Source organism: Bradyrhizobium sp. SZCCT0231, assembly GCF_018130245.1.
In the GTDB taxonomy this organism is placed as follows: Bacteria; Pseudomonadota; Alphaproteobacteria; order Rhizobiales; family Xanthobacteraceae; genus Bradyrhizobium; species Bradyrhizobium japonicum_F.
This window is the reverse complement of record NZ_JAFCKP010000017.1, coordinates 55,482-110,031: the sequence shown is the minus strand read 5'-3', so window position 1 is coordinate 110,031 and position 54,550 is coordinate 55,482. Positions and strand designations below refer to the sequence as shown.

At 64.7% G+C, this 54,550-nt stretch carries 58 protein-coding genes, 1 tRNA gene and 1 other RNA gene (2 of these 60 only partly in view); 34 read left to right on the top strand and 26 right to left on the bottom strand.

Translation table 11 applies throughout. The features are described 5' to 3' along the window. The 4 genes from JQ566_RS28905 to JQ566_RS28890 form a co-directional block, all read left to right on the top strand. Positions 1-169, top strand: the final stretch of a protein-coding gene (locus JQ566_RS28905; RefSeq protein ID WP_212378723.1) for a DUF3597 family protein. The gene continues 2,378 nt to the left of window position 1, outside the view; 169 of the gene's 2,547 nt are visible here — the last part of the coding sequence; the start codon falls outside the window, past its left edge; the stop codon is at positions 167-169. A gap of 622 nt (positions 170-791) precedes the next feature. Further along, a complete protein-coding gene (locus tag JQ566_RS28900) occupies positions 792-1,448 on the top strand; it encodes a helix-turn-helix domain-containing protein (RefSeq protein WP_212378721.1) in 657 nt (218 codons plus the stop codon). Between the two features lie 160 nt (positions 1,449-1,608). After that, positions 1,609-2,067, top strand: coding sequence for an Rrf2 family transcriptional regulator (locus JQ566_RS28895; protein WP_212378718.1), 459 nt, complete (start codon positions 1,609-1,611; stop codon positions 2,065-2,067). 25 nt (positions 2,068-2,092) lie between these two features. Beyond that, positions 2,093-2,776 (top strand): class I SAM-dependent methyltransferase, encoded by a 684-nt coding sequence (locus JQ566_RS28890; RefSeq protein WP_212378716.1) that lies wholly within the window; start codon positions 2,093-2,095, stop codon positions 2,774-2,776. Between the two features lie 25 nt (positions 2,777-2,801). Here JQ566_RS28890 and styB read toward each other — a convergent pair whose 3' ends face one another. After that, on the bottom strand, positions 2,802-3,305 hold the full coding sequence (gene styB / locus JQ566_RS28885) for a styrene monooxygenase NADH-dependent flavin reductase subunit StyB (RefSeq protein ID WP_249139863.1): 504 nt from the start codon (positions 3,303-3,305) through the stop codon (positions 2,802-2,804). A 6-nt stretch (positions 3,306-3,311) separates the two neighbouring features. Next, on the bottom strand, positions 3,312-4,562 hold the full coding sequence (styA, locus tag JQ566_RS28880) for a styrene monooxygenase subunit StyA (protein ID WP_212378714.1): 1,251 nt from the start codon (positions 4,560-4,562) through the stop codon (positions 3,312-3,314). A 116-nt stretch (positions 4,563-4,678) separates the two neighbouring features. Here styA and JQ566_RS28875 point away from each other — a divergent pair, with 116 nt between their 5' ends. Continuing rightward, positions 4,679-5,608, top strand: coding sequence for a LysR family transcriptional regulator (locus tag JQ566_RS28875; protein WP_212378712.1), 930 nt, complete (start codon positions 4,679-4,681; stop codon positions 5,606-5,608). A gap of 30 nt (positions 5,609-5,638) precedes the next feature. After that, complete coding sequence (locus JQ566_RS28870; protein ID WP_212378710.1) at positions 5,639-6,661, top strand: LLM class flavin-dependent oxidoreductase; 1,023 nt, start codon at positions 5,639-5,641, stop codon at positions 6,659-6,661. A 203-nt stretch (positions 6,662-6,864) separates the two neighbouring features. Here JQ566_RS28870 and JQ566_RS28865 read toward each other — a convergent pair whose 3' ends face one another. The 3 genes from JQ566_RS28865 to JQ566_RS28855 form a co-directional block, all read right to left on the bottom strand. Then, positions 6,865-8,184 (bottom strand): aminotransferase class V-fold PLP-dependent enzyme, encoded by a 1,320-nt coding sequence (locus JQ566_RS28865; protein WP_212378708.1) that lies wholly within the window; start codon positions 8,182-8,184, stop codon positions 6,865-6,867. 52 nt (positions 8,185-8,236) lie between these two features. After that, the gene (locus JQ566_RS28860; protein WP_212378706.1) at positions 8,237-8,494 is read right to left on the bottom strand and encodes a hypothetical protein; all 258 of its coding nucleotides are present in this window, start codon (positions 8,492-8,494) and stop codon (positions 8,237-8,239) included. Positions 8,495-8,636: 142 nt separating this feature from the next. Further along, positions 8,637-10,781, bottom strand: coding sequence for a GumC family protein (locus JQ566_RS28855; protein ID WP_212378704.1), 2,145 nt, complete (start codon positions 10,779-10,781; stop codon positions 8,637-8,639). Between the two features lie 95 nt (positions 10,782-10,876). Between JQ566_RS28855 and JQ566_RS28850 the strand changes: the two genes are divergently transcribed. Then, the gene (locus JQ566_RS28850) at positions 10,877-11,245 is read left to right on the top strand and encodes a cobaltochelatase CobT-related protein (RefSeq protein WP_349643363.1); all 369 of its coding nucleotides are present in this window, start codon (positions 10,877-10,879) and stop codon (positions 11,243-11,245) included. A 62-nt stretch (positions 11,246-11,307) separates the two neighbouring features. Here JQ566_RS28850 and JQ566_RS28845 read toward each other — a convergent pair whose 3' ends face one another. After that, positions 11,308-12,918 carry a gamma-glutamyltransferase family protein gene (locus tag JQ566_RS28845; RefSeq protein WP_212378702.1) on the bottom strand — a complete coding sequence of 537 codons (1,611 nt, stop codon included), beginning with the start codon at positions 12,916-12,918 and terminating at the stop codon, positions 11,308-11,310. A 20-nt stretch (positions 12,919-12,938) separates the two neighbouring features. Further along, a complete protein-coding gene (locus JQ566_RS28840; RefSeq protein WP_197966509.1) occupies positions 12,939-14,249 on the bottom strand; it encodes an aspartate aminotransferase family protein in 1,311 nt (436 codons plus the stop codon). Positions 14,250-14,346: 97 nt separating this feature from the next. Between JQ566_RS28840 and JQ566_RS28835 the strand changes: the two genes are divergently transcribed. Further along, positions 14,347-15,210, top strand: a complete 864-nt coding sequence (locus JQ566_RS28835; protein WP_156505067.1) for a LysR family transcriptional regulator — start codon at positions 14,347-14,349, stop codon at positions 15,208-15,210. Positions 15,211-15,214: 4 nt separating this feature from the next. Here JQ566_RS28835 and JQ566_RS34905 read toward each other — a convergent pair whose 3' ends face one another. Next, positions 15,215-15,847 carry a LysR family transcriptional regulator gene (locus tag JQ566_RS34905; protein ID WP_283814384.1) on the bottom strand — a complete coding sequence of 211 codons (633 nt, stop codon included), beginning with the start codon at positions 15,845-15,847 and terminating at the stop codon, positions 15,215-15,217. Between the two features lie 154 nt (positions 15,848-16,001). On the opposite strand from JQ566_RS34905, the gene JQ566_RS28825 reads away from it, so the two are divergent. Next, a complete protein-coding gene (locus tag JQ566_RS28825; RefSeq protein WP_212378836.1) occupies positions 16,002-17,231 on the top strand; it encodes an MFS transporter in 1,230 nt (409 codons plus the stop codon). Here JQ566_RS28825 and JQ566_RS28820 read toward each other — a convergent pair. The 3 genes from JQ566_RS28820 to JQ566_RS28810 form a co-directional block, all read right to left on the bottom strand. Beyond that, positions 17,224-18,267, bottom strand: coding sequence for a zinc-binding dehydrogenase (locus JQ566_RS28820; protein WP_212378700.1), 1,044 nt, complete (start codon positions 18,265-18,267; stop codon positions 17,224-17,226). The two genes, JQ566_RS28825 and JQ566_RS28820, sit on opposite strands and share 8 nt — an antisense overlap. Positions 18,268-18,280: 13 nt before the next feature. Further along, positions 18,281-18,946, bottom strand: coding sequence for a class I SAM-dependent methyltransferase (locus JQ566_RS28815; protein ID WP_249139862.1), 666 nt, complete (start codon positions 18,944-18,946; stop codon positions 18,281-18,283). Positions 18,947-19,116: 170 nt separating this feature from the next. Then, positions 19,117-19,998, bottom strand: a complete 882-nt coding sequence (locus JQ566_RS28810) for a LysR family transcriptional regulator (protein WP_212378697.1) — start codon at positions 19,996-19,998, stop codon at positions 19,117-19,119. 115 nt (positions 19,999-20,113) lie between these two features. Between JQ566_RS28810 and JQ566_RS28805 the strand changes: the two genes are divergently transcribed. Continuing rightward, positions 20,114-20,650, top strand: coding sequence for a VOC family protein (locus tag JQ566_RS28805; RefSeq protein ID WP_212378695.1), 537 nt, complete (start codon positions 20,114-20,116; stop codon positions 20,648-20,650). 199 nt (positions 20,651-20,849) lie between these two features. Continuing rightward, positions 20,850-21,641, top strand: coding sequence for a phytanoyl-CoA dioxygenase family protein (locus JQ566_RS28800; protein WP_212378693.1), 792 nt, complete (start codon positions 20,850-20,852; stop codon positions 21,639-21,641). A gap of 109 nt (positions 21,642-21,750) precedes the next feature. Here JQ566_RS28800 and JQ566_RS28795 read toward each other — a convergent pair whose 3' ends face one another. From JQ566_RS28795 to queD (JQ566_RS28785), 3 genes are all read right to left on the bottom strand, one after another. After that, a complete protein-coding gene (locus JQ566_RS28795) occupies positions 21,751-22,650 on the bottom strand; it encodes a hypothetical protein (protein WP_212378691.1) in 900 nt (299 codons plus the stop codon). A gap of 88 nt (positions 22,651-22,738) precedes the next feature. Next, positions 22,739-24,604, bottom strand: a complete 1,866-nt coding sequence (locus JQ566_RS28790) for an adenylate/guanylate cyclase domain-containing protein (protein ID WP_212378689.1) — start codon at positions 24,602-24,604, stop codon at positions 22,739-22,741. Between the two features lie 153 nt (positions 24,605-24,757). Further along, complete coding sequence (gene queD / locus JQ566_RS28785) at positions 24,758-25,114, bottom strand: 6-carboxytetrahydropterin synthase QueD (protein ID WP_212378687.1); 357 nt, start codon at positions 25,112-25,114, stop codon at positions 24,758-24,760. Positions 25,115-25,276: 162 nt separating this feature from the next. Between queD (JQ566_RS28785) and JQ566_RS28780 the strand changes: the two genes are divergently transcribed. Next, entirely contained in the window at positions 25,277-25,711 is a 435-nt protein-coding gene (locus JQ566_RS28780) for a CBS domain-containing protein (RefSeq protein ID WP_249139861.1), read from the top strand. A 433-nt stretch (positions 25,712-26,144) separates the two neighbouring features. Beyond that, on the top strand, positions 26,145-26,501 hold the full coding sequence (locus JQ566_RS28775; protein ID WP_212378685.1) for a hypothetical protein: 357 nt from the start codon (positions 26,145-26,147) through the stop codon (positions 26,499-26,501). A gap of 36 nt (positions 26,502-26,537) precedes the next feature. On the opposite strand, the gene queD (JQ566_RS28770) is transcribed toward JQ566_RS28775, so the two are convergent. The 3 genes from queD (JQ566_RS28770) to JQ566_RS28760 form a co-directional block, all read right to left on the bottom strand. Beyond that, entirely contained in the window at positions 26,538-26,894 is a 357-nt protein-coding gene (gene queD / locus JQ566_RS28770) for a 6-carboxytetrahydropterin synthase QueD (RefSeq protein WP_212378683.1), read from the bottom strand. Positions 26,895-26,977: 83 nt separating this feature from the next. Further along, positions 26,978-27,054, bottom strand: a tRNA-Arg gene (locus tag JQ566_RS28765). A 349-nt stretch (positions 27,055-27,403) separates the two neighbouring features. Continuing rightward, complete coding sequence (locus JQ566_RS28760) at positions 27,404-28,903, bottom strand: ATP-binding protein (protein WP_212378681.1); 1,500 nt, start codon at positions 28,901-28,903, stop codon at positions 27,404-27,406. A 349-nt stretch (positions 28,904-29,252) separates the two neighbouring features. Between JQ566_RS28760 and rpmH the strand changes: the two genes are divergently transcribed. From rpmH to dapE, 10 genes are all read left to right on the top strand, one after another. Beyond that, positions 29,253-29,387 (top strand): 50S ribosomal protein L34, encoded by a 135-nt coding sequence (gene rpmH, locus JQ566_RS28755; RefSeq protein ID WP_008542748.1) that lies wholly within the window; start codon positions 29,253-29,255, stop codon positions 29,385-29,387. A 26-nt stretch (positions 29,388-29,413) separates the two neighbouring features. Then, entirely contained in the window at positions 29,414-29,800 is a 387-nt protein-coding gene (gene rnpA / locus JQ566_RS28750) for a ribonuclease P protein component (RefSeq protein ID WP_212378679.1), read from the top strand. 16 nt (positions 29,801-29,816) lie between these two features. After that, positions 29,817-31,670: a membrane protein insertase YidC gene (yidC, locus tag JQ566_RS28745; RefSeq protein WP_212378677.1), complete on the top strand. Its 1,854-nt coding sequence runs from the start codon at positions 29,817-29,819 to the stop codon at positions 31,668-31,670. A gap of 141 nt (positions 31,671-31,811) precedes the next feature. Further along, entirely contained in the window at positions 31,812-32,474 is a 663-nt protein-coding gene (gene yihA / locus JQ566_RS28740; protein ID WP_212378675.1) for a ribosome biogenesis GTP-binding protein YihA/YsxC, read from the top strand. Next, positions 32,474-32,836 (top strand): DUF423 domain-containing protein, encoded by a 363-nt coding sequence (locus tag JQ566_RS28735; RefSeq protein ID WP_212378832.1) that lies wholly within the window; start codon positions 32,474-32,476, stop codon positions 32,834-32,836. The genes yihA and JQ566_RS28735 overlap by 1 nt, the downstream gene beginning before the upstream one ends. A gap of 185 nt (positions 32,837-33,021) precedes the next feature. Continuing rightward, complete coding sequence (gene argB, locus JQ566_RS28730) at positions 33,022-33,909, top strand: acetylglutamate kinase (protein WP_212378673.1); 888 nt, start codon at positions 33,022-33,024, stop codon at positions 33,907-33,909. Between the two features lie 155 nt (positions 33,910-34,064). Further along, positions 34,065-35,051, top strand: a complete 987-nt coding sequence (locus JQ566_RS28725; protein ID WP_212378830.1) for a DUF1036 domain-containing protein — start codon at positions 34,065-34,067, stop codon at positions 35,049-35,051. Between the two features lie 14 nt (positions 35,052-35,065). Beyond that, on the top strand, positions 35,066-35,758 hold the full coding sequence (locus tag JQ566_RS28720; protein ID WP_212378672.1) for a pyrimidine 5'-nucleotidase: 693 nt from the start codon (positions 35,066-35,068) through the stop codon (positions 35,756-35,758). A 263-nt stretch (positions 35,759-36,021) separates the two neighbouring features. Continuing rightward, a complete protein-coding gene (dapD, locus tag JQ566_RS28715; RefSeq protein ID WP_212378670.1) occupies positions 36,022-36,867 on the top strand; it encodes a 2,3,4,5-tetrahydropyridine-2,6-dicarboxylate N-succinyltransferase in 846 nt (281 codons plus the stop codon). A 10-nt stretch (positions 36,868-36,877) separates the two neighbouring features. Further along, complete coding sequence (dapE, locus tag JQ566_RS28710; RefSeq protein WP_212378668.1) at positions 36,878-38,044, top strand: succinyl-diaminopimelate desuccinylase; 1,167 nt, start codon at positions 36,878-36,880, stop codon at positions 38,042-38,044. A 172-nt stretch (positions 38,045-38,216) separates the two neighbouring features. Here the strand turns inward: dapE and truA are convergent, their stop codons facing one another. From truA to def, 3 genes are all read right to left on the bottom strand, one after another. After that, positions 38,217-38,954, bottom strand: coding sequence for a tRNA pseudouridine(38-40) synthase TruA (truA, locus tag JQ566_RS28705; protein WP_212378666.1), 738 nt, complete (start codon positions 38,952-38,954; stop codon positions 38,217-38,219). Continuing rightward, entirely contained in the window at positions 38,954-39,877 is a 924-nt protein-coding gene (fmt, locus tag JQ566_RS28700) for a methionyl-tRNA formyltransferase (protein WP_212378664.1), read from the bottom strand. Before fmt ends, truA begins: the two co-directional genes overlap by 1 nt. Before the next feature lie 175 nt (positions 39,878-40,052). After that, entirely contained in the window at positions 40,053-40,580 is a 528-nt protein-coding gene (gene def, locus JQ566_RS28695) for a peptide deformylase (RefSeq protein ID WP_212378662.1), read from the bottom strand. A gap of 171 nt (positions 40,581-40,751) precedes the next feature. Here def and JQ566_RS28690 point away from each other — a divergent pair, with 171 nt between their 5' ends. The 3 genes from JQ566_RS28690 to JQ566_RS28680 all read left to right on the top strand — a co-directional run bounded on the left by JQ566_RS28690 (position 40,752) and on the right by JQ566_RS28680 (position 44,013). After that, positions 40,752-41,951, top strand: a complete 1,200-nt coding sequence (locus JQ566_RS28690) for a DNA recombination protein RmuC (RefSeq protein WP_212378660.1) — start codon at positions 40,752-40,754, stop codon at positions 41,949-41,951. Positions 41,952-42,080: 129 nt separating this feature from the next. Beyond that, entirely contained in the window at positions 42,081-42,383 is a 303-nt protein-coding gene (locus JQ566_RS28685) for a GIY-YIG nuclease family protein (RefSeq protein WP_212378658.1), read from the top strand. Positions 42,384-42,582: 199 nt separating this feature from the next. Further along, on the top strand, positions 42,583-44,013 hold the full coding sequence (locus tag JQ566_RS28680; protein WP_212378656.1) for an AmpG family muropeptide MFS transporter: 1,431 nt from the start codon (positions 42,583-42,585) through the stop codon (positions 44,011-44,013). A gap of 2 nt (positions 44,014-44,015) precedes the next feature. Here the strand turns inward: JQ566_RS28680 and JQ566_RS28675 are convergent, their stop codons facing one another. The 6 genes from JQ566_RS28675 to ffs all read right to left on the bottom strand — a co-directional run bounded on the left by JQ566_RS28675 (position 44,016) and on the right by ffs (position 47,925). Then, entirely contained in the window at positions 44,016-44,390 is a 375-nt protein-coding gene (locus tag JQ566_RS28675) for a hypothetical protein (protein ID WP_212378654.1), read from the bottom strand. Positions 44,391-44,488: 98 nt separating this feature from the next. Continuing rightward, complete coding sequence (locus JQ566_RS28670) at positions 44,489-44,923, bottom strand: hypothetical protein (protein WP_212378652.1); 435 nt, start codon at positions 44,921-44,923, stop codon at positions 44,489-44,491. Positions 44,924-44,950: 27 nt separating this feature from the next. Next, on the bottom strand, positions 44,951-45,553 hold the full coding sequence (recR, locus tag JQ566_RS28665) for a recombination mediator RecR (RefSeq protein WP_212378650.1): 603 nt from the start codon (positions 45,551-45,553) through the stop codon (positions 44,951-44,953). A gap of 1 nt (position 45,554) precedes the next feature. After that, positions 45,555-45,875, bottom strand: coding sequence for a YbaB/EbfC family nucleoid-associated protein (locus tag JQ566_RS28660; RefSeq protein WP_212378648.1), 321 nt, complete (start codon positions 45,873-45,875; stop codon positions 45,555-45,557). 32 nt (positions 45,876-45,907) lie between these two features. Continuing rightward, positions 45,908-47,734, bottom strand: a complete 1,827-nt coding sequence (locus tag JQ566_RS28655) for a DNA polymerase III subunit gamma/tau (RefSeq protein ID WP_212378646.1) — start codon at positions 47,732-47,734, stop codon at positions 45,908-45,910. A 94-nt stretch (positions 47,735-47,828) separates the two neighbouring features. Next, positions 47,829-47,925, bottom strand: an RNA gene (ffs, locus tag JQ566_RS28650) — signal recognition particle sRNA small type. Between the two features lie 185 nt (positions 47,926-48,110). On the opposite strand from ffs, the gene JQ566_RS28645 reads away from it, so the two are divergent. The 8 genes from JQ566_RS28645 to JQ566_RS28610 all read left to right on the top strand — a co-directional run. Next, entirely contained in the window at positions 48,111-48,956 is an 846-nt protein-coding gene (locus JQ566_RS28645) for a transporter substrate-binding domain-containing protein (RefSeq protein WP_212378644.1), read from the top strand. A 123-nt stretch (positions 48,957-49,079) separates the two neighbouring features. After that, a complete protein-coding gene (locus JQ566_RS28640) occupies positions 49,080-49,742 on the top strand; it encodes an amino acid ABC transporter permease (protein ID WP_212378642.1) in 663 nt (220 codons plus the stop codon). Then, complete coding sequence (locus JQ566_RS28635) at positions 49,739-50,545, top strand: amino acid ABC transporter ATP-binding protein (protein ID WP_212378640.1); 807 nt, start codon at positions 49,739-49,741, stop codon at positions 50,543-50,545. Before JQ566_RS28640 ends, JQ566_RS28635 begins: the two co-directional genes overlap by 4 nt. Continuing rightward, the gene (locus JQ566_RS28630; protein WP_212378638.1) at positions 50,545-51,300 is read left to right on the top strand and encodes an SDR family NAD(P)-dependent oxidoreductase; all 756 of its coding nucleotides are present in this window, start codon (positions 50,545-50,547) and stop codon (positions 51,298-51,300) included. Before JQ566_RS28635 ends, JQ566_RS28630 begins: the two co-directional genes overlap by 1 nt. Next, positions 51,297-52,424 (top strand): muconate cycloisomerase family protein, encoded by a 1,128-nt coding sequence (locus JQ566_RS28625; RefSeq protein WP_212378636.1) that lies wholly within the window; start codon positions 51,297-51,299, stop codon positions 52,422-52,424. The genes JQ566_RS28630 and JQ566_RS28625 overlap by 4 nt, the downstream gene beginning before the upstream one ends. Positions 52,425-52,688: 264 nt before the next feature. Beyond that, positions 52,689-53,108 (top strand): HIT domain-containing protein, encoded by a 420-nt coding sequence (locus tag JQ566_RS28620; protein WP_036041788.1) that lies wholly within the window; start codon positions 52,689-52,691, stop codon positions 53,106-53,108. Between the two features lie 10 nt (positions 53,109-53,118). Beyond that, positions 53,119-54,063, top strand: coding sequence for an NAD(+) diphosphatase (gene nudC / locus JQ566_RS28615; RefSeq protein WP_212378634.1), 945 nt, complete (start codon positions 53,119-53,121; stop codon positions 54,061-54,063). 13 nt (positions 54,064-54,076) lie between these two features. Continuing rightward, positions 54,077-54,550, top strand: partial view of a PfkB family carbohydrate kinase gene (locus JQ566_RS28610; protein WP_212378633.1) — the 5' portion only. It continues 444 nt past the right edge of the window; the window shows 474 of its 918 coding nt (coding positions 1-474); its start codon is at positions 54,077-54,079; its stop codon lies beyond the right edge, outside the window.

Sequence of the window (54,550 nt, the reverse complement as noted above, 5' to 3'; positions counted from 1 at the left end):
CGACAACGACGTGCTGATTAGGGTCGCCCAAGTACCTCTGCCGAAACTTGGGAACCCTGGTGAGTTGGTTGCAACTTGGGTGCAGGAACATCAGTACGAGGCGCGACACGACGGTGATTTATTCTCCCGTTACGCACTGGAATTTCGACTGACCAGGACGTCAGTTTGATAGGAGAGCGTGATAGCGCGAGCGCGAGGCGTCAAACGTTCAGCAATCCGTTTGTGTAGCTTGCGGCCGATCCGGTCGGAGACGGGGCCGTAGATTCGCGGTGCTGCGGCGAGGTAGACCATGAACGCGCTCATCGTCAATCTTACATCGGAGCCGGTTTACCGAGGCTGGCGCGGGTCGCAGCAAGCGCCGAGACATTGATGTCGTTGCCGGACGCCCGTTGTTGGCCCGTTGCTGACCTTAGCTCAGAGCGCCGCGAGTCTGCTTCCTGAAGCTGACCCGAACAGGGCCATGCAGCTGGCTAGGGCAGCCTTCGCCCCATTGCGGAACTGCACCTAACCATGGCCTGCCACATGCGCTCCCGCTGACGCCGTTTGATCCAGATCAACGAGCCCCTCTCCTGCTTCGCTAAACGAGGTGCCGCGCAGTTCCGCTACGCGACCCCACCCAAGCCGTCGGCTTCCCAAGGGCTGGCGGCTTTCTTTTTCTCCGTCCTCCGTCAACCCTGCGCGCGTGGCAATTCCTACCGACAAGCACGTAGGGTTGAGCGCTGAATTTGCGCTCGATCAAACCGGCGCGGCTCCGTCTACTTAACTTGCGTCGAGTTATCAGGGAGGCGCCTATGCTGGTGAATATCAACACGCATCGACGGCCCGTCGACGGACACCTCGCCGCTCTCGCTGGTGAGCGGGTGCTTTGCAGTGAACATAGATATCGCAGAGGGACCGAGATTTTCGGTGAGGGCGAAAGCGCTGAATACGTCTATCAGATCACCGCGGGAGCAGTCCGGACCCACAAGCTGCTCGCAGACGGCCGTCGCCAGATCAATGCGTTTCATCTGCCGGGCGACATGTTCGGATTCGAGAATGGAACCAGTCACCGCTTTACGGCCGAAGCCATCATCGAAACCAACACGCGTATCATGAGACGAGGCAGCATCATCGAGGCAACCGAGAGCCGGATGGGCGGCACAAAGAGCCTTCTGAGACTGGTCACGCAGAACCTCCAGCACGCCGAGGACCACATGCTCCTGCTGGGGCGAAAGACTGCGTTGGAGAGAGTTGCCACGTTCCTCGTCGAGATGGACGCGCGACTGGGACGTCCTCAACTCATGGCCCTTCCCATGAGCCGTCGCGACATTGCCGATTATCTCGGGCTTACGTTGGAGACTGTTTCGCGCGCTTTATCTACGCTTCGCGATCAGAACTTGCTTCGGTTCGAGGGGACGACACAAAGACGGATCGAACTGCTTCGGCGTGAGGAACTTGCAGAGCTATAGGTGAGACCGTGTCAAACCGCGATCATGCTGCTGACCTTCTCCGCTGGCATGCAGGCTCGGGCACAAATTCACCGCATCATCTCGAACCGAGGCACCATGCGCGCGATCGCCGCGCTCAGGCCGGTTGACCTTTCGCCAGAGATGTAACATACAAAGTTACATGAAACGAGATTCCCGACTGTCCGGCGTGCTGCACATCCTGCTGCACATGGCGCAGCAGCCTGGGCCATTCACGTCCGAGACGCTGGCGAAAGCCATGGACACCAACCCGGTGGTGATCCGGCGCGTCATGGCGGGCCTGCGCGAGCTTGGTTACGTCCGCTCCGAGAAGGGGCATGGCGGCGGCTGGACGCTCGCATGCGACTTGTCGAAGGTGACGCTGCGCGACGTCTACGCCGCACTCGGCAGTCCCGCGCTGCTCGCCATGCGCAACCGGACGGAGGCGCCGGGCTGCCTCGTCGAGCAGGCGGTGAATGCCGCGCTCGATCAGGCCTTTCACGATGCGGAGGCGCTGCTGCTGTCGCGCCTCGGTGAGGTGACGCTGGCGATGCTGGGCGAGGATCTGCGCAAGCGGCTCGGGTCTCGAAAGATCCACGACATCAGCGCGCACCGCGCGTGAACAGCTCCATTCTCAGGACAACATCATGACCGACATTCAAGCCGCATTCTCGAATCCGCAATTCGTGGATCGCTACACCGAAGGGCCGCGGCGCTTCGTGCCCGGCTATGAGGCGATGCAGTCCATGGCGGCGATTCTGCTGGCCGAAAGCGTCCCCGGCGATGCGCGGGTGCTCGTCCTCGGCGCCGGCGGGGGCCTGGAGCTCAAGGCCTTTGCGCAGGCGCATCCCGGCTGGCGCTTCGACGGCGTCGACCCCTCCGCGGCGATGCTGGGACTGGCGAGGCAGACTCTGGGAGAGCTCGCACCGCGTGTACGCTTTCATGAAGGTTACATCGACGATGCCCCGGAAGGACCGTTCGACGGCGCCACCTGCCTGTTGACCTTGCACTTCGTCGATGTCGCCGAACGGCGCCGCATCGCGTCGGAGGTCCGCCGCCGGCTCAAGCCGCGCGCACCGTTCGTGATCGCACATCTGAGCGCGCCCGATGGAGAGAAGGAGCGTCCGCTATGGCTGGCGCGGTACTCCGCATTCCTGGCGGCGTCCGGCGTCGCGCCGGACCAGGCGGCTGCCGCAAGGGATGCCGTCACCAACCATCTGCAGATTTTGGCGCCCGCGCAGGACGAGGCGATCTTGCGCGAGGCCGGCTTCTCCGACCCGACCCTGTTCTACACCGGCTTCGCCTTCCGCGGCTGGGTGGCCTATGCCTGAATGATCGCAAGACAGCGCGCGATCATCATCTATCCACCGGCACGCCCGGCCCGAGATGATAGCGGCTGGAAAAGAACACCAGCGGCGTGGTGTCGCGATGATCGCAAGCCGAGACTTCGGCGATGATCAGCGTGTGGTCGCTGACGTCGACGTGGCGCGTGACCTCGCAGGCGAACCAGGCGATGCAGCCGGACAGGCGCGGCAGGCCATCCACGATCTCGTAGTCGGGAGCAGCGCCCGCGCTCGGCTGGCTGGCGAAATGCCGCGACAGGTCACGGCCGTGGTCGGGCAGGACGTTGACGCAATAGCGTCCGGTCGCCGAGATCGCGCGGTGCATGCGTCCTGGCATGACCGAGACCAGCACGGTCGGCGGCGACAGGCTGACGGTGACGAAGCTGTTCGCCGTCATGCCACAGACCCGGCCGTGCTCGTCGAGCGCCGTCAGCACCGCGACGCCGGTCGCAAAGCGCGATGCAGCTTCGCGGAAGGACGCCGGATTGGCGCGCGGCATGTCACTTGCCGTCCGCATCGATCCTCACGCAATGGCCCTGACCGGCTGCGATGGCGCCGACATGCGCTCAATCCAGGCCCGGATGCGCTGCGGCGTGGAGATGCGGTCCCACTGCCGGTCCGGGTAGTTGAAGTTCTCGGTGAATTCGTTGGCCAGCGCCGGATTCTGGCTCATCGCGCCGATCAGCATGCCCAGCGCTTCGGTCGGCGGCTGCAGCATCACATTGGTCCAGCGCGAGGCGGCCAGCACGCGGTCCTGCCGCTTCAGGTCGATCTTCTCGCACAGGCGCGCATCGAGCGCGTCGGAATTGACGATCTCCTCGCCGAGCACGAAAGCCGCGTAGGAGGCGACGTTGGCGCCCTGCCCCATCATGGGATCGACGATCGCGTGGACGTCGCCGAGCGCGATCGCGCATTTGCCGTCGTCGAACTCGACCACCGTGTTGCGCACCGTCGGGACCACGCCGCCCTGCAGGAGATCCTGCGGCTGCGCGAGATCGAAACGCGCGGTATCGATGCGGTCATAGGTGGTCGGGTGATGCTTCTCCAGCTTGCCCAAGAGCACCTTCAGGAACTGCTTTGGATTGTCGTCGTAGCTGAGCGTGGCCAGCTCCTCCATGTCGCCGCCCGGTACGTTCTCCATCAGCAGTGCGCTGGCGATACCGCCGAAGGTGACGGTGGGAATCACGATCATCTCGCCATGGCCCGGCGAGACCGAGAGCGTGACGTTCATGGGATCGGGCTGGCGCACGCCGGTGTAGAGGCCGACGCACAGCCGGCGCTGCGGCTGCGAATAGGGCGTGTGCTCGGGACGATAGGTGAAGAGCTGGCCCAGCGGACCCTTGCCGGTCGAGACGACCAGGAGGTCGAAACGCGCGACCAGCGGACGGATGTCTCGCTCCTCGATCCGCCTGTACTCGATCTTGCCGCCGCGCTTCGTAAAATCCTGCATCAAGGCGGGAAGATAGAGCCTGTAATCGACCGCCCGGCTCGCCTTCGAGAAGTCGCCGCGGAAGCTGAGCGGCTGCGGAAAATTGAAGACGTGATCGTGGTAGTAGTAGTGCTCCTTCGGATCGGTCCAGTGATTAACGCCGAGATAATCCTCGCGCGCGATCGTCACGTGGTGATGCGCGACGGTGTTGAGCAACCGGATGGTGCGGTACTCCTCCGGCGGCCGGTCCGTAATGATGGTGGCGTCCACGCCATGCTTTTGCAGGTAGAGTGCGAGATGCAGGCCGGCGATGCCGGCGCCGACAATTCCGATATGGCGCGCCACGTGATCTCTCCCCGTTTCCTTGCCCTGTAATTGCTTGTTTTGGGAAGCCTAACGGCCCGCCGTGTTGCGCACTATGGAATATATGGGATATGATTTATTCCAGATCGGAATGAATAATGGACCGGATCGATTGCCTGCGCGCTTTCGTTCGCACCCTCGAGGGCGGCAGCTTCTCTGCGGCGGCCAAGGAGCTCGGCATTGGCCAGCCCGCCATCAGCAAGCGGATCGCGGTGCTGGAGAGCGAGTTCGGCACGCAGCTGTTCTCGCGCACGACGCGCACGCTGAAGCCGACCGCCGAGGCACACCGCATCTACGATCTCGCGCGGCAGATCCTCGACAGCTTCGACATGGCGCGGTCGAGCGTCGAGCAGTCGGCGCCACGCCCCAGCGGCACACTCCGGATCGGCGTGCCGTCGTCATTCGGACGGCGCTACATGATGCCTGTGATCGCCGACTATGTGCGGCACCATCCGGAAGTGCGGGTCGACATCCGCTTCAGCGAGCGGTTCGTCAACCTCGTGGAAGAAGGCATCGAGCTGGCGCTGCGGATCGGAAACCTGGAGGCGAGCACGCTGGTCGCGCGCCGGCTCGGCACCGTGCAGCGCTACCTGGTGGCGACGCCCACCTATCTGCACGGGCGCCCGCTGCCCCGGACGCCGGACGACCTCAGTTCGCACCAATGCATCGTCTATTCCAGGATGTCTCCGGCGCACCAATGGGCCTTCGAATCCGAGCATGGCCGCCACGTCGCGTCGATCAACGGGCCCATTCACGTCGACGATGCCGATGCGATGCAGGAGGCGACGATGCATCATCTCGGCATCGCCATCCTGCCCGAGTGGAACGCGGCCGAGGGTCTGAGCACCGGCGAGCTCGAGCATGTGCTGCCTGACTACACCATCGCCGCACTGCCGCTGCATGCGGTCTATCCGGAGACACAATGGATGTCGCTGCGTGCGCGAAGCTTCCTGGATCTGTTGGTCGAACGCGCCGCGCATTTTGTACCGGCCCCCATGCATACCCATGCCGCCGGCGCAGGCGGTTGACGCCATCCCCGCCAGCATTAAATGACGCCCATGAAAAAGATCGGATTCCTCTCCTTCGGGCACTGGACGCCCTCGCCGCAATCGCAGACCCGCTCGGCAGCCGATACTCTGCTGCAATCGATCGAGCTTGCGGTGGCGGCGGAGCAGTTAGGGGCGGACGGCGCCTATTTCCGCGTCCATCACTTCGCGCGCCAGCTTGCCTCGCCCTTTCCGCTGCTTGCCGCGGTCGGCGCCAAGACCAGCAGGATCGAGATCGGCACGGCCGTGATCGACATGCGCTACGAGAACCCGCTCTACATGGTGGAGGACGCCGGTAGCGCCGATCTCATCGCCGGCGGGCGGCTGCAGCTCGGCATCAGCCGCGGCTCGCCCGAGCAGGTGATCGACGGCTGGCGCTATTTCGGCTACCAGCCGGCCGAGGGCCAGAGCGATGCCGACATGGGGCGGCGCCATGCGGAGGTCTTTCTCGACCTCTTGCGCGGCGAGGGCTTTGCCGAGCCCAATCCGCAGCCGATGTTTCCCAATCCGCCGGGGCTGCTCCGCCTGGAGCCGCATGCGCAGGGCTTGCGCGAGCGCATCTGGTGGGGCGCCGGCTCGAACGCCACCGCGGTGTGGGCGGCCAAGCTCGGCATGAACCTGCAGAGCTCGACGCTGAAGAGCGACGAGACCGGCGAGGCTTTTCACGTGCAGCAAGCCGCGCAAATTCGTAGCTTTCGCGCGGCGTGGAAAGACGCCGGTCACACCCGTGAGCCGCGCGTCTCCGTCAGCCGCAGCATCTTTGCGCTGGTGGACGATCGCGACCGCGCCTATTTCGGCGGCGAGCGCGGAAGCGAAGACCAGATCGGTTTCATCGACCCGCGCACCCGCGCGATCTTCGGCCGGAGTTATGCGGCCGAGCCGGATGTGCTGATCGAGCAGCTGCGCCAGGACGAGGCGATTGCGGAAGCGGACACGCTGCTGCTGACGATCCCGAACCAGCTGGGTGTGGACTACTGCGCGCATGCGATCGAGGCGATCTTGGCGCATGTCGCGCCGGCCCTGGGGTGGCGGTGAGGCGAACGGCGATATGCCCCAGAGGAATCACATTTGAACCCTTACAAACGGTCGTCATGCCCGGGCTTGTCCCGGGCATCCACGTTCCCGGTGCGGGGTGGCGAGGCGTGGATGGCCGGGACAAGCCCGGCCATGACGGTGTGGGGACTATCGTGCCTCAAACTAACCTCGCATGCGATAGCCCTATCCCTATCCGCCCCACCTCACCCCGTCTTCGTCCCCGTGATGACGGCCAGCGCCTCGACGAGGCGGTCGAGATCGGCCTCGTCAGTGTAGAGGGCGGGCGTCACACGGATGCACTGGCCCCTGGCGAGGCCGGCCCGGCGCACCGTCATGATCTTGTGGCTGTCCCGAAGCTTCGCAACGATGGCCTCGTTGTCGGCCTTGCCGGTCTTGCCGGCGAGGCGGAAGGACGTGATCGCGCCATATGAGCCGGCTTCGTCCGGCGTCAGGATCTCGATGTCCTTGAATGCACGGGCGCGGCTCACCCAATAGTCGCGCAAATGTCGCAAGCGCGCTTGCTTGGCCGCCGCGCCGATCTCTAGATGCAGCGCCACGGCCATCGGCACCGTCAGCACCGTAGCGAAATTGACCGTGCCGGTATGCACCCGCGAACGGATATCCTCTTGCGGAAAATCCTCGTCGCCCATGTCGCGATCGATGGCCGCGAGGCGGTCCTTCCTGATGTAGAGGAAGCCGACGCCGAGCGGCGCGCCGATCCATTTGTGCAGATTGAACCCGACGAAATCGGCCTCGAGCTCGCTCACCCGGAAGTCGATCTGCCCCCAGGAATGGGCGGCGTCGACGATGGTGTCGATGCCCTTGGCCTTCGCCATGCGGGTGATCTCGGCGACCGGCATGACGAAGCCGGTGCGATGGCTGACGTGGGTCAGGAGGAGAAGTCTCGTCTTCGGGTTCGCCTCGATGGCGCGGGCATAGGCGTCGAGCACCGCCTGGCGGGTGGCGGGCTCCGGCACCTCGAACTTGACCACGTCGACGCCGCGGCGCGCCTTCAGCGCGTTCATCGCATATTGCATCGAATCATAGTCGAGATCGGCATAGAGCACGCCGTCGCCGGGTTTCAGCCTGTTGTAACCGCCGATGAGGAGCTGAAGCGCTTCGGTCGCGCCGCGGGTGAGCGCGATCTCCTCGAGTGCCGCGCCGACCGCCTCCGCCACCTTGGCACGCACGGCCTCGAAATCCGTACCCGCACGCAGCCGCGCGTAATAGGTGTTCTGATAATTGACCATGTCGGACTGGCGGATGAACTCGCGCCTCACGGGCTCGGCCATGATGCCCCAATAGCCGTTCTCCAAATTGACGACATCAGGCGTGACGGCATAAAGCCCCTTCACAGCCGCCCAATAGGCCTTGTCGGTGGCGACAGCGGCCACTGAGCCGGTCGGCTGCGCCGGAAGGCCCTCGGCGGCAAAAGCCGGCGCAGCAAGCGGCGCCACGGCTGCTGCCGCGAGGCCCTTGAGGACCCGCCGGCGGTCAGCCGAAATCGTCTTGATCAGTTGCATTTGTCAGCTCTCCCCCGGGAGCGTTTTCGAGCGAAGCGGCGTCCGGCTCGCGTCATGAAAACGCGTCAAACAACAATCCAGAGCTCCGTTCCGATGTCATCGAAGCAGACGAGGCTCTGGCGCGCCGGGAAGAGAGCAACGGACCATGCAGCTGAGATGACCGGAGCATGACAATGCGATGATCGAGCAACGTAGATTGCAGGATCAGGCTGCCGCCCGCTTTGTTGCGGCTCGCGCGTGCTCCGCGGATGAGCAGCACCATGACTGCCAGCATCAGCACGTAGATCGTCGGGACATGGAGCAGCGGCATGATTCTCACCCTGTCGCCGGCGCTATACCAAGCCGCCGCTACGATTTGCTTGCGATGATTGGTAAACGCGGTGGTAACGGCCGTGGTGACGCCGAGCTACGTCACCGTCTGGCGGCCGGCGAGCGGCGCAACGCCGTCATCGTCAAACCGCAAGACCCAATGCGCCCCCCTCGGGGTGAGGCGCCATTGAACCGGCGGGCACGTGATTGACGACGAGCCCCGTCGGCACGGCCTCGTACCTCGACAGCGCCGCGGTCACCCGGCGCATCGCGGCCGAACCGAGCTCGCCGGCGCGCGCCACCAGGACGATCAGGTCCGCATGCGCGGCCAGGGCGATGGCGTCGGGCTGCAAGGCCAGATTGCTGGCGTGGACGACCATCAGGTCGAACTCCGAACGAATATCGTCCTCGGGTCTCGCATCGGGTCTTCGGCCGGCACTGAGGAGCTCGTCGATCGACTGAAGTCCAGCCGTGGTCGAGCCATCGTGCCATTCGGTCACCGGCGGCTGGTGGCCTGCGAATTCCGGCTGGAGCCGGATCAGCACGCTCATCATGCCCCGATTCACGGCGGCGCGATTGAGGGAGCGTGCAACCGTGTTGCCGCCTGCGCTCTTGCCGACCGACAACACCAGCGCGACCTTGCAGCCGCGCACCGGCACACGCTCAATGCGTTCGAGCAGCGGCCGCAGATGGGTGCCGAGATCGAGCTCGGCCGCCGCCGCGATCGGTCTTTGCCAGACCGTGTTGGTCCCGGCTCCGGATGCCAGCTCGGGGATGCGGCCCCAGACGGGAAGGCTGGGTATCGCCTCGGCTCGGCGCACGGCTGCGGCCGGAGGCTGGACCTGCCGGCCGGGCGCCTCCTCCGCTTGCACAGAGGCAGCCGCCTGAACGGATTCGGGCTCGTCGGCGGACGCGCTCGTCGTCACCGCAACGGCGGCGGTCGACGTCAACAGCGAGCCGATCGCCAACGCCGCGAGCAGCAGGGCGAGCGGCGGACGCGTCGAGCGCAACGGCGGAATGGCGACCGAGGCGATCTTGGTCTGGGACGCCTGCAGCTGACGCTGCTCGCTGGTGGTCTTGAACCGCGACAGGAACTGCTCGTAGATGTTCCTGTTGGCATCGGCGTCGCGCTGCAGCTCCTGCAGCTTCACCAGCGCCTGGCCGTCGACCAGCATCTTGGTCTCGACCGCCTTGAGCTGCTTTTCCAGCGCGTTCTGCTGCTCCCGCTGGGCCTCATATTCGGATTTGGCCGTGTCGATGTTCTTCTTCCGCTCGATCTCGATCTGCCGGTTGATATCCGCCAGCTGGCTGTAGGAGATCGCGAGGTCGGGATGGCGGTCGCCATACACCGCCTTCTTCTGCGCGATCTGGTCGTTCAGGGCCGAGCGCTGCGTGCGCAGCATGCTCAGGAGGTCCTGCTTCACCGGCCCTTCGACATTGGCCTTGAGATCGCGTTGCACCTGCTCGTAGCGCGCCTTGGCCTCCTCGGTGCGCGCGCGCGCGGCGGAGACCTGCTGCGTGAGATCGGTCACCCGCAATTGCTGCGTGGTGGATTCCTTGCCGGCATTGACGATGTTGTGCTCGAGCCGGAAGGCGGCGACGGCGTCTTCCGAGGCGCGCAGGCGCTCGCTCAGCGCCTTCAGCCGGTCCTTGAGCCAGTCGGCGGCCTCGTCCGTCGCCTCGGTGCGGACGCGGCCCTGGCTGGCAACGAAGGCCTCGGCGATGGCATTGGCGTAGTAAGCGGCCCGGTCCGGGCGGTTCGAGGTGAAGGAAATCGCAATGACGTAGGTGAGCCCGCGCCGGGTGATGTCGAGGCGGTTGCGGAATTTCTCGAGCAGGCGCGTCATGTCGGTATAGCCGGCCGAGACGTCCTCGTCGTCCGCGATCTTGAGCTGCTCGATCAGGGGGCGGAGAAAGCCGTCGGATTTGGCGATTTCGATCTGGCTCTGAAGCGCCGCGGCATCCTGGCCGATGCCGGGCAGCACGTCCTGATCCGAGGTCACGCGCAGCTCGCGGGGATCGAGCACGACCAGGGCCGTCGCGGCATAGCGGACCGGAAGGACCATCAGGACGACGATGCCGAGGGCGAACAGCGCCGCGGCCAGCGTCAGAATGCGCCGGCCGTTCTCGCGCAGAAAGGAGAGTGTACCGAAGACGGTCAGCGATCCCTTGATCAGGGCGGGCCCGGTGCCGTCGGGCTTCACCTTCGCAGCCCGCGGCGCTTCCCACGAAGCCGCTTGCTCCGTCGGGGCGATGCTTCGCGGAGATGCGCTTCGACCGAACGCCATGGGGTTGGACTCGAAATCAACTGACAGGCCTGGAGGCTTGCCGCACCGTAAATATCCATGGTTAACCGGCGGTTACGGCTGGGCTGGCCTTGGGCGTGAACGATTCGTTAACGAGACGCGGCCAGCCACGCGCTGTATTTGACCACATCGATGGCGAGGCCATCGAATGGGCTGCGTCGCGCTTGCGCCAGCGCGACGAAAGACAGAAATGTCTTATCGTGCTGTCCGACGGAGCGCCGGTCGACGATTCCACGTTGCACGAGAATGGCGACAGGTACCTGGACGGCCATCTGCGCCGTGTCATCGGCGAGATCGAGCAGGCCGGCGATATCAGGCTTGCCGCAATAGGTATCGGCCATCCGGTCGAGCAGTACTACAAGGAGGGCCTCACGATCAGCTCTCCTGAAGAGCTGGAAAGCACCCTGGTTCAGCTCATCAACCGGCTCTTGCATCCGTCGGCTTAGTTGCATTCAGGCGCGGCGCGCATCGGCGGCGCCTGCCTGCGCTCGCCTCGATGTGCGACCGCTCACAAGCCGATGACATACCCGTCCCGCCGGGGATCGGCGGCACCCGTCATCACGCCGGTTACCGGATCGAGCGCGACGGCCTGCATGCCCCCGCAGAGCATGGTCCATCCGGTGTCCAAAATCTCGATCTCGTGGCCGCGGCGCTTCAGTTCGGCGATGGTCTCCGGCGCGATGCGGTTCTCTGCCTGAATGAAGCGGCCGTCCCACAGCCGTGAACGCGGCGCCTCGATCGCCGGCTGCAGCGGAAGGCCGAACTCGATGTGCTGCACATAAGCCTGGGCCTGGGTTTGCGGGATGCCGTAGCTGCCGGGCGTCCCCAGCGCGAGCACCGGACGGCTGCCGCGCGTCGCAATCGACGGTGCCATCGTCACCGGCAACGCGTCGCCCGGCTTGGCGAGGTTCGGGCTTCCCGGCTGCACGTCAGCCCAATGCAGATGATTGTTGAGGCAAACGCCGGTCCCCGGCACCACGACGCCGCTGCCGAACGGGCTGCCGAGACTTTGCGTAATGCAGACCAGATTGCCTTCGGCGTCGGCGATCGAGAACGAGGTGGTGTGGCCGGGATCGGCACGATCCTGCGGCATCCATTGCTCTGTCGGGCCCGTGATCGGCCGGCCGTCGCTCACACGCTGGCGAAGCCGCGCGATCGTCGCGTCGGACATTGCTCCAGCGGCTTGATCCGGTCCCAGATTGCCATGGGCGATGCGCTCGCCGGCGGCGAGACGGATCGCGCGATAGACCGTATCGAGATGATCGGCGCCGTCCTTCGGCAGACGCCCGAGGTCAAAGCCTTCAAGGATCTTGAGGGTCAGGGCGAACTGGAAGCCGCCGCATTGCTGCGCCGGGACGTGAAGCTCGAGCCCCCGATAGGACACGGTCAGGGGATCGAACCAATGCGGCTTGACGGCGATGACATCGTCCAGCGTCAGGCTGCCGCCGAGCGTGGCGAGATAGTCCACGATGCGCCGGCCGAGCTTGCCGCCATACAGATACTCGGGCCCCAATTCGGAGATCTCGGCAAGAGTCTGCGCGAGATCAGGCTGCGCGACGATCCTGCCGAGCTTCACCGGCATTCCATCCGGGAGATAGTTCCTGACCAGTGCGGCGTGCAGCTCCGGCCAGGGTTCGAGCAGCGGCACCTGCTCGTTGATCTCATCAACACCGAAGTCCGAGAGCGCAAACCCGTCGCGCGCCAGCGTGATCGCCGGCGCAAAGACGTCTGGAAGCGATTTGCGTCCATAGCGCGAGAGCAGCTCGCACCAGCCCGCGAGATTGCCGGGCGTCGAGGCCGCCTGCGGACCGCGCTCGAGCTCGAATCTGCTGGTGTATCTGCCGACCGGGAAGCTTGCGGGCATCGGCGGAGCGAAGTCGAGCACGCGAATGCGCTGCTCGATCGCCACCCAGATCGTGGCCAGTCCAAACCCGGCAAGCCCCGACATGAACGGCTCGACCACGTTGAGGGCGGCCGCCGTGGCGACGGCCGCATCGAACGCATTGCCGCCCTGCATCAGGATTCGTGCACCGGCCTGTGCCGCGAGCGGATGCGCGGCGGCGACCATGCCGTGCCGCGAGAACAGCGTCGGACGCCCATATGTCCTGGCGAGTTGCATCCGGTCAGGCCTTCCGCCGGTCAGTGCGTCGTCGCAGCAGCCTGGATCGCCTCCGACATGATCTCGAGACCGCGATCGATTTCGGCCTCGGACACTGTGAGCGGCGGCGCGATGCGGAATACGCCGCCCATGCTGGGCAACTTGACGATGTTCATGCTGAGACCGCGACGCATGGTCTCCTCCATGATCCGCGCACCGAGTTCAAACCCCGGCGTCTTGGACTGCCGGTCGACGACGATTTCGAGACCGAGCAGAAGCCCGCGGCCCCTGACGTCGCCGACGCATTCGAACTTTTGCTGCAGCGACAGCAATCCATCCCGGAGCCTGTTGCCCCTGGCGGTTGCCTGCGCCACTAACCCGTCGCGCGCGACCACGTCGAGCACCGTGACGCCGATCGCGGCGGGCAAGGGATCGGAGACATGCGTGGTGTAGAACAGGAAGCCGCGCTCGAACGCGGTCTGCTCGATGGCCTTTGTCGTCATGACCGCGGCGAGCGGCAGACCGGCGCCGAGCGTCTTCGACAGCGTGAGAATATCAGGCACCACGCCGTCACGCTCGAAGGCAAACATGTGCCCGGTGCGGCCGATGCCGGTCTGAGCTTCGTCGAGGATCAGCAGCATGCCGCGCTGCTCGCATTTTTGCTTCAAGGCCGCGAGATAGCCGAGCGGCAGTTCCAGAATGCCGCCGCTGGAGAGGATCGGCTCGGCGATGAAGGCCGCCAGATTACCGGTCGACTGGCTGTCGATCAGTGCGAACGCATCGTCCAGCTCGGTCTGCCAGTCGTTGCTGCCGTCGACGTTCCTGAAGCGCGGCCGATAGGCGTTCGGCGCGGGAATGACGAACGATCCGACCGCGGCCGGCCCATAACCGCGCCGGCCCGCGCTGTAGGTCGCCGACGCCGCCGCGCCGGTCATGCCGTGCCAGCTTTGCGCGAAGGCGACGATTTCGTGCCTGCCGGTGACGAGCTTGGCCATCCGGATCGCCGCTTCATTGGCTTCCGCGCCTGTCGTCAGCAGCTGCACGCGGTCGAGACCGGGCGCAAGCGCAGCGAGACGCTCGGCCAGCGTCACCACCGGACGCGAGAGCATGCCGCTGAAGAGATGAGCGACCGCACCCATTTGCCGTGCGACCGTGGCGACGATGTCGGGATGCGTGTGCCCCAGCACGGCACTCATCTGACCCGAGGTGAAGTCGAGGATGGCGCGTCCGTCGGCGTCGTAGACGAAACTGCCGGCCGCCCGCTCGATAATGACGGGTTCGAAACTCGGGCCGTAGCGGGTCAGATGCGTGTTGGCGGAAGCCCAGAAATCGGGATCGGCGTTCAAGGTCATGACAGCCACCTGCGCTTGGACGTCTGACCTCTAGTCAAGAATTTGACTTCAGGCTAATTGATATAATTCAATCTGGATATCAATCTTCCTGATGTCGATGCTGGATCTCACCCTTCTGAGGAATTTCGTCGTCGTGGCCCGCACCGGCTCGATCAGCCTGGCGGCCTTGCAGATTGGCCGGACACAGTCCGCGCTCAGCATGCAGATGCAACGGCTGGAACAGACGATCACGCAGCCGCTGTTTCACCGCAGCGGATCCGGCATGAGGCTGACCGCGGCCGGCGAGAAACTGCTCGCCCACGCCGAGACGCTGCTGGCGCAGCACGACGAGATTCTCGCCGACATGAGCGGCGAGAGTCTCAAGGGGACGCTGAGCCTCGGCTGCCCGGAGGACTATTCGATCGCTTTCCTGCCGGCGCTGCTGAAGGGGTTCTGCGCGCTGCATCCCAATGTCGAGCTGCGCATGGTCTGCGCACCGACCTCCGAGCTGCGCCCGATGCTGGTGCGGCGCCAGATCGACATGGCGCTGGTCTCGCTGTCCGATGCCGGAGCGCGCGAGGTGATCCGCGAGGAGCGCTTCGTCTGGGTCGCGAACGAGGCCGAGCCGAAAATACTGACGCAGGATGTGCTGCCGCTGGCGCTGGCGGCGCCGATGAGCCTGGACTACCGCGCCGCTTGCGCCGCGATGGACGCGGTCAATCGGCGCTACAGGGTCGCCTACGCGAGCAACAGCCTCGCCGGCCTGATCGCGATCGCGCGGTCCGGTCATGCGATCAGCGTCCTGACACGAACCGCCGTTCCGTTCGATCTTCACGTCGTCTCGGCCGGACTGCCCCTACTTCCGACCATCGGCATCGCGCTCGAATTCTCGGAGGCGAGGCCCTCGCTGCTGGCGACGACGCTGGCCGAGCACGTCCGCACCGTGTTGCCCGGACTGAAGACCAAGGCGGAGATCGATTAGTGACCTATTGCACCTCGATGTTCGCGTCCTTGGGCGGCGACGGCGCCTTGGTTTTGGCCGGAGGCCCGAGCTCGACATGGCCAAGCAGGCAGGACCGCAACGTCTCGATCTCCGGACAATCGGCGGTGCCGAGCGGGCCGATCAGGAAGCCGCTGTCCAGAGGCTCGCACCTGTAGCCTGGGCAGCGCTGCACCCGGTCCGCGATCACGACATCGACCTTGCCTTCGAGCAGCTCGTGCAGCCCGGCCGGCTGGCTGATGCGAATGGCGAGCTGGGGCTGGGCCCGGCGGAACCGCGAAAGGCGCGCCCGCAATGCATCGACGGCAAAGCTCGCGTGGAGCCCGATATGCAGCAGGCTCGTGACGCCCTCAGGCTTGAGCTCGGCAGTGGCCTCGGCGAGGCAACGAAACGCCTGACGCACCTGCGCCAGATAGGTTTCGCCGCCGGACGTCAGGATGACCTGCCGTGTCCGCCGCTCGAACAGCTGCACGCCCAGCCGCTCCTCCAGCAGGCGGACTTGCTGGCTGACGGCGCCGGCCGTGACGTGCAGCTCGTGAGCGGCCTGCTTGAAGCTGAGATGGCGGGCGGCGGCCTCGAAGGCGCGCAGGGCATTGAGTGGCGGCAGCAGATAGGTCATGGCCGGCTCCAGGCGATGCAGGAAGCTCGGGAAGATGCATGAGTTTCGTTCGCTCGACAAAAGAGAAATCCTGCTTTGTCGCCGGTGACGGCGGGCGATACCCCGGGGCCGACCTCCACGCAGCCCGAGGAAACCTGCCGCCGTGCCACCTGACATGCCGTCGATCGAGACTCCCTATTCCTGGATTCGTCTTTCCGCCTCCATCACTCTCAGCACACTGGGCTGCGTCGGGATGTGGTCCCTGGTCGTGGCCTTGCCGGCGGTGCAGGCCGACTTCAATGCGCCTCGCGCCGAGGCGACCTTGCCCTACACGCTCGCCATCATCGGCTTCATGATCGGCGGCATCATCGTCGGCCGATTGGCGGATCGCTTCGGCATCCTGACGCCGCTGGCCGCCGGCACGATCCTGATGAGCCTCGGTTACGTCCTCACCGCCTTCGCATCCAACCTGTCGGTCTTTGCGATGATCTGCGGCCTCACGATCGGACTCGGCGGCGCGGCGAGCTTCGCGCCCCTGGTAGCCGACACCTCACTGTGGTTCGACAGGCACCGCGGCCTCGCCGTTTCCCTGGCGACGGCCGGCAGCTCCCTGGCCGGAGTGGTCTGGCCGCCCATCGTCCAGCACGCCATCGCCGCGATCGGCTGGCGGCAGACCCATATCGGCATCGGCCTGTTCTGCCTCGCAACGATGCTGCCGCTCTCCCTGGTTCTGTTGCGCCGGCCAATCTTCCAGAAGGCGACGCCCGCAGCGGTGAGCCCCGGTGACACGATACAAGCCATCGGCCTGTCTCCCGGTGCCACCCAGGGCCTGCTCGCCCTCGCCGGGATGTGCTGCTGCGTCGCCATGTCGATGCCGCAGGTGCACCTGGTCGCCTATTGCGGCGACCTCGGCTACGGCGCTGCGCGCGGCGCCGAGATGCTGGCGGTCATGCTCGGCTTTGGCGTGGCGAGCCGCCTGATCTTCGGCTGGGTGTTGAACCTCATCGGCGGCCTGCCGACCTTGCTGCTGGGCTCGGCCATGCAGGCCATGGCCCTCGCGCTTTATCTGCCGTTCAACGGGCTGGCCTCACTCTATGTCGTTTCCGCTGTTTTCGGCCTGGCGCAGGGTGGCATCGTGCCGAGTTATGCGGTGATCATCCGTGAGCTGTTCCCGGCGCGAGAGGCCGGCTTTCGCGTCAGCCTCGCCATCTCGGTCACTCTCGCCGGCATGGCGCTGGGAAGCTGGATGGCCGGCGCGATCTACGACTGGACCGGCTCCTACGCTTCCGCGCTGATCAATGGCATCGCCTGGAATATCGTGAACATGGCGATCGCAGCCTGGCTGCTGGAGCGCCAGCGTCGGCATGCTGCCGGCGCGTACGCGGCGAGCACAGCGCTCAGCTGATGTTGAGCAGGATCCGTCCCGATGTGCCGCTGCGCATCAGGTCCAGTGCGTTGTTGATGTCATCAAGCGCGAATTCGTGGGTCACGATGCCGCGGTAGCTCACCTTGCCGGCATCGCTGAGGCGAACCAGGCGCGGGATATCCCGCGCGGGCTGGCATTGCCCGCCTTCCGAGCCCTTCAACACCTTCTCGAAGTGCAACGGCAGCGTATAGATCTCGGCCTTCTCACGGGGAACGCCGACAAGGATGCAGCGGCCTTTTTTCGCCGTGATCTCGTAGGCGAGCTCGATCAGGTTCTTGACGCCGGTGGTCTCGACGACCTTGTCGGGTCCGTCGGCCCCCGTGATGGAGCGAACCTCGGCGGCCACATCCTTCACGGTCTCGGAATTGATGGTGTGGGTGGCGCCGAAATCCTTCGCCATCGCCAGCTTGTTGTCGAGGCGGTCGATCGCAATGACCGGCCAGGCGCCGACCATCGCGGCAAATTGCACGATGTTCAATCCGACGCCGCCGACGCCGAACACGACGACGGCTTCGCCGATGGCGATCTGCGCATCGTTGTTGACGACGCCGAGTGCGGTCGTCACCGCGCAGCCGAGCAGCGGCGCGCTGGTGCGATCGATCGAGGCGGGAACGGGCGTGACGCGATTTTCCGACACCACGGCATATTCATTGAAGGTGGTGACCCAGCCCGCATTGAGCCGCTTGCCGCGCCAGGAATAGACCGGCGTGTTGGACTGGATGCCCTTGCCCGGGCGCCAATGCATGACGACGGTGTCGCCCTGCTTGCAGGAGACGACGCCGGGTCCGGTGTCGACGATGGTCGCCAGCGCCTCGTGTCCCAAAAGGTGCGGCAGGAACTTGTCGACGCCCTTGACGGCGTCGATCTCGTTGATCTGTGCGCCGCAGATGCTCGAGGTGTGCACATGGGCGAGCACCTGACCGTGCTCGAGCCTGTCAGGCAGGGTGAACTCGTCGACGATCAGCGGCTTGCCGGATTCGACGAGTATCGCGGCCTTTGCGGTCTTGATATCCATGAGGCGCGCCCGGTCACTCGAAATAGATGAATTCGTAATCGCCGGTGTAGCCGAGCTTGCCGTACAGCCAGATCCATTCCGACGTGTGCAGGATGGACTCCGCCGTCAGCGCCCAGCATTCGAGGTTGTGCAGCTCGGCGACGTTCCGGTAGCCCTCGACCATGACGTATTTATTCTTGCCGACCCGCTCGATCTCCTTGAGCGCCGCCTCGAGCTCGTAGAGCCTGAGATTGTGCAGGGTGCCGAGCGAGATGACGAGATCGAAACTGTCGTCGCCATAGGGATAGACGTCCTGGGCGCGATAATTGAACAGGTATGGTTTCACCTGCTCGTGCGAATTGGCGAGACCATGCTTTGAGATGTCGAAGCCGGTGACCTTCAGGCCCGGCAGGATCTTCTGCATCTCGTACAGCAGAAAACCCTTGCCGCAGCCGACGTCGAGCACGCTGGACCCGTCCTTCAGACCATAGGTCTCGATCAGCGCCTTGGCGACCGGCGCCCAGCGCCCCTCGATGAAGCGGTAGCCGCCATAGCCGAAGCGGCGGTCGCCGTCCCAATAATCGGCTTCGTATTCCCGCGCCTTCAGCGAGCAGCCGATCTTGTCGTCGTTCATGCGGCCCATGTAGTCGCGCTTGGTCGCAGTATGCAGTGGCGTCACAATATTCAGCAGTCGTCCCATTGAGCCCTCGGATTCCATCACGCGCTGAGATTGTCTCGACTGGCCTGGGGAGCCTTGCACGTGACCTGCGGCTCGCCCTAGCATTTGTGCCGAAGACCATCATTGTTTCAGATCAATGATGTGGAAATCGTGCGGCGGCGCGGTCAAGGGCCCGGCCGCCGAGCGTGAGACTACGGATGCAGGCGCAGGCGGCTCACACTCGTGACTGCAAAGGTGATGAACCTTTTGACCCGCGCTGCCACGAATTTCTGCGGAGGGTAGGCGAAATAGAGTCCGGTCAGGGGCGAGCGAAGAGCCGGCAGCACGCGCACTAGCCGTTGTTGGTCTGCGAAAAAGGCCGGCAGAAATCCGATCCCCATTCCCATGGCGACAAAGGTTCTTACCGTCAACAGGTCATCGCAGGTCAGGTCGCCCGATAGATCGATGCTGATCTTCCGGTTTCCCATCAGCATGGGCAGAGGACGGGCCCAAGGCTTGCCGAATCCAATCAGGTCGTGGTGTTTGAGATCATCCACATGACTGGGGACGCCGCGTCGGTCGAGATAGTGTTGGCTTGCAAACAGTCCCGATGGGCCCGTCACAAAAGACCTGATCACCAGACTGGAATCGCGCAGCGGGCCGACGCGGATGGCGAGATCGACGCCTTCGGCGATCATGTCGACGATCCGGTCCGTTACAATCAGCTCGATTTTCACCATCGGGAACGTTTCGCGAAACGTGCTGATGATGGGCGGCAGCAGGCTTTGCGCGATGTCGACGGCCGCTGTGAGCCGAAGCAGGCCACTGAGGCTTCCTGCCTCTGACGTAATCGCAGCTTCGGCTGCCTCGATCTCACGAAGCCCGGCGCGGCACCGTTCGAAATAAGCCTGGCCCGCCGGCGTGACGCGGAGCTTGCGGGTCGTACGCTGGATCAGGCTGACGCCGAGGCGCTGTTCGAGCGCCGCCACCTTTGCGCTCACCGTGCTGGCGGGCATGCGGAGCCTTCGGGCAGCGCCGGCAAAGCTGCCGGCCTCCAGCACCTGGACGAAGACACTGATCTCATCGATGCGCATCGCCAGGCCATTATGCAGAATTATGGACGATGATTCCAGATTCCCCTGACTTGCGGCGAAACGGCTTCTGCGATCTGCTTTCGATCAGGGAAGGCCCTGCCCAAGGAGCTGAAGGATGACGGGACCGATCGCGCCGGTGGCCGACAGCGAACCGATCGACCCGCGCGTCCGCGTCGGGCATGTTCATCTGAAGGCGGCAGACCTCGAGCGATCACTTGCGTTCTATTGCGGGGTGCTCGGCTTCGGCCTGCACGGACTGATTGGCAACGAAGCAGCGTTCCTCGCCGCCGGCAGCTATCATCACCACCTCGCGATCAACACCTGGGAGAGCCAGGGCGGTTCGCCGCCACCTGAAGGATCGACAGGCCTCCACCACGTTGCCTTTGTCTATCCGACGCGAGCCGCGCTCGGCGACGCACTCCGCCGCCTCCGAGCAGCGGCCGTCCAGCTCACCGGCGCCAGCGACCACGGCGGTTCGGAGGCCATCTATCTCCGCGACCCTGACGGCAATGGCGTCGAGCTCTACTGGGATCGACCGGAGGAAGAGTGGCCACGCAATCCCGACGGCTCGTTGAAGATGGTCAGCAAGCCGCTCGATGTCGAAAAACTGGCGGCGGAGGGATTGTCCGAATCCTCGATTCAGCAAGGATAAGAGGGCGAGGTCCGTCGTCGGGATGGCATGTCGAGCGCATCTTGATCTGGTGGTCCGCCCCGGTATACGTTCGCATCATGATGTTCATGTCCACATTCTTCCCGCTGATCTGAACGGCAGAAAGTCGTTCCGGCGTATCCACGCCGATCAGATCAAAGCCGGCTGCGCTCGATGCGGTAGCCGAAACGGAGAATGTGCAATGCCCAAGACCGAACAGGCTGGCCTGACGCCTCGTCAGGTCCAGACCTTCATCGACGACGGCTTCGTCAAGATCGAGAACGCCTTCAGCTCCGACCTGGCAAGGCGATGCAGGGACGAGCTGTGGGCGGATATCGGCCTGTCACCAGACGAACCCGAACACTGGAACGAGCCCGTTGTTCGCGTGGCGTCGAAGGCTTCGCCCCCATTCATTGAAGCCGCGAACGCACCGCCCCTGCACAAGGCCTATGATCAACTCGTCGGCGAAGGGCGCTGGCTTGCGCCCAGGGGCCTCGGAACCTTTCCGATCCGCTTCCCTTCGGCGGAATCGCCAGGCGATGACGGCTGGCATGTGGACATGAGCTTTGGCACCGCCAGTCCGGATTTCATGGAGTGGCGTGTCGATGTGAAGAGCAGCGGGCGTGCGCTCCTGATGCTCTTCCTGTTCTCGGATGTCGGAAACGATGATGCGCCCACGCGGATCCGGAAAGGCTCGCATGCGGCCATCGCGCGGGAGCTACTGCCCTATGGTGAGACCGGCGCGACGCTCCGGCAGCTCGCTTCCGAGAACTGGGCGTCGACGAGAGATTGCGAGATCGAACTGGCGACTGGCGCGGCAGGCAGCGTCTATCTGTGCCATCCGTTCGTTGTTCACGCCGCGCAACCACATCGCGGGAAACGGCCGCGTTTCATGGCACAGCCTCCGCTGCTGCCGAAGGGTGAGTTTGATCCGGCGCTGCCACCGTCGCCGGTTCAGATCGCGATCCGGCGGGCTTGCGGGCCGGTGTACTAGTCGGACGACATCCGGGGCCGCCGGGCGACCCCGGATGTTGCTGGCCCTATTGTATCGCCACGACGCGATGATGTACGGACGCATACGCCGGCAATGTCACGCGGCGCCGTTACAATTTCCCATACACCCGCCCGGCGACCGCCTTCAGGCGCTCGACCGAGCCGGACTCCGGATGCGGCTTGACCGGCGCGAACAGGATCGACGCCTGCCTGCCGTTCTTCCAGACATGGATGTTGACGGCGTTGCCGTTGCCCTTGGTGCAGGAATGCTCGCCGAACGCTTCGCGGCCGAGCTCGGGTATCGCCACGTGCTTGCAGGGGCCTGCGCGTTTCATCATGCCGATGACGGTGTCGCGCGACATCGCGATCACCGCGACGGTCATGGTGTTGGCCTCGCGATCGAACATCATGCAGCTGCCCGCGCCGGTCCGCTGCACCGTCAGCGTGCTGTTGTCGAGAAAGCCGTCGGCATCGGCGGCCGTGAGCCACTCGCAATTGCCGAACCGCTCGCTGCTCTTGCTCACGCTTGCGATGGCAACGCGCGCAGCTTCGGTGAGCGGTCCGAGCAGCGCGTCGTCGGCACGCCGGCCGATCGGATAAACGCTAATCTGCAGAATGTAGTCGCCGGACAAGGCCACGACCGATGCCTCCTGGCGCTCCGCTCCGGCGGCGCTCGTTCCACCCTGACCTTCGTCGCCGATGTCAGCGACTGCGTTGAGCGGCATGCGCTCGCCAAGCGTCTTGACGAAGGTCGCGTACAATTCCCTGGCGCGGTCCTTGTCGGGATTGCGGAACACGGAGAGCATCATCGTGTCGCCGCGCCCGCCCTGGTAGATGCAGCCGCGGCCGTCCTGGTTTGAAATCAGCGACCATTTGAGCGCCGGCATCGCGCGGGCGAGCTCCTGGGCGCTGATGAACGGGCAGGTTTCGGCTGCGCGCACGGGAAGCGGGGCGGCTGCGATTGCAAGGAATAAAACGAGGCAGGAGAGCAGACGGTCGATCGTGCGCATGGGACGAACTTACTATCGAAACGGCGCGCCCGACGAGATGAAATTGAGAACTGCTATCTCATTGAATTTAATATACAAAAAGATCCCATTACGCAGTCCCCGGTGCCTTCGCCCGCGTCAGGTCCTTTAGGAACTGCTCCATGAGCGGCTTGTTGCCAAACCTGCGATAAGAGCGCTCTGCCTCTAACGAAAATGTCGGTTGGGCCCCTACCAGGTTTGCCATCGTCAGCTGCGCCGCTTCTATATCACCGCGCCCCCCTTGCAGCGCAGCCTGGATTAGCAGGCAGTTGGCATCGCGCGGCGCCCTTACAAGGCATTCGGAGATCACGGCAGCCGATTCATCGCGACGATCAGCGGCGTAAAGAGCCTGGCCATGCACATAGGCGTAATATTCCGGCGCCATGGGATGAAGGCGACGTGCCCGCTCGGCATTGGCAACGGCGTCCGCGTAGTCCCCGAAACGGACTTGCGCTTTTGCCAATGCCATCATGCTATCCGGGTCATTGGGATTCAGTTCGACGGCGCGCTTGGCGGCCTGCAAGCCGCCCGCATAATCGCCCTGCACCGCGAGCCCGAAGCTGATCACCTGATAGCCGAGCGAGAGATTGGGATCGAGGCGCACAGCCTGGCGCGCTTCGCTAAGACCTAGTTCCAGCTCATGCGCTGTCGCCCGACCATTCGACCTCCTGGCCACCTCCGCGATGTAAGTGAGGGCCAAGCCCGCACGGGCGGCGGCATAGGCCGGGTCCATTTCCAGCGCGCGCTGATATATGCCGCGGGCCTCCATAAGTGCTTCCGCATCCTGGACGCCATGCCGGTATCGATGACGAGCCCGCAGGAGAAGATCGTAAGCCTGAAGGTTGTCGGTCGGACGTTGCGCGGCAGCGGTGGCTTCACTTCGGCCGATATACGGCGCGAGCTGGGCGACGATTTCCGTGGTCAGCTCGCTTTGTACGGTGAAGACGTCGGCAACCTGCCTGTCGAAGCTGCGCGACCAAAGGTGCGCGCCCGATTTCACGTCGATCAGCTGCGCCGAGACGCGAAGCCGGTCCCCCTCGCGGCGCGCGCTGCCTTCCACCACGTAGGAAACGCCCAGCTTTACCCCGAGCTTGCGCACATCGCTTTCTTGCCCGCGCGCGGCATATGTGGAGTCGCGCGCGATGATCTGAAGCTCGGAATTCCTTGCAAGCGCCGTGGTCACATCCTCGGTCAGCCCGTCTGCAAAGTACGGCTGGTCGCCGCTCATGGTCGCAAAAGGCATGACCGCAACTGACGGCCGCGGGTCGGCGCGGGTCTGGTCGAAAAACAGTGCGGCCGGGAGCCGGCTGACCATCGCCGCCAGGGAAAGCGGTTGGATTTGGGTGCCGATGAGGACAAGGGCTAGGGCGGCGACGCCATACGACCAGTGCGCAGCGGTACCGTGTAGAACGCGCGGGACTTTTCGCCAGCGAGACCACGAGGATTGCGCGCGCCGTACCCGGTAGACATCAAGAAGCTCGGGAATGTTTTTGGCGCGCCTGCGGCCCACACGCGCGAACACCTCGCCGCGATTGCGGTCTGCGGCCATGACGACAGCGCCGCTGACAAAGATGCTACCGGGATCGGCCATCGCCTCAAGCCGTGTGGCGACATTAACGCCGTCGCCGTACATATCGCCATTATCCTCGATGACATCACCGAGGTTGATGCCTATGCGCAGCTCAAACGGGGCGTTGTCGAAGCCTTGCTGGATAGCAGCGGCCGCATCAACGGCTTCGTTGACGCTTGGAAACATCGCCAGAAACCCGTCCCCGGTCATCTTGAAGATGCGTCCACTATGCTGCGCGACTGTGGGTTCGATCAGATTGTCGAAGACCGTGCGCAGCTCTTTATAGGTGGAGGCCTCGTTTTCGGCCATCATCAGGCTGTAGCCGACGATGTCGGCGGCCATGATCGCGGCGAGCTTGCGTTCCATCAACGGCTTCCCTGTACAGGGGCCAGGCATAAACTGGCATTGCGGACATTCGACGCCAGCTTGAGATTAAACCTTCCAACCCGCATGCGGTTATCAACACGGCTCATATATGCGTGAGTAATGAGACCGCGCCGGGTCAGCGCTGGGCTGTCGTCACCGCCCCTGACATTCGGCCCAGCAGTCCGCCGTCTCATAGACGCGGACCGCCGAGAGCTGCGGCAGGCTCGGCTTCAACCGGTCCCAGATCCAGACCGCGATGTTCTCGGCGGTCGGGTTCTCGAGTCCTTCGACCTCGTTCAGGCATTGGTGGTCCAGCGCGCCCATGATGTCGGCGAAGCTTCTTTCGATATCGAAGAAGTCCGCGACGAAGCCGGTGTGCGGGTCCACCGGACCGTCCAACTGGACCTCGACCCGATAGGAATGACCATGCAGCCGGCTGCACCGGTGAGTCCCGTGCACGTTTGGCAGCCGATGCGCCGCCTCGAACTTGAACGCCTGCGATATCCTCATCCAGCTCCTCACACGACGTGGCCATCCGGTCTCGGGCCGGTCTGGCGGCCAGATGCTGTCCTGTCCTGATCCTCATCACATCGTCTTGACGCATGATCTGGATCAATGCGCGTCAACCGAAATAGTCATTGAAATATGTACTTACGGTGAAGGTTGCGTCCCATGACAACCGTTGGGCAGTTGCTGGACAAGAAAGGCCATGAGGTCTTGTCCGTTCGTCCGGACGAGACTGTGTCTGATGCCATCAAGAAGATGGCGGACAAGAACGTGGGTTCTCTGGTCGTGATGGAGGGCGACAAGCTCGTAGGCATCATGACGGAACGCCACTATGCGCGGAACGTGTTCTTGAAAGGCCGCGCATCGCCCACCACTCCCGTGCGCGATATCATGGAATCGAAAGTCGTCTTTGTGCGGCCCGATCAATCTGTCGAAGAAGCCATGGCCATCATGACCGAAAAGGCCGTGCGCCATCTTCCCGTCATTGAGCAGGGAAACGTGGTGGGAATGATCTCAATCGGAGATTTGGTGAAGGACAAGATCAGCGATCAAACATTCGTCATCGAGCAGCTTGTGCATTACATACACGGCACGAAGTGAAGCGAGTTCGAAAACCCGCTCGTTGCCGAACGTCGCGATGCTCTCCAATTCCGGAGTCCTGCGGGGCTTGATAGCATCTCCTGAAGGACGAGCTCGATCGAGCGCGGCGAAATTTCAAGTTCAGCAAACCCAGGCAGTTGCGGCGGCGAGATGGTGTCGAGCTGCATCAGTTCCACTTGATTGCGAGTGAGTTGCGGACTCGGTTTCGCCTGGCCGGAGCGTGCACGATTGCGGCTTCATTGCCCCTCGAATGGCAGTGTCCGATCTTACAAAGCACGATCCGCGCGTCATCATACTTTGGTCTTGATCGTACTTTGGTCCTGATGCGGAACCGCAGTGGCCCGGGTAATTGCATTGCGCTTGGTTCAGGCTGGTCCCGTCCGGACAAATTGCCGGCTCTATTGCATTGGAGACGCGTATGGCTGGAAATGGCATGACGTCGATGGCCGCCCCATGCGCGGCTCATAAAGGTGCGGCTCAGGATGCGGCAGATCGAATCGTCTATCTGATCGTCGACAACATTGCCGGACGGCCCGGCAGAGCCGGCCGGAAAACCGAGGTCGAGCGGACTGACATCGAAACCGTCATCTCGAACCTGATCGCCGGCCGTTTCAACGACCCCGTCCGCATCGTCGCGTTCGATCCGTTGGGTCATTGGTCGAAGGACGTGTCGAGAGAGCTTGCGGAAGAAATCCAGACGCGTTGCGACATCGACACCATGCCCGTGCCGGAGCACATCCGGGACTTCGTCAGGAGCCATTGGGCCACCCCGGCAGCGGTCGCTTTTTGATCTGGTCGTGCTGAACGGGTCAGCTTGCGGTTGTCGTCACCGCCCTTGATATTCGGCCCAACAGTCCGCCGTTTCGTAAACTCGAACTGCGGAAAGCTGGTGGAGACGCGGGCCCAACCGGTCCCATATCCAGATTGAGATATTCTCAGCGGTTGGGTTCTCGAGTCCTTCGACGTCGTTCAGGCATCTGTGGTCCAGGGCCTCCAGGACGCCGGCAAAGCATTCTTCAATATCGAAGAAGTCCGCGACGAAACCCGTGTGCGGGTCCACGGGCCCCTCCAATTGAACCTCGACCCGATAGGAATGGCCGTGCAGCCGGCTGCACCGGTGCGTTTCCGGCACGTTCGGCAAGCGATGTGCCGCCTCGAATTTGAATGCCTGCGATATCTTCATCTGATTTCCAAGGGGCGCGCCCCATCCGCGATCTCGGACGAGCGACCGGACGCTGCATTGCTTTTGCCGGCATCGGAAGAAGCTGGCGCGCCCGGAACGATTCGAACGTCCGACCCTCAGATTCGTAGTCTGATGCTCTATCCAGCTGAGCTACGGGCGCGTTTTCGCAAACAGCGCGGGCGTGACCCGCGACGCAGCCCCCCGGCGGAGCCGGAGGGGGTGCGAAAGAGCGCTCTGACTAACCGCTCTTGTCGGCGTTGGCAAGGTCCGGGATGGGAAGATTTTCGCGCATTTCCGCATCTCAGGTCGTCTTTCCGGGGCGCGACGAAGTCGCGAGCTATGGTGCGCAATTGCGCACCTGAGAATCCATAACCACCAGCCGGGGTTATGGATTCCGGGCCTGGCCCGGAGCCTGTCATCGGGCCGGCCGATGGCCGGACCCGGTGGGGCCATCCCGGAATGACGGAAATCATGGAGATTGCCTCGGTCGTTAGTCGCCCACTGGCCGACTACGCCCGCTGCCGCTCGTTGCGGATGGAAAGCAGTTCCACGGGACGGTCGGGGATGACGATGCGGAAGGTGGCGCCGATGGTGCCTTCGACCAGGTGGATGTCGCCGCCATGGGCGCGGACCAGCTCGGCGGCGATGGCGAGGCCAAGGCCGCTGCCGCCGGGGCGGCCGGAGGTCTGGAAGGCCTCGAACAGGTGCTCCCGGGTCTTCTGGGGGACGCCGGGGCCGGTGTCGGAGACCTCGATAATGGCGACGGCACCTTCCCGCTTTCCGGTGATCCGGATCTGCTGCACGCGGCCCTCGCCCGACGCATGGCTTTCGAGCGCCTGGGCGGCGTTGCGGACGAGGTTCAGCAATACGCGGAACAGCTGGTCTGGATCGGCATCGACCGCGAGCCCGCGCTCGACCGCAGCGACCCAGGCGATCGAGGCGTCGTTGGTGAGCCCCGCGGTCTCGCGCACCTCCAGCACGACCGGCTCGATCAGGATCATGCGGCGATCGGGCGCGGCCTCCTGGGCGCGGCCATAGGACAATGTCGACTGACAGAAGGCGATGGCGCGTTCGAGCGAGCGCACGAGCTTGGGCGCAAAGCGCTGCACCCGCGGATCCGGCACGCTGGCGAGCTGGTCCGACAGAAGCTGGGCCGAGGCGAGCAGATTGCGCAGATCGTGGTTGATCTTGGAGACGGCAAGGCCAAGGGCGGCGAGCCGGCTCTTCTGATGCAGCATCGACATCAGATCTCGCTGCATGTCCGACAATTCGCGTTCGGCCACCCCGATCTCATCGCTGCGCTGGCTCGGCACGATGATCCCGGCCGAACTCTCGGGGTTCTCGTGGAAGCCGACCAGGCTCGCGGTCAGCCGCCGCATCGGCCGCACGAAGAGATAATGGAGCGCGAGATAGACGAGGCCCGCGGTCAGCACCGCGATGATCAGCGCGACCACCACGAGGTTGCGGGAGAAGCGGTACATCTGCTTCCGCAGCGGCAGCTCGTCGGTGACGATCTCGATGAACTGGGCATTGCCGACCCCGGGGCCGACGATGCGGATCGCCTGGTTGCCGGTCTCCAGCATCATCCGGAACGAGCCGGTGATCGCCTCCCAGGCGGTCATGTCGCGCAGGTCGATGTCATGCTCGATGGCGGCCGGAATGTTGTCGCTGGCGAGCAGCCGGCGCTGCTGGCCCATCTTGATGGCGACGGCGCGGGCATTGATGCTTTTCAAGATCTGGCGCGACAGCGAATCGGGCACCATGCCGAGCGGCGCCGCATCCAGCACCAGCGCCGCGGTGTTGGCCGCCGCAACGCGGTCGTTCAACCGGTTGACCCAGAAATTGGCGATGGCGGGCACGTAGAGCAGCACGGCGGCGATCATCACCAGGGGAATGGTGAGCAGCAGCAGCTTGCCAGACAGCCCGAGCCCGCGCGACCCGCGGGGCCGCATCGCCGGCTGGTCCGGCTGATCCAGATCCTGGATCGGCTGGCGATCTGTGGATGCCACGAAATTCGCCCCTGTTGGCCTTGGCTGATGGAAGATGCGACCCGCCCGGAGTCCGGTCAAATTACGGATCGCTAATCTACCAAGGTGGGATGTAAGCGCGGATATCGGGAGTCGCCACCTCAAGGGCTAAAAACCGCGCACAAACAGCGATATTGACGGAAATCGCGCGCTTGTGCGGCGTTGACGAAAAGAAGGCGCTCCCTTATAAGCCGCGCGAATTGTCCGCGATGACCCGGTGCGACACCGGGAGCGGCTCTCTTAGGGCCGGAAAGGGCCCGTTTTGGGCCGCATCTTCCGGACTTTACCATCAATTCTACAGGCAAATTGCCCGGTCAGCGGAGAAAAACCCGTGAAGCGGACTTATCAACCCAGCAAACTGGTGCGCAAGCGCCGTCACGGCTTCCGCGCCCGTCTCGCCACTGCCGGCGGCCGCAAGGTCCTCGCCGCCCGCCGTGCCCGCGGCCGCAAGCGTCTGAGCGCCTGAGCCGGACCCCCTTTTGGGATTTCATCATGGATCGGCTGAGGCAGCGGGCGGATTTCCTCGCCGTTGCCAATGGCGCGCGGGTGAATAGTCCCGCGTTCGTCCTGCAGAGCCGCCGCCGCGATGATCTTGGCCCTGTCAGGATCGGCTTCACCGTCACCAAAAAGAACGGCAACGCCCCCGAGCGCAATCGCATCCGGCGCCGGCTTCGCGAATTGGTGAAGCGGCTCGATCCGGTGTCGATGCAGCCCCATCATGATTATGTCCTGGTCGGACGAAGGGACGCGCTCTCGCGCGACTTCGCCACCATGCTCGACGATCTGCGCATAGCGTTCACGAAGCCCGCGCGGCATACGGCCAAAGCGCGCGGCCAGAGGCCGGGTCACGCCGCCGCGACCAGCCGCAAACCGGATTGATGACGAGACATTCGAGATGACCGACAACCGCAATACCATCCTCGCCGTCATTCTGTCCGGCCTGGTGCTGATCGCCTGGCAGTATTTCTACAACGTGCCGCAGATGGAGAAGCAGCGCGCCCAGCAGCAGGCGCAGACCGAGCTCCAGAAGACCACGCCACAGCCGACCGCCTCCGCGACGCCCGGTGCCGCGCCGCAGGCGGGCGGCGCGACCCAGCCGGCAACGCCGGGTGCGAGTCAGCAGGCCCAGCCGGCCGTCACCCGCGACGCCGCGATCGCAGCCAGCCCGCGCGTGAAGATCGACACGCCGCGAATCGCCGGCAGCATCTCGCTGAAGGGCGGCCGCATCGACGACATCGCGCTGGTGCAATTCCGCGAAACGGTCGATCCGAAGTCGCCGCCGATCGTTCTCTATTCGCCCTCGGGCACGGCCGAGCCCTATTACGCCGAATTCGGCTGGGTGGCGGCGACGGGCGTGACGGCGAAGATGCCTGATGCCCAGACCGTCTGGCAGCAGGACGGCAGCGGCAGCCTGACGCCATCAACGCCGGTGGCGCTGAAATGGGACAATGGCGAGGGCCTCACCTTCCGCCGCACCATTGCGGTCGATGACCATTATCTCTTCACCATCAAGGACGAGGTGAGCAATGTCGGCAATGCGCCTGTCACGCTCTATCCGTTCGCATTGATCTCGCGCCACGGCGCGCCGCAGGTCTCGGGCTACTACATCCTGCATGAAGGCCTGATCGGCTATCTCGGCGACCAGAAGCTGCAGGAATATTCCTACAAGCAGATCGACGAAGCCAAGCAGGTGAACTTCAAGGCCACGAACGGCTGGCTCGGCATCACCGACAAATACTGGGCCTCCGCGCTGCTGCCGGACACCGATGCGCAGCTGCAGGCGCGCTACTCGTCCAATCCGGTCGGCAAGGTCCACACTTACCAGACCGACTATCTGCTCGATCCCGTCACCGTCGCGATCGGCGGCACCGCGACGGCGAACGCGCGGCTGTTCGCCGGCGCCAAGGAAGCCGGCGTGGTCGGCATCAACTTCCCGCTCGCCGGCCTCGGCGGCTACAACAAGGAGCTCGGCCTCAACCATTTCGACCTGTTGATCGACTGGGGCTGGTTCTACTTCATCACCAAGCCGATGTTCCTCGGCCTCGACTTCTTCTACCGCTTCTTCGGCAATTTCGGCATCTCGATCCTGCTGGTGACGGTGATCGTGAAGCTGTTGTTCTTCCCGCTGGCGAACAAGTCCTACGCCTCGATGGCGAAGATGAAGTCGATCCAGCCGCAGCTTCAGGCGTTGAAGGAGCGCTACCCCGACGACAAGGTGAAGCAGCAGCAGGAGATGATGGAGATCTACCGCAAGGAGAAGATCAATCCGGTCGCCGGCTGTCTTCCCGTGCTGATCCAGATCCCGGTGTTCTTCTCGCTCTACAAGGTGCTGTTCGTCACCATCGAAATGCGGCACGCGCCGTTCTATGGCTGGATCAAGGACCTCTCGGCGCCGGATCCGACCAATCTGTTCAACCTGTTCGGGTTGATTCCGTTCGATCCGACCACGATTCCCGTCTTCGGCCTATATCTCGCGCTCGGCATCTGGCCGATCATCATGGGCATCACGATGTGGTTCCAGATGAAGCTGAATCCGACGCCGCCGGATCCGACGCAGCAGATCATCTTCAACTGGATGCCGCTGATCTTCACCTTCATGCTGGCAGGCTTCCCGGCAGGTCTCGTGATCTACTGGGCCTGGAACAACCTGCTCTCGGTGATCCAGCAGAGCTACATCATGCGCCGCAACGGCGTGAAGGTGGAGTTATTCGACAATCTCAAGGCGACGTTCGCGAGGAAGGCGACGTAGCTCTTCGAGACTGTCAGGCAAACTGCCTCCACAGCGTCATGCCCGGGCTTGTCCCGGGCATCCACGTTTAGGAGGGTGCCCCGCAGACAGACGTGGATGGCCGGGACAAGCCCGGCCATGACGAGAGGATAGACCGGTCGGATGAACGACAAGACCGACGACAAAGTTGCGAAGCTGATCGAGGCCGGGCGAAAGCTGTTCGCCCGCGACTGGCAGTTCATCTGGGCCTCGCCCTCGATCGAAACGCTGCCGCCGATGGCGGGGCTGGAGATCGCCTTTGCCGGCCGCTCCAATGTCGGCAAGTCCAGCCTGATCAACGCGCTCACGGGGCGCAACGCGCTGGCGCGCACCTCGCATACGCCGGGCCGCACCCAGGAGCTGATCTTCTTCGAGGTCCCCGGCAAGAGCGACCTGCGCCTCGTCGACATGCCCGGCTACGGCTACGCCAAGGCGCCCAAGAGCCAGGTCGCGTCCTGGACCGAGCTGATCCACAAATTCCTGCTGGGCCGCGCTTCGCTGGCGCGCGTCTACGTGCTGATCGACGCGCGGCACGGCCTCAAGGACGTCGATCTCGAAGTGCTCAAGACGCTCGACCGCTCCGCCGTCAGCTACCAGATCGTGCTGACCAAGGCCGACCAGGTGAAGGCCGCCGAGCTGCAAGCGCGCATCGCCGAGACCGAGGCCGCGCTGGCCAAGCACCCGGCCGCGTTCCCGACCGTGCTCGCGACCTCGTCGCGCAGCTCGACCGGCATGGAGAGCTTGCGCGCCGCGATGGCGAAGCTCCTGGAAGAGCGGGCTTCATGATGCTGGCAAACCGCCTGCTGATCGGGCTTGCCGGCTTGATGGGCGCCGCCGGCGTCGCGCTGGCCGCTGCCTCCGCCCATGGTGCGGACGCCAGCCGGCTGGCCTCGGCGAGCGCCATGCTGCTGTTTCATGCAACGGCCATACTTGCGACCGTCGCCTTGCTTGCGCGCGGCCTTCTGCACGGCGGAATTGGACTCGTGACGGCATTCGGCTTCGTGATCGGTGCCGCGCTGTTCGCGGGCGACCTGACCTTGCGGCAGTTTGCCGGCCATTCGCTGTTTCCCTATGCGGCGCCGACCGGCGGGACGGTGATGATCGCGAGCTGGCTGGCGGTGAGTGTGGCGGCGGCGGCGAAGCGCTGAACCCGTAGCCCGGATGGAGCGAAGCGCAATCCGGGACGGTGCCTGCGGTAAGAACCCGGATTACGCTTCGCTCCATCCGGGCTACACGGCAGCGGACTACGCGACGGCATATCAGCCACACTTTGCGCCCTGCCCGCCAATCGGATAGAACGCGGCCCAACCGTCCCGCCAGCGAGATCCGCGACATGACCGACATCTCCCCGCTCGACCAGGCCCGCATCCTGTCCGAAGCGCTGCCGCACATGCAGCAGTATGACGAGGAAACCATCGTCATCAAATATGGCGGCCATGCCATGGGCGACGAGGAGACCGCCAAGAACTTTGCGCGAGATATCGTGCTGCTCGAGCAGACCGCGATCAATCCGGTGGTGGTGCATGGCGGCGGGCCGCAGATCGCGACCATGCTCAAGCGTCTCGGCATCGTCTCGGAATTCGCCGCGGGCTTGCGCATCACCGATGCCGCGACCATCGAGATCGTCGAAATGGTGCTGGCCGGCTCGGTCAACAAGCAGATCGTCGGCTACATCAACGAAGCCGGCGGCAAGGCCGTGGGTCTCTCCGGCAAGGACGGCAACATGGTGAAGGCGTCGAAGACGACGCGCACCATCATCGATCCGGACTCGCACATCGAGAAGGCGGTCGATCTCGGCTTCGTCGGCGACCCGGAGAAGGTCGACCTGACGCTGCTCAACCAGCTGATCGGCTACGAGCTGATCCCGGTGCTGGCGCCGCTCGCGACCTCCCAAGACGGCCAGACGCTGAACATCAACGCCGATACCTTTGCCGGCGCAGTCGCGGGCGCGCTGAAGGCCAAGCGCCTGTTGCTGCTCACCGACGTGCCTGGTGTGCTCGACAAGTCCAAGAAGCTCATTCCGGAACTATCGATCAAGGACGCGCGCAAGCTGATCGCCGACGGCACCATCTCCGGCGGCATGATCCCGAAGGTCGAGACCTGCATCTACGCGCTTGAGCAGGGCGTCGAGGGCGTCGTCATCATCGACGGCAAGATGCAGCACGCGGTGCTGCTCGAGCTCTTCACCAACCAGGGCACGGGCACGCTGATCCACAAGTGAGGGACGAGCGGACGAGAGACACCGTCATGGCCGGGCTTGTCCCGGCCATCCACGATCTTTCGTCCCGCGCCAAGAACGTGGATGCCCGGGACAAGCCCGGGCATGACGAGCGGAGGCCGAGGCCACACCGCCGCTCGCCCCTCACCCGCTTCCTGATGACGCTGCCGGCCGCGGTCGTCTCGTTCCTCTTCTCCTCCGCGCCGGCCTTTGCCGACCTCAAGATCTGCAACCGCATGTCCTATGTCGTCGAGGCCGCGATCGGCATCGACGACAAGGCGGCCACCGCGACGCGCGGCTGGTTCAGGATCGATCCCGCCGCCTGCCGCGTGGTGGTGCAGGGCACGCTGACCGCCGACCGCATCCTGCTCAACGCCCGCGCGCTCGGCGTCTACGGCGCGTCCCCGATCCCGCAAAGCGGCAGCGACATGCTCTGCGTCGCACAGGACAATTTCGTCATCGCCGCGGCGCGGCAGTGCCGCAGCGGCCAGACGCAAGTCCCGTTCACGCAAGTGACCCCGACGCAAGGCGCGGACGGCAACCTCGTTGCCTATCTCGCCGAGGATTCCGAATATGACGACGAGCAGGCGCGCCTCGCCGGCATCCAGCGGCTGCTGGTGATCGCAGGCTACGACGCAGCGCCGATCGATGGCGTCGACGGGCCGAAGACGCAAGCGGCCCTCGCCGCCTTCCTGAAGAGCCGCGGATTGTCTCAGGACATCGTGGCCTCGCAAAACTTCTTCAAGACCATGGTCGATGCCGTGCAGACGCCCTCCGCGAGCGGGCTGACCTGGTGCAACGACACGCCGCACAAGGTGATGGCGGCGATCGCGACCGACGACGGCAAGGCGGTGACGAGCCGCGGCTGGTACCGCATCGATCCCAAGACCTGCCTGCATCCCGATGTGACCGGCCAGCCGAAGCAGATCTTCAGCTTCGCCGAAGCGGTCGACGCCGACAACCGCGTCGTCAAGCTGAAGGACCGGCCGCTGAACTGGGGCGGCGACAGGCAGCTCTGCACGCGCGAGACCAAGTTCGAGACCAGCGAGCAGACCGATTGCGGCGCGCGTGGATTTGCGCCAACGGGCTTTGGCGCCGTGGACATCTCGAGCGGCGGCAAGACGCTGCGCTTCGCCGTGCCGTGAGCGAGAGACTTGTGATGAGCCCACCCCGCAGCTTCAGCCATGTCGACACCTGGGTGTTCGATCTCGACAACACGCTCTATCCGCATCACGTCAATCTGTGGCAGCAGGTCGATGCGCGGATCGGGGAGTTCGTTTGCAACTGGCTGAACGTCGGCCCGGAGCAAGCGCGGGCTATCCAGAAGGACTATTACCGACGCTTCGGCACCACGATGCGGGGCATGATGACCCTGCATGGCGTCCGCGCCGACGACTATCTCGCCTATGTGCATGAGATCGACCACTCGCCGCTGGAACCAAACCCGGCGCTCGGTGCAGCCATCGCAAGACTGCCGGGGCGAAAACTGATCCTGACCAACGGCTCGGTCGACCATGTCGACGCCGTGCTGGCGCGGCTCGGCTTCGCCTCGCATTTCGACGGCGTGTTCGACATCATCGCCGCCGAGTTCGAGCCGAAGCCGGCGGAGCAGACCTACCGGAAATTCCTCAGCCAGCATGCGGTCGATCCGACCCGCGCCGCCATGTTCGAGGACCTCGCCCGCAATCTCACCGTCCCGCACCAGCTCGGCATGACCACGGTGCTGGTGGTGCCGGATGGGACGAAGGAGGTGGTGCGGGAAGACTGGGAACTGGAGGGCCGGGATGCCGCCCATGTCGATCATGTCACGGATGATCTGGCGGGGTTTTTGGGCAAGTTATCGCCGCGATAACAACTGTCGTCCCGGGCAAGCGTAAGCGCAGACCCGGGACCCATAACCACAGGATCCGGTTGTCGCGCGAGCTTGGCAACTCCGAGTCTTCGCCAAACTCCTTCCTGTGGTTATGGATCCCGGATCGGCGCGCGCTTGGGGCGCGCTTGTCCGGGACGACAGCGGAGTATGGGCAACGGAGGAGTATGTCTTGACTCCGTCCCCCCAAATCTCGAAAAAGCGCACCAATCCATCAAAATTCCCGCTCCCCAGAGGAAATCCCGATGTCGCTTGCAGCCCTCGAATCCACCATCAACAGCGCCTTCGAGGCGCGTGACGGCATCTCGACAACGACCAAGGGCGAGGTGCGCGAGGCCGTGGACCAGTCGCTGGAGATCCTGGACAAGGGCGAGGCGCGCGTTGCCGAGCGCGGCGCTGACGGCAAGTGGAAGGTCAATCAATGGCTGAAGAAGGCCGTGCTGCTGTCCTTCCGCCTCAACGACATGGGCGTCATTCCCGGCGGTCCCGGCAAGGCGACCTGGTGGGACAAGGTGCCCTCGAAGTTCGAAGGCTGGGGCGAGAACCGTTTTCGCGATGCCGGGTTTCGTGCGGTGCCGGGCGCCGTCGTTCGCCGCTCGGCCTTCATCGCCAAGAACGTGGTCTTGATGCCGTCCTTCGTCAATCTCGGCGCCTATGTCGATGAGAGCACGATGGTCGACACCTGGGCCACCGTCGGCTCCTGCGCGCAGATCGGCAAGCGCGTGCACATCTCCGGCGGTGCCGGCATCGGCGGCGTGCTCGAGCCGCTGCAGGCCGAGCCCGTCATCATCGAGGACGATTGCTTCATCGGCGCACGCTCCGAGGTCGCCGAAGGCGTGATCGTGCGCAAGGGCGCGGTGCTGGCGATGGGCGTGTTTTTGGGCGCCTCGACCAAGATCGTCGACCGCGAGACTGGCGAGGTTTTCATGGGTGAAGTGCCTGAATATTCCGTCGTGGTCCCCGGCGCGCTGCCCGGCAAGCCGATGAAGAACGGCCAGATCGGCCCGAGTACCGCCTGCGCCGTGATCGTCAAGCGCGTCGACGAGCGCACGCGGTCCAAGACCAGCATCAACGAGCTGCTGCGGGATTGATCCGACGCGCATGACCGATGCTCTCTCGATTGCCCGCGACCTGATCCGCTGCCCCTCGGTGACCCCGGCCGACGCCGGCGCGCTCGGGGTGCTTGAAAAAGCCCTGAACGCAGCCGGCTTCACCTGCCACCGCGTGACCTTCAGCGAGGAAGGCACCGCCGACGTCGACAATCTCTATGCGCGGATCGGCAATGAAAGCCCGCACATCACCTTTGCCGGCCACACCGACGTGGTGCCGCCGGGCGACGAGAGCGCCTGGAGCGTCGGCGCGTTCTCGGGCGAGGTGAAGGACGGCGTGCTGCACGGCCGCGGCGCGGTCGACATGAAGGGCGGCATCGCCTGCTCGGTCGCTGCGGTGCTGGAGCATCTCGCTGCAAATGGCGGCAAATCGCGCGGCGACGGCAAGGGCTCGATCTCGTTCCTGATCACGGGCGATGAGGAAGACGTCTCCATCAACGGCACCATCAAGCTGTTGAAATGGGCCGCGGAGCGCGGCGAGAAATTCGACCATTGCGTGCTGGGCGAGCCCTCCAATGTCGAGACGCTCGGCGACACCATCAAGGTCGGCCGCCGCGGCTCGCAGTCCGGCACGCTCGTCGTCGACGGCGTGCAGGGGCATGTCGCCTATCCGCATCGGGCGGCCAACCCGGTGCCGGATATTTCGCGGCTGATCGTTGCGATCAGCGACGAGCCGCTCGATCATGGCAGCGCGCAATTCCAGGCCTCCAATCTCGAATTCGTCTCGGTCGATGTCGGCAACAAGGCCTTCAACGTCATTCCCGGCGAGGCCCGCGCGAAATTCAACATCCGCTACAACGACAACCACACCCAGGCGAGCCTGCGCGAGCTGGTCGAAGCGCGCCTCGCCAAAGCCTGCGGCAACCGCATCAAGGCCCGCATCGTCTGGGAGCCCTCCAACTCCAACGTGTTCGTGACCAAGCCCGGCCCGTTCACCGATCTTGCGGTGTCCGCGATCGAGGAGGTGACGGGACGCAAGCCGGAGCTGTCGACCTCAGGCGGCACGTCGGATGCGCGCTTCATCTCGAGCTATTGCCCCGTGATCGAGTTCGGCCTGGTCGGCCAGACCATGCATCAGGTCGACGAGCGCGTGCCGGTGGCGGATCTGGAGAAGCTGACGCGGGTGTATCGCGGGATTTTGGCTCGGTATTTTGCTTAGCCTCGATATCACCAAACATTCCGCCGTCATGCCCGGGCTTGTCCCGCCTGCGCGGCCGAAGCCGCTTCGGCGAGGCGAAGGCCCGGGCATCCACGCTCTTCGGCGCCCCTGACAAGAAAGAACGTGGATGGCGGGAAAAGCCCGGCCATGACGCGGTTGGCGCCATCAGGCTCTAATAATCCACCTTCATCAGATACAGCCCCTCTGGCGGGGCGACGATGCCGCAGGCGGCGCGGTTGCGGGCTGCGAGTGCGGCGGAGAGATCGTCGGCGGTCCAGCGCCCCTCGCCGACCCAGACCAGCGAGCCCACCATCGAGCGCACCTGGCTGTGCAGGAACGAGCGCGCCGAGGTGACGATCGTGATCTCGCGGCCGTCGCGGATCACATCGAGCTGGTCGAGCGTCTTCTCCGGCGATTTGGCCTGGCACTCGGTGTCGCGGAACGTGGTGAAGTCGTGCTTGCCGAGCAGGCGCTGCGCCGCGGCATGCATCGCGTCAGTGTCGAGCTTGCGCGGCACGCGCCAGGCGTGGCCGACATCGAGCGCGAGATTGGCGCGGGTGTTGACGATGCGATAGCGGTAGTGGCGCTTGACCGCCGAGAACCGCGCTTCGAAGGTGTCGGGCACGATCTCGGCCTCGAGCACCGCGATCGGATGCGGACGCAGATGCGCGTTGAGCCCGTCGCGAAAACGGCCCGGCGGGAACTGCTTCTCGACATCGACATGCGCGACCTGGCCGCGCGCATGCACGCCGGCATCGGTGCGGCCGGCACCGTGGACGCGCAAATCCGCCCCGGTCATCGCCTTCACCGCAGCCTGCAGCGCGCCTTGCACCGACGGCAGCGTCTCCTGCACCTGCCAGCCGAAGAACGGCGCGCCGTCATATTCGATGGTGAGCTTGTAGCGGGGCATCAGGCCAGCCGCATCGGCGGCTTCAACGGCACGCCGCGCAAAAAGTCCGCGGCCTGCATCCGGCCCTTGCCCTCGCGCTGCAGCTCGATGATGCGGATGGCACCGTCGCCGCAGGCGATCGTGAGCTTGTCATCGAGCACCGCGCCCGGCTCGCCCGAGCCTTTCGCCAGCTCGCAGCGCAGGATCTTGACGCGCGCATTCTCGAGCTCGGCCCAGGCGCCGGGGAACGGCGACAGGCCATGGATGTGGCGCAGCACCGCGCGCGCGGGCTTTGTCCAGTCGATCCGCGCCTCGGCCTTCTCGATCTTGGCGGCATAGGTGACGCCGTCCTCGCTCTGCTTTTTCAGCTGGAGCCCGCCGCGTTCGAGCGCGGCCATCGCGCGCACCATCAGATCGGCACCCAATCGGGACAGGCGATCGTGCAGGTCGAGCGCGGTCATGCTGTCTGATATCGCGATGCGCTCGGCCATGGCGACGTCGCCGGTGTCGAGGCCGACATCCATCTTCATCACCATGACGCCGCTCTCGGCATCGCCTGCCATGATTGCGCGATTGATGGGGGCGGCGCCGCGCCAGCGCGGCAGCAGCGAAGCATGCAGATTGTAGCAGCCGAGTTTTGGCGCATCGAGGATCGCCTGCGGCAGGATCATGCCGTAGGCGACGACGACGGCCGCATCGGCATCGAACGCACGAAACTCGTCGAGCGCTTCCGGCGTCTTCAGCGTCTTCGGCGTCAGCACGGGAATGCCGAGTTTTCGCGCGGCTTCCTCGACCGGGGTCGGCTGCAATTGCAGGCCGCGCCGCCCGCCCGGCTTCGGCGCGCGGGTGTAGACCGCCGCGATGTCGTGGCCATGCGCGACCAGCTCGAGCAGCGTCGGCACGGAGAAGTCGGGCGTGCCCATGAAGATGAGGCGAAGGGGCATGTGGCGAGACAATCCTTGAAACGAGCAAGGTACTCGTCATGGCCGGGCTTGTCCCGGCCATCCACGTTCTTCCTGCTCGCGGCGGCAAAGAACGTGGATGCCCGGGCCTTCGCCTCGCCGAAGCGGCTTCGGCCGCGCAGGCGGGACAAGCCCGGGCATGACGGCGGAAGAATTGTCACTCCGCCGCGCGCTTGGCGGCTTTCTCGAACTTCTTCATGACGCGGTCGCGCTTGAGCTTCGACAGATGGTCGACGAACAGCACGCCGTTGAGATGGTCGATCTCGTGCTGGATGCAGGTGGCGTAGAGGCCTTCGGCGTCCTCCTCGTGCACCTTGCCGTCGAGATCGGTGAAGCGCACGCGCACCTTCGCAGGGCGCTCGACCTCCTCGTAATATTCGGGGATCGAGAGGCAGCCTTCCTCGTAAGTGGAGAGTTCCGCGGAGGAGGCGAGGATCTCGGGATTGATGAAGACGCGCGGCTCACGCTTGGTCTCGCCGCTCTCGTCGCGCTTGGCAAGGTCCATGGTAATGAGACGCAAGGGCTGCGCGACCTGGATCGCTGCGAGGCCAATGCCGGGCGCGTCGTACATGGTCTCGAACATGTCGTCGGCAAGCTTGCGGATCTCCGGCGTGACCTTCTCGATCGGCTTGGAGACCAGGCGCAGCTGCTTGTCGGGCAGGATGATGATTTCTCGTAGGGCCATGGCCGCGATTTAAGCCGCGCGCCGGATGCGGTCAATGCGGCCAGGAACCCCGTTAACCCTCCGCTAACCATAAAGCTTCAGATTTCGTTAACCGTAAATATCAGGGGGCGGTTAACCGTCGACGTTCTCTCTTCGTTCGCGCCAGGCTGCGAATCGGCTAGAAGGGCGGGCATGAACGAGATCATTGTCATGCTCGGCGACTGGCCGGTGCGCACCATCGATGCGCTGATCGGCTTCGGCGCCCTCGTCCTCATCCTGCTGGTTGTGATTGCGGTCGTGATCGCGCGCTCGGGGCGGCGCGGCGCGGAACTCGCCATGGCGCACGCGATCCGGGCCGACGAGCTCGAGGAGCGCCTCGCCCAAGTGCTTCGCGCCCAGAGCGAGGCCTCGGGCCGGGTTGACGCCATGACCCAGGCGCTCGCCGGCCGCCAGGCCGAGATGGCGCGCGCGGTGAACGAGCGGCTGGATTCGGTGACGCATCGCGTCGGCCAGTCCATGGAACATTCGACCCGCAACACCATGGAGAGCCTGCGCGCCCTGCACGAGCGGCTCGGCATCATCGACAGCGCGCACAAGAACCTCACCGACCTCACCACCCAGGTGACCACCTTGCGCGACGTGCTCGCCAACAAGCAGTCGCGCGGCGCCTTCGGTCAGGCGCGGATGGAGGCGATCGTCCAGGATGGGCTGCCGAAGGGGTCCTACGAGTTCCAGTTCACGCTCTCGACCGGCAAGCGCCCGGACTGCGTCGTGTTCCTGCCCGACCAGCGCCCGCTCTGCATCGACGCCAAATTTCCGCTGGAGGCGATGACCGCGCTGCACGACGCCCGCAGCGACGAGGAGCGGCGCGTGGCCACGCAGCGGCTGCGCGGCGACGTGATGAAGCATGTCAGCGACATCGCCGAAAAATACCTCGTCGCCGGCGAGACCCAGGAGATGGCATTGATGTTCGTGCCGTCGGAATCGGTCTACGCCGAGATCCATGACGGCTTCGACGACGTGATCCAGAAGGCCTATCGCGCTCGCGTCGTGCTGGTGTCGCCGTCACTCTTGATGCTGGCGATCCAGGTGATGCAGCAGATCATGAAGGACGCGCGCATGCGCGATGCCGCCGACCAGATCCGCACCGAAGTGATCAGGCTCGGCGACGATCTCGGCCGCCTGCGCGACCGCGTGCTGAAACTGCAGAAGCATTTTGCCGACGTGAACGAGGACGTCCGCCAGGTGCTGATCTCCGCCGACAAGATCGAAAAGCGCGCGGGACGGATAGAGGAGCTGGACTTCAGCAAGAGCGATGCGCCGGAAGGCCCGCGGCTGGTGGCAACGGGCGCGGGCGAGTTGTTCCCAAGGAAGCTTCAGGCGGGGGAGTAGGGGCACACTGTCATGCCCCGCGCAGGCGGGGCATCCAGTACGCCGCAGCGATCGTGATTGAACCGAGCCGCTGGTGATTACTGGATCGTCCGCCTTCGCGGACGATGACGGCGGAGTGGGAGGCGGCAGATGGGCACACGCCATTACTACGTCTACATTCTGGCCAGCAAAATTGGAGGCACGCTCTACATTGGCGTGACCAATGACCTCATTCGCCGCGTGGCGGAGCATAAGTCGAAGGTCATCGAGAGCTTCACAGAGAAATATGACGTCGCAAGATTGGTCTATTTCGAGCAGTTCGATGATCCCGAGAATGCGATCAAGCGGGAGAAGCGGCTCAAAAAGTGGAACAGGGCCTGGAAGGTTCGGTTGATCGAGCAGCATAACCCGAACTGGGATGATCTCTATCACGAGATAGCCGGACCACCATGACGCTGTCATGCCCCATGACTGTCATGCCCCGCGAAGGCGGGGCATCCAGTATTCCGCAGCCCATGTGATTGAGCCGATTCGCCGCGGAGTACTGGATCGTCCGCCTTCGCGGACGATGACATCGAGAGGGTGGAGAGAGCATGCGCCCCACTGAGCTCACACAAGAGTCTTTTCCCCCAGAATCTGCTAACACCTCCCCATGACCGCACCCGACGCGACCTCCCCCGCCGCGACTTCCGCTCCCGCGACCTCCTGGCGCGACAGCCTTGCCGTTTACCTGCAGCCGCGGGTGCTGATCGTGCTGTTCCTCGGCTTCTCCTCGGGGCTACCACTGGCGCTGTCGGGCTCGACGCTGCTGGTGTGGATGGCCGAGGCCGGGGTCGATCTCGGAACGATCGGGCTGTTTGCGCTGGTTGGAACGCCATACACGCTCAAATTCCTGTGGGCGCCGCTGGTCGATGCGCTGCATGTGCCGTTCTTCACACAGTCCTTCGGACGTCGCCGCGGGTGGCTGGTGTTTTCGCAGCTGCTGCTGATCGGCGCGATTCTGCTGTTGGCGCTGACCGATCCGGCACGTTCGCCGCTGCTTGTCGCGCTCGGTGCGCTGCTGGTCGCGACGATGTCCTCGACGCAGGACATCGTCGTCGACGCCTTCCGCGTCGAGAGCCTGCCCGAAAGCGAGCAGGCCGCCGGCATGGCCGCTTACGTCGCGGCCTATCGCATCGGCATGTTGGTATCGACCGCAGGCGCCCTGTTCATCGTCACCGGCTTCGAGGCGATCGTCCCTCGTGGCGCCGCCTGGATGTGGGGCTATGTGGTGATGGCGGCTCTGGTGCTGATTGGGACGATCACGGCGCTGGTCGCGACCGAGCCTGAACAATCGGCGCAGGCTGAAGATGCGCTGGTCGACTATCATCCGAATCCCCGGCGGGAATGGGCCAAGGCGCTGCTTCGCGGCATTCACCGGATCGTCCCTCACAACGTCATGGAAACGCGAATTGCGCGAGCCGCGACCAGTGCATTCGTCGATTTTCTGGATCGGAAAGATGCGTTGGCCGCGCTTGCCTTCGTCGTGCTGTTCAAATTCACCGACGCGCTCTCCGGCAACATGACCGTGCCGCTCGTCATCGACATCGGCTTCACGCGGAACGACTACGCCGTGATCGTCAAGGGCATCGGCATCATCGCGACCTTGGCCGGCGGCTTTGTGGGCGGCTTTGTGGCTCGGCGCTATTCGCTCGCAACGAGCCTGTGGATCGGCGGCATCGTCCAGGCGATGTCCAACCTGTCGTTCTCGTGGCTTGCGCTGGTCGGCGTCAACGAATGGGCACTGACCCTCGCGATCACCTCCGACAATTTCTGCAACGCCATCGGCACCGTGATCTTCGTCGCCTATCTCTCCGCGCTGTGCCAGAACCCGTTGCACACCGCGACCCAATATGCGCTGCTGACGGCGCTCGCCGCCGTGGGACGCACCTATTTGTCGTCGGGTGCGGGCTATCTGGCGAAAGCGACGGGCTGGCCGATGTTCTTCGCGATCTCCGTCCTCGTCGCCATCCCGAGCCTGATGCTGCTGGCGTACTTGCAGAGGCGCGACCATTTCGAAACGCTGGAGCCGGCGCGGGTGTAAGCCTAGCGCTGCATCCCTTTCCGAACACGTCCGTTGAGCACCTCGAAATCGGCTACCAGCGCATCGCAAGCGGCCTTGGACGCTTCGCACAGGACGTTCATTCGGATGACGAGCTCGCTTCCTTCCTGCACGACGCGGCGCTGAATGGCTGCCGGATAGGCCGGATGTCCCATCGGCGGAAACGACCACAGGCTCAGAGTGGCCGCATCCTCGATCAAGGTCCATCCTGATTGAATCGACGTCTTCACCCCCGGCTTGGCGCGCAGCGAGGCAAGCGCAGCCGCGGCAGTCGGATAAGACGCGGCGTCCGGGGCGGCCGAGACCGGCGGTGTCGCGCCGGCAAGGACCAGCAGGACGGCAAGGGCTATTCCACGCACAGCCTAGCGACCTCTCACAGCACAATCGCTTGCACTATGCTCGACGCACAACCGAGATCAAGGCGCTGTGCTCGTCACCCGGCCCGGCGATATCGCCCCTACTGCTTCTTGATCAGGCTCCACTTCGTGATCACGGCCTCGCTCATCTGGCCGGCATCGCTGGCGCAGGCGATCTCGTCGACCTTGACCGAGATCTCCTTGCCGACGAACGACTTCAACTGCGTGGCCTGCGCGTCGCTGGAGGTGACGAGCTGAAAGGTTTCGGGGCCGGTCTCGAGATTGCAGAGCCCGCTCGGCGGCGGCAGCCGGCGCGGCTCGGAGGTGATCTGGTAGGTCGCGACGCGCTTGCCGTTCTTGACGTCGCGGACCTTCATCGCGTTGAGCTCACCGGAGAGCACGTCGCCGGTGTTGATGGGCTTGCCGGGCTTGGACGGCGGCGGCGCCTCGTCGCCCTGCTGCGCGGAGATGGCCGGGCTCACCAGCAGCGTCATCATCGCGACCAAAGCCAAGCGTGTGGCGAAAAGTTTCGTCATGTCGTCCGTTCCGTAAGATCTGGATGGCTAGAACAGGGTACGCTGCCGCATCGCAGCCGATAGCGTACCTTCATCGAGATAATCAAGCTCGCCGCCGACAGGCACGCCATGGGCGAGCCGCGTCACCTTCACATTGGCGTCCTGAAGCAGGTCGGTGATGTAATGCGCCGTGGTCTGGCCGTCCACCGTCGCATTCAGCGCCAGGATGATCTCGTGCACTTCCGGTGCGTGGGCACGCGCGACAAGTGCGTCGATGGTGAGGTCCTGCGGACCGACGCCGTCGAGCGGCGACAATGTCGCGCCGAGCACATGATAACGCCCCTGGGTCGCGTTGGCCCGCTCCAGCGCCCAGAGGTCGGCGACGTCGGCGACGACGACGATGATGGAGGGGTCGCGCTTCGGATCGGTGCAAACGGTGCAGGGATTTTGCGTGTCGATGTTGCCGCAGGTCTTGCATACCTCGACCTTGTCGAGCGCGACCTGCAGGGCGGACGACAGCGGCATCATCAGCGCTTCGCGCTTCTTGATCAGGTGCAGCGCCGCGCGCCGCGCCGAGCGCGGGCCGAGGCCCGGCAGCCGCGCCAGAAGCTGGACCAGCCGCTCGATCTCAGGACCTGCAACCGCGCCCATCTTACTGGCCGAACAGCCCCGGCGGCAGGCCGAGCCCGCCGGTGAGGGCCTGCATCTTCTCCTGCATGGCGGTCTCCGCCTTGCGGCGCGCATCACTGAGCGCGGTGACGAGCAGGTCTTCCAGCACCTCGCGCTCCTCCGGCTTCATCAGCGAGGGATCGATCTTGATGCCCTTCACGTCCATCTTCGCAGTCATGCGCACGGCGACGAGGCCGCCGCCGGAGATGCCCTCGACCTCGACGTTGGCGAGCTGGTCCTGCATCTCCTGCATCTTGGATTGCAGCTGCGCCGCCTGCTTCATCATGCCGAGAAAATCAGCCATGGGTGCGTGTCCTTGGAAACAAAGAATTGGCTCTAGAGATCGTCGTCGCCGTCGGAACCGTCCGGCGGATCGTCACTGCCATAGTCCGCGTTAATATTGGATTCCGGCGTCTCGGGGGCAAGCCTGCGGACCTCGACGACCTTGGCGCCGGGGAAACGCGACAGCACCTCCTGCACGCGCGGATCGGCTTCCGCGGTACGGGCATGCTCCTGCTTGGCCGCCTGGTTCATCGAGCGCAGCGTCGGCTGGCCCTGCTCGTTGGAGACGATCACGGTCCAGCGGCGGCCGGTCCAAAGCTCGAATTTCTTCGCAAGCTCCGAGATCATGGTCTTGGAGGCGTTGGGCTCGAGCGCGACTTCCAGCCGGCCCTCCTCGAAACGGACGAGGCGCATGTCGCCTTCGAGCGCGCCCTTGGTCATGAGGTCGCGCTTCTGCCCGGCGAGCGCGACGAGCTGGGTGAAGCTGGTGATGCGCAGCTGCGGCGCTGCACCTTGCGGATCCGGCACCGGTGCCGCCATCTGCGGCCGGGCCGCGCCGCCGCCGAACGAGGACGGCGAGGATGTCGGCATGCGGACAGGGGCCGCGGAGGCAACCGGCGCGGAAGGCGCGCTGCTGCGCGCCGCACTGCCGCCGCTCACGACCGGCGAGCCGCCGCCGTTCTGCTCCAGCATCCTGATGGCTTCGTCGGGCGTCGGCAGGTCGGCGACATAGGCGATGCGCACCAGAACCATTTCAGCCGCGGCCGCAGGGCGCGTCGCGGCCTGCACCTCGGTGATGCCCTTGAGCAGCATCTGCCACATCCGCGACAGCACGCGCATCGAGATTTTCGAGGCGAAATCCTTCGCGCGGACGCGCTCGGTCTCGCCATAGGCGACGTTGTCGGCGGTGGCCGGCACGATCTTCACGCGGGTGACGAAATTGACGAACTCCGCGAGGTCCGAGAGCACGACGATGGGATCGGCGCCGACATCGTACTGATCGCGGAACTCCTTGAAGGCGCTCGCGATGTCGCCGCGCACCAGCGAATCGAAGAGCTCGATGACGCGGGTGCGGTCGGCGAGGCCCAGCATCTGCCTGACCGCATCGGCCTTCACCTGCCCCGCCGCATGGGCGATCGCCTGGTCGAGCAGCGACAGCGAATCACGCACCGAGCCCTCCGCGGCGCGTGCGATGATACCGAGCGCTTCCGGCTCGATCTCGACGCTTTCCTTGGCCGCGATGTTGGCAAGGTGCTTCATCAGCACGTCGGCCTCGACGCGGCGCAGGTCAAAACGCTGGCAGCGCGACAGCACGGTGACCGGAACCTTGCGGATCTCGGTGGTCGCGAACACGAATTTGGCGTGCTCCGGCGGCTCCTCCAGCGTCTTCAGGAAGGCGTTGAACGCCGCCGTCGACAGCATGTGGACTTCGTCGATGATGTAGACCTTGTAGCGGGCGCTGGCGGGGGCATAGCGCACGCTGTCATTGATCTGGCGGACATCGTCGACGCCGGTATGGGAGGCGGCGTCCATCTCCAGCACGTCCATGTGCCGGCTTTCCATGATCGCCTGGCAATGCACGCCCAGCGTCGGCATGTGGATGGTCGGCCCCTTCACCGAGCCGTCCGGCATCTCGTAGTTGAGCGCACGGGCCAGGATGCGCGCGGTGGTGGTCTTGCCGACGCCGCGGACGCCGGTGAGGATCCAGGCCTGCGGAATGCGCCCGGTCTCGAACGCATTGGAGACGGTGCGGACCACGGCCTCCTGGCCGATTAGATCATCGAAGCTGGAAGGGCGGTATTTGCGCGCCAGAACCCGGTAAGGCGCGTTGCCAGCCGGGCCGGCGCTGTCAGGATTGGGAGGGGCGCCAGCGTCGGTCATCGGTCGATCCGCAATGAAATCTCTCTCGGCCGGCTTTTGCGGAAAGGAGCGCGCTGGCGGGGAGCCCGCCGGCGCAATTCGCTCGGAAAAACAGGTAGGAGACTGACGAGCGACCCGATCCGGACCTCGTTAGGGCTGCTTCCTTCCGGACCTGACCCGGTTGGCGAGTGGCTCGTCCACCGCCAATCTCCCGGTCCCTATTTGGGGCCAAAGGAGCCGGAAAGCAAGCGGGTATCGGCTCGCACGGTTTGAGTTTGCCCAGCATCCGGGCAATTCCCGGCCTCCCCAGCCGATAGGCTGTGCTTTCGCCGCACGGACCACCTTGCTAAGAACGCCTGCCGGAACTTCCAATCAACCAGAAAAGCGATTGATCCCAATGGTTACACGTCGTGATGTTGCATCGATTGTCGGACTCGGTGCGGTGACCGCGGCCGCGCTGGCCGCTCCGGCCGTGGCCCAGACCGCCGATCCGAACGAATCGACCTTCGCCCGCATCCGCCGGACCAAGAAGATGCGGATCGGCGCCGTCGGCGGCGGGGCGCCCTATTACATGAAGGACCTGTCCAGCGGCCAGTGGAAGGGCTTCTACATCGACATCGCCAAGGGGCTGGCCGACGACATGGAGGCCGAGCTCGAGATCACCGAGACCACCTGGGGCAATTCGGTGCTCGACCTGCAGGCCAACAAGATCGACATCTTCTTCGGCCTCAACCCGACCCCGAAGCGCGCGCTGGTGATCGACTTCTCGGTGCCGGTCTTCAACAACGCCTTCGCCATCCTTTGCAAGAAAGACTTCAAGCCGAAGAGCTGGGCCGAGCTGAACTCGCCCGACATCAAGATCGCGGTCGACCAGGGCTCCTCGCATGACCAGGTCGTCAGCCGCCTGACGCCGAAGGCGCAGATCACGCGGCTGAAGACCGCCGACGATGCCACCGCCGCGTTGCAGACCGGCCGCGTCGACGCGCAGTGCCTGATCACCATGCTGTCGCTGACCGTGCTGAAGAAGAATCCCTCGCTCGGCCAGCTCGTGCTGCCGACGCCAATCTTCGCCACCACGTCGAATGCCGGTTTCCGCCGCGAGGCCGACAAGACCTGGCGCGATTACGTCAACACCTGGATCGACTTCAACAAGGGCCTCGGCTTCATCCGCAACGCGATCATCACGAATATGGAGCTGGTGGGCGTGACCGAGGCGGACATTCCGCCGGGCGTGTCGTTGTAGGTTTCCACCGTCATTCCGGGGCGCCCGAAGGGCGAACCCGGAATCTCGAGGTTCCGGGTTCGATGCTTCGCATCGCCCCGGAACGACGGTGCAAAATGGCACCCACGACGAGTAATCGCACGCATGTATCAGTGGGACTTCGGCATCCTCTGGAGCTATCGCTGGCTCTTTCTCAACGGGCTCGGCGTCACGGTCGGCTTCACCGTGGTCATCGTCCTGTGCGGGCTGCTGTTCGGCCTGCTCGGGGCCTTCGGCAGCCTGTCGCGCTTCAGGGCGCTGCGCCTCACCGCCCTCGCCTTCATCGAGGCGTTCCGCTGCACGCCGATCCTGGTGCAGCTGATCTGGTTCTACTACGCGCTGCCGATCCTCGCCGGCGTCGAGATGACGCCGATCACGGCCTCGGCGCTGGCGCTCTCGCTCTATGGCGGCTCGTTCTATTCGGAGATCATCCGCGGCGGCATCGTGTCGATCGACCGCGGCCAGTCCGAGGCCGGCGCCGCGCTCGGCATGACGCCCGGCCAGACCATGCGGCGCATCGTGCTGCCGCAGGCGATCAAGCGCATGATCCCGGCGCTGATGAACCAGTCGATCATTCAGTTCAAGAACACTTCGCTGGTCTCGGTGCTGGCGGTGCCTGATCTGGTCTATCAGAGCCAGGTCGCCGCCCATGACAGCTACCGGCCGCTGGAGACCTACACCGCGGTCGCGGTCGCCTATGCGGCGATCCTGATTCCGCTCACCATCATCGTCCGGCGCGGCGAGAAGCGACTGGCGGTGAGCGAATGAGCGAGACGTCAAAGAACACTTCGAAAATCGAGATCCGCAGCCTTCGCAAGAGCTTCGGCAGCAACGAGGTCCTGAAGAACATCAATCTCGACGTCGCCAAGGGCGGCGTCGTTGCGCTGATCGGGCCGTCGGGCTCGGGCAAGTCGACGCTGCTCCGCTGCATCAACCTGCTGGTCGTGCCCGACGGCGGCAGCGTCCGCGTCGGCGACACCCGCTTTGCATTCGGCGACGGCGCCAAGCTGCCCGACGTGACGACGCTGGCAAGATTCCGCGCCACCACCGGCATGGTGTTCCAGCACTTCAACCTGTTCCCGCACATGACGACGCTGCAGAACGTGATGGAGGGACCGGTCACGGTGCGGCGTATGGCCAAGGCGGACGCCGAGACGCTCGCGCGCGCACAGCTTGCCAAGGTCGGCCTGGCCGAGAAGGCCGACCAATATCCGGCGACGCTCTCCGGCGGACAGAAGCAGCGCGTTGCGATCGCACGGGCGCTGGCGATGGAACCTGATGTCATGCTGTTCGACGAGGCGACCTCGGCGCTCGACCCTGAATTGGTCGGCGAGGTGCTGAGCGTGATCCAGCAACTGGCGTCCGAAGGCATGACCATGGTGATCGTGACCCACGAAATTGCGTTTGCCCGCGAGGTCGCCGACCGCCTCATCTTCATGCGCGACGGCATCGTGATCGAGGAAGGCCCGGCGCGGCAGGTGATCGACAACCCAAGGGAAGCCGCCACGCGCGCCTTCCTCAGCCATTTCCATCGCACCGGCGCTTTGCCGCCGGCAAATGCAGTATCGTGATGTCCGAAATCAATCGCGTCTATCTCGTCACCGGTGCCGCCAGCGGAATCGGCCGCGCCACCGCAAAACTGCTCGCGGCACCCGGCATCGGGCTCGTGCTGCACACCCGATCGAACGAGGACGGACTTAAGGCGACCAAAGCGGATGCCGAAGCACGTGGTGCGGCCGTTGCAACATGCCTCGGCGATCTCGCCAACGAAGTCGCCGTGACGCTTGCGTGCGCGACGGCGCACCTCGATTTCGGTCGGCTTGACGGATTGATCCTGATTGGAGGCCACGCCCGTCGCGGCAGCGCGATCGGCACGCCGGCCGATCAATTCATGCAGGCGATGGACGAATCCGCTCTCGCCTTCACGCGTTTCGTGAAGCTTGCGCTTCCGCAACTCCGTGCTGGGCGCGATGCGCGCATCGTCGCCGTGTCTTCCTTCGTCGCGCACGCGATCCGGCCCGAATTCGCGCCGTTCGCTGCGACGGCCGCGAGCCGTTCCGCGCTTGAAGCCTTGGTGCGGCTGACCGCGATCGAGCTCGCGAAGGACGGCATCACCGTCAATGCGGTTTCACCCGGCCTCATCGTCAAGGACAAGCCGAGCGAGAGCCGTCTTTCACCCGAGCAGATTGCCGCAACCGAAGCGCTGATCCCGATGCGCCGCCGCGGGCGGCCCGAGGAGGTCGCCGAGATCATCGCCTTCCTGGCATCTCCAAAAGCGTCCTACGTCACCGGCCAGGTCTGGCACGTCAATGGAGGCCTGACATGACCGAAGCGACCGTCGAACGTCTCAGGCTGTTCCTGATCGAGAGCCCGATCAAGATGGCGCGCCTGCAGGGCGTCGGCAACGTCAAGGGCACCGTGAAGCGTGTGCTGATCGAGCTCACCGCGAGCGACGGCGTGATCGGCTGGGGCGAGGCGGCGCCGTGGGAGGTGTTCACGGGAACGCCGGAAGCCGCGTTCGCTGCGCTCGACATTTACTTGCGGCCGATCGTGCTCGGCAAGCCGGTGCGCCGCATCCGCGCGCTGATGGCCGAGCTCGACCGCGCGCTGGTCGGTCACGCCGAAGCCAAGGTTGGAATCGAGATGGCGCTGCTCGACATCGTCGGCAAATCGTCGGGACTTTCGGTCGCCGACCTGCTCGGCGGCCGCGTGCGCGACACCATCCCCCTCTCCTTCTCGATCGCCGATCCGGATTTCGCCGCCGACCTCGAACGCATGCGCAAGATGGTCCCCGAGGGCAACGTCATCTACAAGGTCAAGACCGGCGTGAAGCCGCATCGCGAAGACCTCGATCACCTCGATGCGATTCGCAAAGAATTCGGCGACAAGGTCGACCTGCGCGTCGACTACAACCAGGCGCTGGCGCCGTTCGGCGCGATCAAGATCCTGCGCGATGTCGAACAGTTCGCGCCGACCTTCATCGAGCAGCCGGTGCCGCGCAAATATCTCGACGTGATGGCGCAGCTCACCGCGGCGCTGGAGACGCCCGTGCTGGCCGACGAGAGCTGCTTCGACCGCCGCGACATGATGGAGGTGGTGCGGCGCGAAGCGGCCGACGCCGTCTCGGTCAAGCTGATGAAGGCCGGCGGCCTGTTCGAGGCGCAGGCGATCATGGCGATTGCCGACATCGCCGGCCTGCCCGGCTATGGCGGCACGCTGTGGGAGGGCGGCATCGGGCTCGCCGCCGGCACGCAGCTGATCGCGGCCACACCGGGCATCTCGCTCGGCTGCGAATTCTACATGCCGCATCACGTGCTGACCGAGGACGTGCTGGAGGAGCGCGTTGCCAACCGCGCCGGCCATGTCGTGGTGCCCGACGGCCCCGGCCTCGGCATTCGCGTGAGCGAAGCCTCGATCCGCGGCAATGCAAGGGTGATCGCGGAGGCGTAGGTCACAATCTCGCTGTCGTCCCGGGCAAGCGTCAGCGCTGACCCGGGACCCATAACCACAGGGTTGAGTTGCGGCGCAAGCCGGCAACCACGAGTCTTCGTCAAACCACGCCCTGTGGCTATGGGTCCCGGATCGGCGCGCGCTTTGGGCGCGCTTGTCCGGGACGACGAGCGTGTATGCAGTTGCCAACCTTCCCCTCGCTAACGCCCTATCGTATGGTCGCATTAGACAAGCCCGTTCCCATCGGGCCATCCGGAAACACCTATGCCCGAACCCGCCTGGTCGCTGCACTCCCGCTTGAAAGAGGACACCATCGATATCGGCGATCTGCCGCTGTCGAAGGTGCTGGTCATCAAGGACGCGCATTATCCCTGGCTGCTGCTGGTGCCGCGGCGCGCCGATACGGTCGAGATCATCGATCTCGACGAGGTGCAGCAGGCGCAGCTGATGACGGAGATCTCCCGCGTCTCGCGTGCGCTCAAGGAGATCACCAAATGCGACAAGCTCAACATTGCCGCGCTCGGCAATCTCGTGCCGCAGCTGCACGTCCATATCATCGCGCGCCGAACCAGTGACGCGGCCTGGCCGCGGCCGGTGTGGGGCGTGATGCCGCCTCTGGCACACGATGCCGCAGAGGTGCAGAACTTCATCAGCGCGCTTCGCCGAAAAATCTGGTTGGGTTGAAAGAACAACAATGTCAGCATTCGACGCATTTCCGCTGGGGCAGCCGGCCTTCGTCAGCAACATTCTCGACCGCGCCGCGCATCTGCGCCGCGACGACGAAAAACTGTTCGCGCTGGAGCAGAAGCCGTCATCGCGCGCCTATGTGGTCTATCGCGACTCGCTGCTGGTGAAGCGCGAGGATGACAAGGTGCGCGCGCTGCTCGGGGTCGACGAGGCGCTGAAATGCGGCGCCAATCCCGGCACGATCTTCCTCGGCCTGCGCGATGGCGCCGCCATGTTCGGCATGGGCCTGTCGCAGGCCGCTGCCGAGAAGCTGGTCGGCCGCGAGGACTATACCGTGACCGAGCTGCGCGGCATGGCGATGCAGGGCGCGCTTCCGCCACAGGAGCTGTCGGCGATCGCGATGGCAAAGTCGATGGTGAGCTGGCATCAGCGCCACGGCTATTGTGCCAATTGCGGCACGCGGACCGCGATGAAGGAAGGCGGCTGGAAACGCGACTGCCCGGCCTGCAAGGCCGAGCATTTTCCGCGGACCGACCCGGTCGTGATCATGCTGGTTGCCTCCGGCGACAAATGCCTGCTCGGCCGCCAGAAGCATTTTCCGCCCGGCATGTATTCCTGCCTCGCCGGCTTCGTCGAGGCCGCCGAGACCATCGAGGACGCGGTGTGCCGCGAGATCCTCGAAGAGTCCGGCATCAGCTGCACCGACGTGCAGTATTACATGACCCAGCCCTGGCCCTATCCGTCGTCGCTGATGATCGGCTGCAGCGCGCGGGCGCTGAACGAGGACGTCGTGGTCGATCACTCCGAGCTGGAGGATGCGCGCTGGTTCACGCGCGAGGAGGCCGCAAAGATGCTGACGCGGACGCATCCGGACGGGCTCGCCGGCCCGCATCCCTTCGCCATCGCCCACCATCTGCTCGGCCGTTGGGTGCACGACAAGAGCAGCGCCTGAGCCGAGGCCATCGATGGCCGGGATTGCGCCGCGTCTCCTCTGCATCGGCATGCCGGTGCGCGACCTCATCCTGCGCGTCGAGGCCCTGCCCGAACGCGGCAGCAAGGCGAACGCCAGCCATCTCGCCGAGATTTGCGGCGGCAACGCGCTCAATGCCGCGATCGCCATCGCGCGGCTCGGCGGCCGCGTCGCGTTCGCTGGGCCGATGGGCGATGCACGGGAGACCTCGAGCGGCTTCATTCTCGCGCAGATGGTGCAGGAGGGCATCGACGTCGCGCACATCGTGCGCATGCCGGGCCTGGCGACGCCGGTCTCGGCGATCATGATCGAGCCCTCCGGCGAGCGGACACTCACCATCTATCGCGATCCCGGCCTGTGGCGCGTGGAGCTGCCGGACGCCGACGCGCTGCTCGCCGATTGTCAGGCGGTGCTCGTCGAAAGCCGCTGCGCGGCGTTCGCAACGTCCCTTTGCACCGAGGCACGCCGG

What these genes read in the sequence shown, in the direction of transcription:
- JQ566_RS28635 (WP_212378640.1), top strand. Translation starts at nt 49,739, where the DNA reads ATGAGCGAGACGTCAAAGAACACTTCGAAAATCGAGATCCGCAGCCTT.
- JQ566_RS28875 (WP_212378712.1), top strand. Translation starts at nt 4,679, where the DNA reads ATGGACCGGATCGATTGCCTGCGCGCTTTCGTTCGCACCCTCGAGGGC.
- JQ566_RS28870 (WP_212378710.1), top strand. Translation starts at nt 5,639, where the DNA reads ATGAAAAAGATCGGATTCCTCTCCTTCGGGCACTGGACGCCCTCGCCG.
- JQ566_RS28720 (WP_212378672.1), top strand. Translation starts at nt 35,066, where the DNA reads ATGAGCCCACCCCGCAGCTTCAGCCATGTCGACACCTGGGTGTTCGAT.
- JQ566_RS28825 (WP_212378836.1), top strand. Translation starts at nt 16,002, where the DNA reads ATGCCGTCGATCGAGACTCCCTATTCCTGGATTCGTCTTTCCGCCTCC.
- JQ566_RS28690 (WP_212378660.1), top strand. Translation starts at nt 40,752, where the DNA reads ATGAACGAGATCATTGTCATGCTCGGCGACTGGCCGGTGCGCACCATC.
- queD (WP_212378687.1), bottom strand. Translation starts at nt 25,114, where the DNA reads ATGAGGATATCGCAGGCGTTCAAGTTCGAGGCGGCGCATCGGCTGCCA.
- JQ566_RS28725 (WP_212378830.1), top strand. Translation starts at nt 34,065, where the DNA reads ATGACGCTGCCGGCCGCGGTCGTCTCGTTCCTCTTCTCCTCCGCGCCG.
- styB (WP_249139863.1), bottom strand. Translation starts at nt 3,305, where the DNA reads ATGCGGACGGCAAGTGACATGCCGCGCGCCAATCCGGCGTCCTTCCGC.
- JQ566_RS28810 (WP_212378697.1), bottom strand. Translation starts at nt 19,998, where the DNA reads ATGCGCATCGATGAGATCAGTGTCTTCGTCCAGGTGCTGGAGGCCGGC.
- JQ566_RS28840 (WP_197966509.1), bottom strand. Translation starts at nt 14,249, where the DNA reads ATGACCTTGAACGCCGATCCCGATTTCTGGGCTTCCGCCAACACGCAT.
- JQ566_RS28660 (WP_212378648.1), bottom strand. Translation starts at nt 45,875, where the DNA reads ATGGCTGATTTTCTCGGCATGATGAAGCAGGCGGCGCAGCTGCAATCC.
- JQ566_RS28625 (WP_212378636.1), top strand. Translation starts at nt 51,297, where the DNA reads ATGACCGAAGCGACCGTCGAACGTCTCAGGCTGTTCCTGATCGAGAGC.
- yihA (WP_212378675.1), top strand. Translation starts at nt 31,812, where the DNA reads ATGAACGACAAGACCGACGACAAAGTTGCGAAGCTGATCGAGGCCGGG.
- JQ566_RS28685 (WP_212378658.1), top strand. Translation starts at nt 42,081, where the DNA reads ATGGGCACACGCCATTACTACGTCTACATTCTGGCCAGCAAAATTGGA.
- JQ566_RS28645 (WP_212378644.1), top strand. Translation starts at nt 48,111, where the DNA reads ATGGTTACACGTCGTGATGTTGCATCGATTGTCGGACTCGGTGCGGTG.
- dapE (WP_212378668.1), top strand. Translation starts at nt 36,878, where the DNA reads ATGACCGATGCTCTCTCGATTGCCCGCGACCTGATCCGCTGCCCCTCG.
- JQ566_RS28865 (WP_212378708.1), bottom strand. Translation starts at nt 8,184, where the DNA reads ATGCAACTGATCAAGACGATTTCGGCTGACCGCCGGCGGGTCCTCAAG.
- JQ566_RS28620 (WP_036041788.1), top strand. Translation starts at nt 52,689, where the DNA reads ATGCCCGAACCCGCCTGGTCGCTGCACTCCCGCTTGAAAGAGGACACC.
- JQ566_RS28790 (WP_212378689.1), bottom strand. Translation starts at nt 24,604, where the DNA reads ATGGAACGCAAGCTCGCCGCGATCATGGCCGCCGACATCGTCGGCTAC.
- argB (WP_212378673.1), top strand. Translation starts at nt 33,022, where the DNA reads ATGACCGACATCTCCCCGCTCGACCAGGCCCGCATCCTGTCCGAAGCG.
- JQ566_RS28835 (WP_156505067.1), top strand. Translation starts at nt 14,347, where the DNA reads ATGCTGGATCTCACCCTTCTGAGGAATTTCGTCGTCGTGGCCCGCACC.
- yidC (WP_212378677.1), top strand. Translation starts at nt 29,817, where the DNA reads ATGACCGACAACCGCAATACCATCCTCGCCGTCATTCTGTCCGGCCTG.
- dapD (WP_212378670.1), top strand. Translation starts at nt 36,022, where the DNA reads ATGTCGCTTGCAGCCCTCGAATCCACCATCAACAGCGCCTTCGAGGCG.
- truA (WP_212378666.1), bottom strand. Translation starts at nt 38,954, where the DNA reads ATGCCCCGCTACAAGCTCACCATCGAATATGACGGCGCGCCGTTCTTC.
- rnpA (WP_212378679.1), top strand. Translation starts at nt 29,414, where the DNA reads ATGGATCGGCTGAGGCAGCGGGCGGATTTCCTCGCCGTTGCCAATGGC.
- JQ566_RS28640 (WP_212378642.1), top strand. Translation starts at nt 49,080, where the DNA reads ATGTATCAGTGGGACTTCGGCATCCTCTGGAGCTATCGCTGGCTCTTT.
- JQ566_RS28900 (WP_212378721.1), top strand. Translation starts at nt 792, where the DNA reads ATGCTGGTGAATATCAACACGCATCGACGGCCCGTCGACGGACACCTC.
- JQ566_RS28670 (WP_212378652.1), bottom strand. Translation starts at nt 44,923, where the DNA reads ATGACGAAACTTTTCGCCACACGCTTGGCTTTGGTCGCGATGATGACG.
- JQ566_RS28805 (WP_212378695.1), top strand. Translation starts at nt 20,114, where the DNA reads ATGACGGGACCGATCGCGCCGGTGGCCGACAGCGAACCGATCGACCCG.
- JQ566_RS28630 (WP_212378638.1), top strand. Translation starts at nt 50,545, where the DNA reads ATGTCCGAAATCAATCGCGTCTATCTCGTCACCGGTGCCGCCAGCGGA.
- JQ566_RS28795 (WP_212378691.1), bottom strand. Translation starts at nt 22,650, where the DNA reads ATGCGCACGATCGACCGTCTGCTCTCCTGCCTCGTTTTATTCCTTGCA.
- JQ566_RS28855 (WP_212378704.1), bottom strand. Translation starts at nt 10,781, where the DNA reads ATGGCGTTCGGTCGAAGCGCATCTCCGCGAAGCATCGCCCCGACGGAG.
- JQ566_RS28860 (WP_212378706.1), bottom strand. Translation starts at nt 8,494, where the DNA reads ATGCCGCTGCTCCATGTCCCGACGATCTACGTGCTGATGCTGGCAGTC.
- recR (WP_212378650.1), bottom strand. Translation starts at nt 45,553, where the DNA reads ATGGGCGCGGTTGCAGGTCCTGAGATCGAGCGGCTGGTCCAGCTTCTG.
- JQ566_RS28815 (WP_249139862.1), bottom strand. Translation starts at nt 18,946, where the DNA reads ATGGGACGACTGCTGAATATTGTGACGCCACTGCATACTGCGACCAAG.
- JQ566_RS28655 (WP_212378646.1), bottom strand. Translation starts at nt 47,734, where the DNA reads ATGACCGACGCTGGCGCCCCTCCCAATCCTGACAGCGCCGGCCCGGCT.
- nudC (WP_212378634.1), top strand. Translation starts at nt 53,119, where the DNA reads ATGTCAGCATTCGACGCATTTCCGCTGGGGCAGCCGGCCTTCGTCAGC.
- JQ566_RS28780 (WP_249139861.1), top strand. Translation starts at nt 25,277, where the DNA reads ATGACAACCGTTGGGCAGTTGCTGGACAAGAAAGGCCATGAGGTCTTG.
- JQ566_RS28800 (WP_212378693.1), top strand. Translation starts at nt 20,850, where the DNA reads ATGCCCAAGACCGAACAGGCTGGCCTGACGCCTCGTCAGGTCCAGACC.
- JQ566_RS28845 (WP_212378702.1), bottom strand. Translation starts at nt 12,918, where the DNA reads ATGCAACTCGCCAGGACATATGGGCGTCCGACGCTGTTCTCGCGGCAC.
- JQ566_RS28735 (WP_212378832.1), top strand. Translation starts at nt 32,474, where the DNA reads ATGCTGGCAAACCGCCTGCTGATCGGGCTTGCCGGCTTGATGGGCGCC.
- queD (WP_212378683.1), bottom strand. Translation starts at nt 26,894, where the DNA reads ATGAAGATATCGCAGGCATTCAAATTCGAGGCGGCACATCGCTTGCCG.
- JQ566_RS28680 (WP_212378656.1), top strand. Translation starts at nt 42,583, where the DNA reads ATGACCGCACCCGACGCGACCTCCCCCGCCGCGACTTCCGCTCCCGCG.
- def (WP_212378662.1), bottom strand. Translation starts at nt 40,580, where the DNA reads ATGGCCCTACGAGAAATCATCATCCTGCCCGACAAGCAGCTGCGCCTG.
- fmt (WP_212378664.1), bottom strand. Translation starts at nt 39,877, where the DNA reads ATGCCCCTTCGCCTCATCTTCATGGGCACGCCCGACTTCTCCGTGCCG.
- JQ566_RS28890 (WP_212378716.1), top strand. Translation starts at nt 2,093, where the DNA reads ATGACCGACATTCAAGCCGCATTCTCGAATCCGCAATTCGTGGATCGC.
- JQ566_RS28895 (WP_212378718.1), top strand. Translation starts at nt 1,609, where the DNA reads ATGAAACGAGATTCCCGACTGTCCGGCGTGCTGCACATCCTGCTGCAC.
- JQ566_RS28775 (WP_212378685.1), top strand. Translation starts at nt 26,145, where the DNA reads ATGACGTCGATGGCCGCCCCATGCGCGGCTCATAAAGGTGCGGCTCAG.
- JQ566_RS34905 (WP_283814384.1), bottom strand. Translation starts at nt 15,847, where the DNA reads ATGACCTATCTGCTGCCGCCACTCAATGCCCTGCGCGCCTTCGAGGCC.
- JQ566_RS28820 (WP_212378700.1), bottom strand. Translation starts at nt 18,267, where the DNA reads ATGGATATCAAGACCGCAAAGGCCGCGATACTCGTCGAATCCGGCAAG.